This is a genomic window from Methylobacterium sp. E-065 (genome assembly GCF_022829605.1).
Classification (GTDB): Bacteria; Pseudomonadota; Alphaproteobacteria; order Rhizobiales; family Beijerinckiaceae; genus Methylobacterium.
Window position 1 is genome coordinate 1 of sequence record NZ_JAKSYD010000128.1, and the last position, 57,421, is coordinate 57,421.

Here is a 57,421-nt window from a genome sequence, read left to right on the forward strand (position 1 = left end):
GGACGGCAGCGGTCGCTGGCAATCGCAGCCAACCGTGCCGCGTCGGTCGCATCGAGGAGCACGCATACCGTCTGAGCCATCGCCCAGACTCGCACGTCTCATCCTACGCGTGAATCCTCCGTCCGCGTCACTGCACTAGCTGCGGAATGATCCTCACTGCCAGGCGGGGCTTTCAAGATAGCGTCGCCAAGGAAGTGCCTTGACCACCAAACCGAGCTACCATTTCCAAGGCGAAGAACGGTCCGACCGTCGCCTAGCTTCGGCGTTTAACGCCGCCGTTTGGTTAGGAGACAGGTGATATGCAGGCTGGCCGGACCAACGAAGAGATACTCGCCATTCTGGCTCAAGCATGGAGCTTCAGGCCACATTTGCGACTGTGTCAGCTTATTCACAATGCGATCAGAGACGATTTATCAAAGCTAAGCCTCTACGATTACGAAGATGATGACCTTGCTGAACGCCTTATAGCTTACTGCGGTCTGGATGTGATGGTCTCGGAACCTGCGAGCCGCAACGAGCTAACGGGTGAGTAGTCTGTGTGGGCTGAAATGGCCAAGGCGGTTTCAGATCACCCGACACCGACGAGGCGAAGCCATGCTTCGTGCAAAGCGGCATTTGGTGAAGTATGCTTCGTCCGAAAATCCAGTGAAGCTTGAACGGGGTGTATGAGAACCGAGCTAGGCCGGATTGTCGGGCTGAGGGTGAAGAGAGCCCGTGAGTCTTCAGGGCTCACTCAGAGCCAATTGGCGGAGCGCATTGATCGAACGAAGGAAGCTGTCAGCAACATCGAACGGGGAGTAAGCCTACCCGGTCTCGACACCCTTCAGGCGATTTGCGACGTGACGGGGATCCCGCTTACCGCTGTCGTCGAAACGATCGAAGGCGATAAGGTCACGCTGGACCGACGGGCTCAGTTGAACGCGCTCTTTAGACGACTGTCGGAGTCGGACCAACGCTTGCTTGTGGTGATCGCCCAAGCGATGCTTGAACGGACGTGAGGCGCCTAAGATAGCTTTGCCCTGTTTAGCAGTGTATCGACGCTAGTGCACAGACGCTGACGAACGCACCACGTGCTTGCCTGCTAAAATATTGATTCAGCTTGTAAAATAGCCTTGCCGTGTGTACGTTTTGTCGGCGTCATTGCACTAGAGCCGACGTCTGCCTCCGTCAGAGTAGTGCTCTGGCCATCAGGTTGCGTAGCCTGAGTTTGAAACGCTCGCCGATGCGAGCGACCACAGGGGTATCGGCCGTCAGGCTGGCCGCACATAGCAGACCGCCTTCCCACCGCTGTCTGGTAGGGCCAGCGTAGCGGTGTGCGGAAGGGATGAAGGTCCCATTTTCTTCCATTGAAGTCCAACGGTCCCAAAACGCGACCCCAGCAGGTCGGAAGGCAAACCCTTACCCCGTCCGAGTCGATCTCACGAAGAGCCTTCCGGAAGTGCGGGAAGGCGATGGTTCGAGTACGGGCAAGGTAGGGAGCAACATAGGCACCCGGCATACAAGCCACGCGCTGACTTTGACGATCGGCAAACGACGTTAGTGGTCGAGTCGACCAATCCCCGCAGGAATGCCGCTTAAATAAAGTAGGGCTGGCGGCGAGCGAGGAACCCGTCCAGATTAGAGACAGTCACTACTCACTACCAAAAGGGAGGAGGAGTTGTTGCGAGTGATGTCTGCGAGACCGCAAATCGCATATCGCATTTGTTTTTATTCAATGAAGAAAAATAATATATAAATAATAAAGGACCTAGTAATGAACCCCTCCTCCTACTGCAGTTCGCAGCCCACCAATTAAGATGGACTGCGATATGCGATTTCGGACCGAGTGAGAAATTCAAATATCAGATAGACTTCAGAATTCTTCCTCCGCCCAAGCTGGCGCTATGACATTCTGAGGGAAGCCGTTCGTGTTCGTCCTTCAGCGCAGTTCGGTCAGCCATCAGCCAACGGTCAGGATTTCGCACCGCCCAGACACGCTCTCTCGAGCCGTCCCTCAAGCAGAGATCGATTGCTATGCCGTTCTCACCGAGGTTCACCTGACGACACTTGAGTTCCGCGAGAATTTTTCCTACCTTATGACCATTGATATGGGTCCGTGTCGGACCCATCGTCTCATTGAGGTATTGAGCGATTTCCTTGGCAGTCATGATATCCTTGTGAAATGGATATTTCCCCTCTTGAATTAAATCTGCGATTATCGACTGCAGAGGAGTTCGAGTCTGCTGCATACATCTTGTTTTAGCTTCCGTTTGAGGCGGAGAAGTTTTGGGACCAAACGCACTGAGATCTTGGTCCATGAGATACTGAGCGAATGACGCGATAAGGGCGTCACTCTGAAAAAGTTCTCGCCTAAGCGTTTCGAAGAAAGCGGCGCGTGCTGTTCTTTCGGCTTCGTCTATCGGTTCTCGACACGTATCGAAAATCGCGAACCTACGATCATCTTTCGGGACGTGTATCGGGTTTTCATGATTAGAGGTCATGAATATCGCGTCAGGAGTTCTGCCCTCGAAGAAAGTGACGCCTTTATCTTCTACGTTGTAGGTCGATCCCGTGATAAGTTCTTTCATATCCTCGTATGTCTCAAGCCGTTCGCCTTGTTGAGCTTCTTCAATCAAAAGAGCCTGAACGTTGACAAGCTTACTCTTCCACTTGCTTCCGAGTTGCCCTCCTTGAATCAAGCTGACGTTCTGATGTCCAAGCAGTTTCGAGACCAACTCTAGAAGGGTGCTTTTGCCGGTGCCTTGAGGACCTACCAACGTTATGACATGCGTTATCTTGACGCCGGGACGCCGCAGCATGTGGGCAAGGTAAAGAACTACATGATTTCTGGAGATGGGATCGGGAAGCAGCATTTGTAAAAAGCGTAAGATTAGGCCGGCATCGCCAGCCCTTGGCGTTATAGACCTATCGGACCATGTATTGACGGATAGATTGCCATTCTCGCACTCGAGGATTAGATCGCAACGCCCTGGTTTATACGCCTCGTAATCGACTATTGGCATCGTCGATGAACCGGTGAGAATCTCATGAGGTCGTGGTCCGGCGTTCTTACGCACCCGGTTGCTAAACTGACTGATTTTGAATTGTTCGCCACTTTTCAAATCGAGGTATTTCTCGCTTTTCGTTATGAAAACAGTGTTTGTTTGAATGACAATCAATTCTAATGGCTGCTCAGCCAAAGTCATTGGGCTATTGATTGACGCTCGAAATGGACACCGGACGCAGCCCGCCCATCCAAGCTGACCCGCTATACGGTCGCAAAGTGCAGGTCCGGTGTCTTGGAGGGCATGAGCAATCTTTCCGTCGATTTCTTTTGCATTATATCTGTGATGTTCACTAGAGAATGCATGCACCCACTTTGGGCCATTCACTGTTCGAGCAATAATGCTTATCATTGGATACCATTCAGGTTCTGTAAGCTGGCCGGCATCGGCTAAGCAGTGCCGAAGCCATGAGCATCCAGCCAAGATACATCCGACGTATTGCTTGTCCCGATCGCCGACCTTTTTTCTGTCACGCGCTTCGGCAAGCGCGAGGTCGAAAATGCTCTCTTCATTCTGCGCCGGCCCAGGCACGAGTGCTTTCGAGGTGTCAGGCTTCACCCTTTCGGACACCCATTTTTCCATGGCAGCACGATCGACCCGAGGTCCGGTTGATATCAACCGAACAGGCTTAGCGGGCTGAGTTTTGTGGTTGAATGTCCCAGGTGCCTTGCAGAGACGCGACAGGTCCGCGGTAGGATCAAGCCGGTATCCGATGGCTTCGAAACTAATACGAACCGCTGATTGGAACGCGTTTGAGAACGTTGCTTCAGCATTACGCTTCAGATCGCCTTCGAGCATTTCTGGATCGGTATATAACCAATGGAGATGACAGCCACCTCCGGTGTGAACAACCATGGTTGGAGCTGGAGCCCCTTCTTTTTTCATAAGATGTAGAGCTTCGTCTACATCTTTTGGGAGCTTCTCTGGATTTGCAGGATTGTCCTCGGATCCGTGGGGACCTTCACGTGTGTCTATGTCCACGAAGAGTCCGCTTACAAACTCGACATTAGAGGCGCTTCCTCGGGTCCCTTTTGGTGGGACCTCACGCTGAAGACCGCGCGCGAGGAAAACGTCTCCGTCTTGCGAGAGGTGTCGAATTCTCTCTACAGCTGTGTCGACAGCACTGATTGGAAAAGATTCTGTCTGCGAGTTAAGTTTTGACCAGATTACGATGAACCCCCTGGTCGCAGGCTGAAACAGTTGGTTGAAAAAGAAAGTCGTATCAAACGCTTCCGCGATTTCATGTCGTTTTGCTTTCATTTGTTCCTCTTAAAACTGAAAATCTGAACAATTGCATATATTTTCCGTAGCGTTAGTTACAGCTATCGGATAGTGGCTCAGAAAACTGGACACATTCTCCCTTTACATATATAACCTCACTTAAAATCGTTTTGCGGTCGATATTGAGTTTTATCTAATTGTTACGTCCGGCTTATCCAAGATATATCCGAATTTCTTCGACCAAGCCGTTACATTCATTCAATATTCGCTCGTGAATACATTGGCGTCGGAATTCGCCGCGAAATAGAGGGCTAACCCCTTACGATTGGTGCTGCAGTTGTCCATTTATTCGGGACGCAGATTTCGAATAGGGTGGCTAGCCCAGCCTGATGCAACATTGCAGAATTCGCATCGTGGCCACCTGTACCTACGCCTTAGCGGAGGTTCGCCATTCCTGTCAGACAAATAATCGAATGGACGAAGTGGAAGCTTGATCGATCGCAGCCGGGAGGACTGTGCCGGTCTTTAAACAAAGCCGGACTGAACGCTTCAACTGCAGCGGAGTGATAAAGCTCTTGTTAGTCACCATTCGGCGAAGGCGTCCCGGAACCCTATTTTTTAGCTGGCTCCGGGACGGCTTTTTATAGTCTTGTAACTTTAAATAGAAATTGCGCGTGCGTATTACAGCCGCGGCTGTATGAGTTGGTCCCACGTGTCTTCTGGGTCGAATTCTGATTTTTCGTAGGAAGACAAGGATAGATCTTTCTCCCTACGTTGTAAACGATCGAGCTTGTCAGATAATTCCTCCTCGATCTCTGCCCTTTTCTCCTCTGCCTCTTTGTATGTACCGCCGTGATGAAGCGTGCGCTCATAAGTAACAAACGCATATCTAACATGGAATGTGTTGGTCTTGTTGGGATCTGCTACGATTTGTAAGTCAAACCTAAATTCTTTCATTGGTCTATTTCCCTCTTTCGGCGCTGTAAATCAGAATTAGCCAGCGGGAATGCATTTGCCGCTGGCTTTCTTTGACGCTCGTTCGGGTTCTTCACGAACTGAGCCGACAGCCTTCGCTTGCATCCGGCGAGAGGCCGGCCCTGCGTTTCGGCTCCATTATTCTACAGGGGCTCGGCTCTTGGCCCGAAGATTTAGCGGGCAACATAATATTGACGCCTGTAAACCCAGTCGATCAAATCACATTTCCGTGATAGAGCGGCATTAGCTGTCCGAATATTGTAGTAATTGTTAGAATAACATGTCGTTTATAGCGGATTGTCGGCAAATAGATTGAATTTGTAGCATGATAGACCTTCAAAAAGATCTCATTGGTCCGTTGGCTTCTTATGGAAACCCAGGCTTTGGGGGTTTCTCCAGATTTTTGAATGAAGAAGCGCATTTGGCGGATCTGCAGGATCCGAGCGAAGTGACTCAAATCGGAGCTTTTGCTGAAATGTGCGAAAATCTGGCATGCTCTTCGGTTGCCCGGTCCCATACCGCCATTGCAAGGTGTGGGCTGCTGTGGGTCCGCCGTATCGGGTTCACCCGCCTTTTAGAACGCGAGGGCTCCACGTGGCACAGGGGTGCGACAGCCGGTTTGCCATTCCGTCTCGGAGTTCGATCCAGCCTTGACACGCCTTTGGGCGAGTCAGGATCCCAGAGGAAGGCTCAAAACGCCCTGTGTCGTCGAGCCTACTTCAGGCCCCCTATCACCGGCTGCACGACCTACGACCGGACCAAGCCTGACCGGCAAGGCTGGACGTCATCAAGACACCCATACCGGTGCAGAGAACCAAGTCGCCGCGAGAATACCGGTCGGAAGAAGCAACGGCTGAGCAATTCGCTCCGGTGCGGTGAGATTCAAGGCGGCCCGACCGTGTCTGCCGCAAACGCCCTCCGAGATCCCAACGGCCTAGGCTGACCGACCGTGCTGTCCCTGGCGGTTTGCCGTTCCATTTCGGAGTTTAGCACGGCACCAAGCAGGACGATCACGACCGAGAGCCAGATCCAGGTCATGAAGCCGATGCCGGCTCCTAGCGACCCATAGATCCGGTTGTATGAGTCAAAGGTCGCCACATAAAGCGAAAACACCGTCGAAGTGCCAACCCAACCGAGGGCGGCGACGGTACTGCCCCAACTGACCCATCTCCATTTGGCGGTCCGACGGCTCGGCCCGTGTCGATACACCAGCGACAAACCCAGGCTCACGATGACGAGCAGGGCGGGCCAACGCAGGACCCGCAACAGCGTGTCGGTCCCTTTTCCGAAGCCTAGCTGGTTCAGGAGATACGGTAGGCCAACGACCGTGGCGATGGCCGCGACCGTTACGATGGCTCCGCTCAGGGTGAAAAGGAAGGTCGTCAGGTAGACCCGCACAAGGTCTCGCTTCTCACGCTCTCTGTAGATCACGTTCAGGGCATCGAAGAGTGCAGCCACGCCCGAGTTCGCACTCCAGAAGGCGATCAAAAAGCTTAGCAGTGACGCCGTGCCGAGTTTCCCCGCACCCTGTTCAGCAACGTGCTGAAGCTGAGCCGCTATCAGATCGAGAACGCCGTCGGGTAGGACGCCCTTGAGCACGCTTAGGTGCTGACCGATGACTGCCGGATCCGCGAACAAGCTGTAGAGCGACACGATCGTCGCGATGCCGGGGAAGGTCGACAGAAGGGCGAAAAAAGCTACGCCCCCAGCCGTCGAGAGAACGCGGTCACGAGGAACGGACCAGAAAACACGCGTAAGAATGTCCCGCCATCCAGCGGGAGGTATTTCGGTGGGCGCTGCTGCAGATCGGCCATGGCCAAGCTCAAGAGCCCGTTCTTGTGCGACCCTAATTGTTTCGTCGTCGGGAGCACGCGTGCTCACCGAACGCCAATCCTGACCCTCAGCCTCTTCTTGGACCATGAGGCAGCTCACATCGGGAACGCGGGCTTTCCGGCCGAGCCTAATGCCCTTGTGTTCAGTGAGCCAGTAGCTCGATCGCGCTGTGGCTTCCCTATGCATAGCCTGCGGGATGTGTCGCCCAACCCCGACAGTCGCAGGCGCCAGAGTATGGGACCATGGACCACCGTCTCATATGACGCGGCGACGACATCGCTGCGGCCTGTGTGCCGCACAAGGGTATACCGTTAAGTGACGACTGCCTGTTACGTCCGGCGACCGTATCAAAAGGGTTGACCCCAGATTTTTGATACGCCATCGAATCAAGGTCTAGATTCTTTTGTGACAGGTTCGGTCGCGATGGCGCTGTATGGCTACGCTCGGGTTTCAGGGACCGAGCAGGACCTCAGCATCCAGTTAAAGGCTCTGAAGGCCGCAGGCTGTGACATCGTCCGATCCGAGAAACGATCGGGGACCACGGTTCACGGGCGCCCTGAGCTTCAGAACCTGCTTGAGTTCGTCCGCGAGGGTGACACCATCGTGGTGACCCGCATCGATCGGCTGGCTCGGTCCGTAGGGGACCTCCAAGACATCGTCCGGGACCTCAAGGGGAAAGGGGCGTTCCTTAAAGCCACAGAACAGCCGATCGATACAGAGACGGCCGCCGGTAAGGCGTTCCTCTCCATGCTGGGAGTTTTCGCTGAGTTCGAGACAAACCTTCGCAGTGAGCGACAGCTTGAGGGTATCGCCAAAGCCAAGGCGGCCGGCGTTTACGTTGGAAAGGGGCGCCCGGTCTCCATTCCTGCTGAGAAGATTGTGAACCTGAAGGCGCAGGGTCTTGGTCCTTCAGCGATCGCGAAGGCGCTAGGAGTCAGCCGAATGAGCGTTCATCGTGTTCTCAAGTCCAGAGAGGAGGTCGGCGCTTCGGATAGCGCGGAGAGGGCCGAGTTGCGATGCGGTGCTTAGGGTAGCGCACCTTGCCGAACAACACGCTTATGCTGGGCGGCACTAAGATCGAACTCATCGTCGGGCACGACTCCGCGGTGAAGGCTCAAGTCCTGACCGATCGCCGATGGATCTACGAATAAGCGATAGAGCGGCACGATCGTGGCGATGCCTTGGCAAGGTCGACAGCAGGGCAAGGAAGGACACACCACCGGCAGTCGAGAGAACGCGGGCGGTCATGCCGAGCCTAGTGCCTGAGGGTTGAATGAGCCCGCAGCCTGATCGCGCTGTGACTTCCTTATGCTTCACTCAAGACAGGCGTGGTTAAGCTGCCACAACCGAGGCAGGGAGAACGGGTGGATCTAGGGATTCATTTCCGGGGCGCCGGTGACGACATCCTTGAACTCGCTGCTTCAAAGAAGAGCACATATTGCCGATTCATTTATCACGGGGGTGTTTCTCCAGCCATACCCTTACGCCTCGCACCGACTTGGATTAGAGTATCGGGCAATTCGCAGCGTACAGTTGAGTACTGCAATCATCGATTGGAATATATGGTAACGTCAATGCAAATAGAAGTAAAGATAATTAGCTTGAAGAACTCGTTCGAAAAGCGCGCATTTCTTTCTAATAATATCAAATTCTCATCCTCGATGCCGTGGAGTTTCTTCGACGCCAATACGGGCTCAGATGAGAAATCGCAATTAGTTTCCGACCACGAATCACAGCGAAGACAGTTCGGCAGATGCCTTACCAAGGGTGAAATTGGATGCTTCAGAAGTCATTATAATTTACTCAGCCAATTTCTCTCGTCTGGATCGACTGATTGGCTGTTGGTTCTCGAAGATGATGTATGGATCGACAGCGATTTTGACTTCCAAGAGTTAATTGACTTGCTAGAAAAGCGGTCGATAGATTATATCAGGTTGTTTGCAAAAATGTTTAAGCCCGCGGATATTGTCGATAATCTCAGTGGATTCAGACAGATTATACGATTTAGAACAGACCCTTATGGCACACAAGCTTACCTCATTAATAAACGCGGCTGCGACGCGTTTCTAAAAGATATACAAAGAATATCAATCCCTATCGATGACGAACTTGGGAGATTTTGGCGGCACAAGCTTGATCCCTACTGCGTATTTCCGTTCCCTGTCGTCGAAAGGAACACCCAATCATCCCTCGAAAAGCTGAGGAACGATGTTCTGGTATCACGGGATAATTCAAGTTTTGTGCGGATACGCACGCGTATCTCAGACAACTTGAGAAAGAGAGCCAGCAATGTCGGCTATAGGTATAAAAAAGCCTTAAGCCTCTTTTGAAACTTGTTTCAAATCGTATAGGACGTCTCACGCTTTGTCAAGCAATAACACAGCAACTAAAACCGCCAAAGCTGCAATCTTATTGATAGCTGGGCGGCTTGGCACCCGTCTCGTTGACTTGGCAACTTTTGTCATCCTAGCTCGCGTCCTAGGCCCGACCGAGTTTGGTGTTGTGGCTCTCGCCATGATACCAATTTTTATAGTGGAAATGATAACGGATCTGCCGATATCAAATAGTCTTATTCGAACTCATACATTCGAAAGGGGCGCGCTCGATACCGCATTCACGTTAAGCCTTATTAGAGGCATCGGCATTGCTGCGATGCTTCTATTGATAGCTAAGCCGTTTGCAGAATTCAGTAATGATATACGCGTTGCTCCCCTCGTTGCAGCGTTAGGTGTCGGCTCTATATTGCGCTGCTTAAGCAGTCCCGCAGCTATAAAATTTGTTCGCGAACTCGACTTTCGTCGCGAAATCGCGATGGATCTTCTGGGAAAAATTGCAAGCTTTAGTAGCTCTGTGGCATTTGCTGTGACTACACAAAGTTACTGGGCTATTGCAGTCGGAACTTTGACCGGTCCCGTTGTGACCACTGCACTTTCTTACTATGTAGCTCCATATCGACCGCGCCTTAGTTTGCGACACTGGTCAATATTTTCAAATTTGGCAGGATGGCATAGTCTGGGACAACTGGTTAGTGCGATATCATGGCAGGCCGATCGGATTATCCTCAGTCGCTATATTTCCCTCGCTGATTTTGGCCGATACTCGGTCGCGGAAAATCTTGCTAGTATGATATACAGTATTGTGGCAATCCCTCTAGCGCGCGCTTGGTTGCCGAGTTTTTCATCTGTCCAACACGATACTGCCCGTCTGAGTCAAGCTTATAGGAAGGCATCTTCTGCATCCGCTACAATCGTCGTGCCGGCGTATATCGGCTTGTCTATAATGTCGGACCCTGCGATCAGAATAATATTGGGAAATAAATGGACGGAAGCTGCGCCCATTCTCTCTGGAATCGCGGCCGGCGCAATTTTCAGCGTTTTGTCCGGTCCGGTTTCATCATTGGCCCTGACGTTAAATAGAGCGCGATTCGCTACTATACTCGTTGCTGCAGATCTAGTAATTAAACTCCCTGCACTTTTTTTCGCAGCACTATGGTTTGGGGTAACAGGAGTGCTGTTTGCTCGCGCCGGCGCAGGATTGATATCTTTAGTGACTGGCATGATAATCGTTCACTCACTGACGAGTCTAGAATTTCAAAAGCAATTTGCAGCAATTATTCGCCCGTATCTTTCGGGCGCGGTGATGTATGCCTCTTTATTATCAATGAGCCACTGGCTAAGTGGAATACCTGTCGGATTCAACTTAGCCGCGGCATCAATTGTCACAATACTAATTGGCATTGTTATTTATACAGTTGCGCTATTGGCTCTATGGTTTGTAATGGGGCGGCCGGACGGTCCTGAATTGATGTTGACTGGACGCTTGCGTCGAGCGACCAAGAGCAAAGGGCTAGTTGGAGCGGGCGAAGCTGTCGACCAAGCAGAGCCAATGGATGAAATTATTCAGCTTATCACAGCTTTATCGAAAGAAATTCTTCAATCAGACATCGCGAAAGATGAGCCCTTCTCCGACCGAAGCAATGTTCTCCTAAGCGCAGCCCAATTGCTTCATGATTACAATGTGCCTTGGCCACCGGTTGTGTGTGAAGCCGTCATTAAGACGGTAGAACGCGTGGGCGCAATCGGCGATCCAGAGCTTGAGTCCCCGCTCCACCGCCACGCGTTACTGTCTCTTGAGAATCGATCGAATGGATGAACAGGCTCGCCGCGCCGAGCACTGGGGCAAACGCTAAGGGAGGAACTGACCATCAGAAATTGTCTGTTCCCCGGCTACTGAAAGGTGCAAGTCGATAGCAGTGAGTTGAAACGCTTTTGTTTTTAGGTTGCGCACTTGCCAAATCTATCGGGTTAACCAATCAGTCAGACCTAACTACTTCTGCTCGCCAAGTTGGCTTAGTTATTACTATCTCGAATTTATTATAGGCGCTCCGGTCGGCCGTAATTGCGTTGATTGAGCGCCAAACGACGAAGCCATCATCGGCATCCGAATGGTGGCTAATTTCCTCGGCATCGCAGGGAACCTGCTCAGCATACCAGCGTCCGAACTGTGTCGATTGTTCTAACAGGTCTCCGTTGACAGGATTTTCAAATATTACAAAAATATCCCGACCGTCCTTAGCTAGTTTTTCTAACTTATTTAAAATTGACGTAAGCGTCGCTCGGCCGAACGAATGATACATAAAAATCACCAGGTTGTCGCCATGAAGCTCGACCGCAATCGCGTCACCTTGTTTGACGCTGATCCGGGCTCTTTCAGGGAAAGAATCGGCGATCCTCTGAGCATTCTCGACTGCAATGGTGCAAAGTTCTTCAGATAGCTCGATGCCAATAAGCTCACGAAAAGCGAATTCCGATGCGGTCGCTAATGCGCGACCCATACCGCAGCCGTAGTCATAAAAGACGAATTCGCTCGTATCGGGGAGCGATTGAAGTGCCTTTCTTAGACAACTCGGCTGGCAACCAGCATAATGATTGTTTTCGCGCGTTGCAATTTTAACTATATTGGATCCCGGGTCATTGAGAAAATTTGGAATGAACCCACTAGTTCGAATGTTGTAATACGCATCAATTGGATGGACATGGTGTTGACCTAGTTTTAGGGCGCGCCGCAGCAGATATCGACGCCCATAGGTGTTCCGAGTAAGGATTATTGTTGCAGTTTTTTTAGCAAGCTTTATAATACGCACGAGCACACCCCTGCTCCCGCAACAATGTTTAGGCCACACAGGACCGCAAAACTAGCTAAGTATTTACTCTTTAGAAGCACTTTGTGCTTTCGAGTCAATTGAGATACTTTGCCGTTTGGGTGGAGAAATCCGTAAATACCGCGAACTATTTTCCCCTTCAAACCGCCGGGCGTTGCGAGGTATTCACCACATAATTGTGGCTCACAAACTCTACTCCAAATAGGCGTAGTGCCAGCCAAGAAAATCACTTCTTCCATTCCGTTTGCGATTTCATGTTCCAAAAAGAAATGTCGCATAGCCATCGAAATCGAAGCGTTATTCCCATCCTCGTGATTAAGTTGCCATTCGACAACACACGTCTTGCCTTGCCTCCAGCCTGAAAGGTAGCTCACCCAATCGCCGCTTTTGTCGATCAGTCCCATTGAAAATGAACCCGGTTGATCTGCAATCGCTCTCTGTCTTTGTAAGGCTGATTTCAGTTTGACAGATCGGACTGACACCGCCTGCAGCTGTTCTACAGCCGAAATAGCTTGAGTCGAACTGAGAGAAGGTTGAAACACGCATCCAATGTCAATTTCAGCGCGCTTTTTGTAGTATCGGAAGTTTTTCCGCATTTTCTGACTAAAGCGAGAAAGCAGTCCATCCATTCCTCCCGTCAAAGGAAGGCGGCTTCTTGTTTCGTGAAATTGCCAGTTCCTGGCAAAGCTGTTGCGATCACCTTCGTCCAGCGACACAGGGCGTTCATTATTTTGCGAAATGCAGGTCACGATAACTGTATGTGCGAACTTACTTTTGATGAGTGCCTCTGTGCCATATTCGATAATATTCGAATAAGCTTCTGTTTTGCCGACAACGCCTCCCCGACCGCAAAGATATCCTGCTCTGAAAGTTCCTATCGGCACACCGCCGAATTTGGTCCCGTGAAGAAGCAGTGCTCCGAAAGGATTCCGATCTCGATGCAGCAAGACCACTACAGGAAGGGTGTTCCATCGGTCTGAAAGTGATAAAAACCAATTCAGTGACGTAATCATATCACGATCTTGATCGCAGGATCGGGGTATTCCGTCTATCAAGCTCGCTATAGAACTTATTTCTTTCTTACCAAAAAAAATGGTGCTTTGGAAATGACCGCAAATAACTGTTGAGATCATGAAGCGAGCCTCTTGGACACCCGCTCTTCCGAGGGTCCCCGCACACGTGGATAGTCAGTATCATAGCTCGCCGGTTTCCATTTTAACAGTGGAAGGATGCGGGGCTTACCTGCGCTCATTACGCAGAGTTCGGTGTCTAGTGTTCGATAGGTTCGACGCCGGTTAACCTAATGATCGGGTGGGCTTCCTTTTGCCGGCAGGGGACGTCCTGGCCCTTTTCCTCTTGAGCAGATTCTGAACGTGAAGGTTCAGGGTCTTGGTGCCTCAGCTATTGCTAAGACACTGGGGATCAGCCGGATGGGCGTCTATCGCGCTTTCAAGTCATAGGATTTCCTCTAAGGGAGCTTCATGACTACAGATTCGGGCTTCAGGTGGGTGTATCGCATGAGCATGCGGGTGTCCCGGTGACCGCTGATGAGTGCGACTTCTGGGATGCTTAATCCCATCTCGAAAAAGCGGGATACCGCTTCGTGCCTTAGATCGTGGAAGCGAAGATTTCGCAGACCTGCTCTTTTTCGCAGCCTCTCCCAAGCGAGCCGAACCGCATTACCGGTTACAGGAAAAACGCGACTGTCCGTTTGAGGAAGACTCTTTAGTGCCGCGACGGCCTTGGAGGTAAGCGGCACTGTCCGAGGGTGGCCGTTTTTCGTATTCAGTAGGTGCGCGACGCGCTTCTCTAAGCTGACATCAGCCCACAGCAGCGATAGCAACTCGCTCCTCCGCATCCCGGTCTCGATCGCCAGTTCGATCAATGGACGCAGATACCAAGCGTTAGCCGATCCGATGGCGGTTCGAAGCTTCTCGCCGTCGCCGTCTTCGAGGCGCTTGTCGCGGGCTTTGGATGGTCCAGGCAGGGCGATGCCCTGCACAGGATTGAGCCGCATCGGCGTTCCCCACTCTCGCCGAGAGACCTCGAGACAGTGCCGCAAGAGGGCCAGTTCTCGTCTGACGGTGCCGGTTTGCACCTCTCTGAGGCGGTCGTCGCGAAAACCGCATATGGCAGAGGGTGACAGCTTGGACAGGGGCAGATTCGAGATGGCGTGAGCCCGAATCACCCGAAGCTTGTAGCGTTCCTGGCTTGCGCCCCGCTTCTTGGCCGTGATCTCCGTTTCGTAGCGGGTGATCAGGTCCGCCAGCCTAACGCTCTGCAATTCTCGGGGGTTGGCCGGGAGTTCGGCCCGATCGATCGATCGTTCCAACTCACGAGCCCACAGGATCGCCTCGGCCTTGGTCGAAAAGCTTCTCGATATCGGCGGAGCATCCTGACGGCGGATCTGTGCCTGCCAGGTGGAGCCTCGCTTGCGGATCGTCGCCATCTCTCGTCCCCGTCATCCGGTGTGACACCAGTGTGACAGGTCGATCAAAGCGGTTATCGAGTTAAGGTCAAAAACGACCCTAAGTCCTTCACCAAGCTAGAGAAAAGCCTGGTGGAGCTGAGCGGGATCGAACCGCTGACCTCCGCAGTGCGATTGCGGCGCTCTCCCATCTGAGCTACAGCCCCGTCGAGGCGCCGGCCTTGTAGGCGCGGGCGGCTCAGCCTGTCAATTCCCTGTTTCAACGTCGCCCGCCGCGCGCCGCTCCGGCGCCGGGATGCGGGCGCCCCGAGGATAGCACGCGAACCCGCATGAACGCCCTGATCTGGCTCTTCGACACGGTCGTCCAGCTCTTCATCTACGTCCTCATCGCCAGCGCGGTCCTGAGCTGGCTCGTGGCGTTCAACGTGGTGAACGTGCGCAATCCGATCGTCGCGCAGATCGGAGATGTGCTCTACCGGATCACCGAGCCGGTGCTGCGGCCGATCCGCAACCTGCTGCCCAATCTCGGCGGCGTCGACATCTCGCCGATCATCCTGATCCTGCTGCTGCTGTTCATCAGCCGCCTGCTGCACGAGTATGCCGTGCCCGCAACCTACGTTTACGCGCAGTAGGATCGATCGCCCGTGAAGACGAATCCCGGCCGCTTCTTCGAGGATTTCCGCCTCGGCGAGACCATCCGCCACGCCACCCCGCGCACCGTCACGGTGGGCGACATGGCGATGTACACGGGCCTCTACGGGCCGCGCTTCGCGGTCCAGTCCTCGGACGCCTTCGCGCGCGCCTTCGGCTACCCGAAGAGCCCGCTCGACGATCTGCTGACCTTCCACATGGTGTTCGGAAAGACCGTGCCGGACGTCTCCCTCAACGCGCGGGCCAATCTCGGCTACGCGGAGGGCGGGTTCCGGCGGCCGGTCTATCCGGGCGAGACCGTATCGACCGTCTCGGAGGTGATCGGCCTCAAGGAGAGCTCGAACCGCCAGACCGGCGTGGTCTACGTGCGCTCGACCGGGTCGGACGAGCGTGGCGAGACCGTGCTGAGCTATTGCCGCTGGGTGCTGGTGCGCAAGCGCGACCCTGAGGCCGCGATCGCCGAGGAACGCGTGCCGACCCTCGCCAAGGTGGTGGATCCGCAGGATCTGGCGGGCGCGCTGCCACCGCTCTCGGCCGCCGCCTACGATACGGACTTGGCCGGCAGCCCGCATCGCTTCGCGGATTATGCGGTCGGCGAAAAGATCGACCACGTCGACGGCATGACCGTCGAGGAAGCCGAGCACCAGATCGCCACGCGCCTGTTCCAGAACACCGCGAAGGTGCATTTCGACGGGCTGGCCGCCAAGGACACCCGGTTCGGCCGCCGCCTGATCTACGGCGGGCACGTGATCTCGCTCGCCCGGGCGCTCAGCTTCAACGGGCTCGCCAACGTCTTCGCGCTCGCCGGCATCAATGCCGGCCGGCACGTGGCGCCGCTGTTTGCCGGCGACACGGTCTATGCCTGGAGCGAGGTTCTGTCGACGGCGGATGTCGGCCGTGCCGATGTCGGGCTCCTGCGCCTGCGCACCGTGGCCACCAAGAATCAGCCCTGCGGCGCTTTCCCGGATCGCGCGGGCGATGGCTACGATCCGGCGGTGATTCTCGATCTCGACTACTGGGCGTTCGTGCCGAAGTAGCGGACGGCAAGGTCCAGCGATCGGGCGTTGAGCCTATGGCCGTGATCAGAATCGCGACGACGCGCGCGCTCGTCGTGCGGCGCGCGGGACCGGACGATGCAGCCGCGATTGCCGCACTCCACGTGACGGCTTGGCACGAGGCCTATGGCGGCCTCCTGCCTCCCGAGATGATCGGCGCCCTCACGGTCGAGGTGCGGCAGGCGTGGTGGGCGCAGGTTCTCAGCAGCCCGCAGCTGGATGCTGCCGAGGTGGCTTTTCTGGCCGAACTGGCCGGAAAGCCGGTCGGATTCAGTCTCGGCAACGCCCAGCGCGCGGGCGCGCTGGCGGCGGCAGGCTTCGACGGGGAGTTCCGGGGGCCCTACGTCGTGCGGACCGCCCAGGGGCGCGGCATTGGCCGGGCCCTGGCCGCCGCGATGGCGACGAGCCTGCAGCAGGTGGGTTATCAAGCCGTCAGCGCTTGGGTGCTGCGCACGAACGCCCCCGGCCGGCGCTTCGTCGAGGGTCGTGGCGGCACCCTGCTCAACGGGCCGGAGGCCGTCCGCGGGCACGGACGGTTCGCCGAGGTCGCATACGGCTGGCGTGATCTCGCAGCCCTGGCCGCAACCGGCGACCCGGTATCCCAATCGGCGTGAGAGGCCCTCAGCGAATCCCGCTGCCGACCACGCCGGCCTCGACCCCCAGTGTCAGGCGATCGGTGACGGCCCACTCGACCCCGACGCCCGCCACAGGCCGTACCGCGATGTCTTGCCGGCTGAACGGCAGCGTCGCCGGCGTCGGCCCCACGCGCAGGCTCTCGTGCAGGGCAACGGCGCCCGTCTTGGCGTAGACCAGGACGTCCGGTGTCAGCAGGGTCCCGACCTTCACCTCCAGGGCGCCGGCGAAGTCGCGGCTATAGCTCAGCCGCCCGTAGCCGGGCGTCAGGGTGCCGTCGGGCCCGGCGAGATAATCAAAACCGCCGCTGATGCCGTAGAGGATCGGGCCTTCCTGCCACATCCGCCCGGCCTCGAAGCCGATGGTCGGGCCGGAATAACTGCCGAAATGCCGGGAACTCGTCATCGCATAGCCGGCCGACAGGCGGGCGTAGGAGCCGGTCCAGCGGCCGGCTGCGTCCTCGGCGGGTGCGGGCCAGGCAAAGGAGGGTAGGGGGGCGAAGCTGATCGACGGCCACAGGAGAGCCTGAGCGGCGGCGGGCCCCGCCGACACGCAGCAGGCCCCAAGCACGAGATAGGCCGCGAGCCGGCGAAACGGACGGGATTCGGCGCATCGAATCATGCCGGCAGCTTAGCCGAAGGCGCCGAGCCGCGACAGGGCTGAGCGGGCTATTCGCCGGCGCGCCGCCCAAGGCGCTTCCGGGGCCGGCGGTGCCCGCGAGGACCACGCGAGCCGAGCTACGACGATTGGGTGCTGCGGTGTCAGCGCCCGGGGGGCGGGAGCCAGCAGGTCTGCGAGGTCGGCCAGAGCATGTGGGTGCGCGGGCGAGCCTGCGCGCGGCAGTGCTGTTGCCGCGCTCCAGCATGCGGGTGGGCGATGCCGGCCGTGCCGGTGTGGAGATGGGCAAGGCGACGGACTGCGGGATGGACCTGAGGTGGCTGCACTGCCTAGCAGCCGCGCCTCGACGTGGTCGCCGCAGCCGCAGATTTCGAGCGCCGTCAGACATTGTCGGGACCCAAAACACGTCGATCACCGTGCGGCCCGGAGAACCGGTCGTCGAAGCGCGGCAGGCCGCGATTGTCCCGCAGAGTCGTCCCCTCGTGCTCCTCCCGGACCAGGCCCCTCCGGCGCGGTTCGGGGGGCACCAGGGACATGACCGCGTCGAGCGAAATCTTGCTGCATCAAGCAAGGACGAGATTGAGCGACCGGGATGCCGGGGTGATCACGACGCGCCGCCCCCAGTCGAAGGCGACGAAATCCTGCTCGATCCCGTCCGAGAACACCACGCCGCCCTCGTTCATCCGCGACACCACCGTAAGGGGCGATCCGGCGAACTTGCCGCCGCGCAGGTCGGTGCCGGTGGCGACGCTCGGGAACGGTTCGCGCACCCAGTAGCCGAAGGCCGCCTCCTCGATGCCGACCTCCACGGTAAGGTGCGTCGCTTCGCTGATCGAGCGCGCCCAGCCGGTCAGGCCGGTGCCCGAGGCCACGATCAGCCCGCTCGACGACTGGTCCTCCGCCCGTGCCCCGTCGTCGATTCGGTAGCGCGCGGATTGGTGGCTGCGGTGGCCGACGAAGATCTCGTTCAGGGCGAGCAGCCGCTCGCCGCCGTCGAAGGTCGCCTGCACCATGGTGCGCCGCTGGAAGAGCGTGGCGCCGGCCGCGCTGGCCGGCAGCAATTCGCGCAGGGCCTCGACCCGGACCCGGGCCAGCACCCCGTCGTAGAGGTCGGGCGCCGGATTGACGCCGACCACCGGCTGCCCGTCGAGATACTTGGCCACGTTGGCCACGAGCCCGTCCTGCCCCACCGCCACGACCACATCCTCGGGGGCGAACAGGAAGCGGTCGAGGTCGGGGCGCCGCACCAGGGCCTGCCGCCAGTCCAGGGGCACCGACGCCCGGGCCTCGGTCAGCACGGCCTGGAACCGGGCGTGCCGCGACTCGACCTCGGCGAGCGTCTGGCCCCGGCTCTCCAGGAAGAACCGGACCTGGCCGCGGGTCGCGTGCCGGGCGATGAGCAGCTCGCAATCCGTGTCGCGGATCACGAAGACCGCGCGGGGGGTGATGGCCGGCATGGCGGGTCTCCTCAGCGCGGCGTGAGCCGCGCGGGAAGCGCGTCCCGGACCTCGCCGAGGATGGAAGCCAGCAGGTCGGGCGTGACGTTGATGTGCTCGATCGTCTCCAGCTTGCCGGCGAGTTCCCGGGCTGCCAGCCCGAGCAGGACGGCGGGCGGCATGTCTCGGTAGATTGCGGCGCGGCGCTGCTCCGCCTCGGCCCGGGCGCCCTCGACGAGCCGGATGCGCTCGGCCTCCGCGGCCGCCTCCAGGCCCCGCGCCTCCGCGACGCCGGCGGCGCGGTCGCGGGCATTCGCGGCCTCCTGGGCGATCAGCACGGTCTCGCGCCGGGCCAGCTCGGTCTTCGTCGCGAGCTCGTTCTCCGCGATGGCGCGCTCCTTCTCGACCGCCAGGGCGCGCCGCGCGAAGGTCGCCTCGTCGGCCTTCTGCTGCAGGGCCTCGAAGGTCGGCGTCTGCAGGGCGCGCTCCAGCTCGCTGGTCGGCGCGAGGTTGGTAAGCCGCACCGACACGGCCGCGACGCCGATCTCGGCCAGCGCCGGAGCGTCGAACAGCACCCGTTCCAGCACGGCGCGCAGCGGCTCCGGCCCGGCGTCGAGGAGGGCGCCGATCGGGCTCGCCCCGAGATATTGCAGTGCCGCCTGACTGGCGATGCCGCCGAGGCGGGCCTCGATCCGCTCGATCGGCTCGCCCTGGAGGCGCCCGGTGCGGAGATTGACGGAAAAATCGACCCGGCTCGCCAGCAGCTCCGGATCGACGACGTGCCAGCCGATCGTCCCCTGGACCACGACGGTCTGGAAGTCCCGGCTGCGGCCGCGGACGAACAGGGTCATCTCGCGGTCGTCCACCGGCACCTCGCTGATGCTGGCGGTCTCGGGCCGGAACCAGAAGACCAGACCCCGCCCGCTCTGCCGGACCCGGCCGTTGCGGAAGCGGATGATGTGGCTGCTCGCCTCGCTCCGGAGCTGGGCGATCACACCGATGTTGCGGAGCGTAGCCATGATGGCCTCCTCAAAACTGCCCCGACCTGTCGAAGCGGAAGAGTTCGGCGGGGCGGAACGCCGTCCCGGCCTCGCGGGCGCCCGTCAGGGCGATCCAGCCCCGGTCGCGCATGCGGCGGCGGAAGGCGGATTTGTTGAGGGGCGCGCCGCGGATGGCCGCGTGCACGTCCTGGAGCTGCCGGAGGGTGAAGTGCTCCGGGAGCAGCGCGAAGCCGACATCCGTGTAGTCGAGCTTGCCGCGCAGCCGCTTCACGGCGAGCGCGAGGATGTCGACGTGGTCGAAGGCGAGGGCGAGGGGCGCCCCGTCCTCCGTCTCGGCCGAGACCGGGCCGCCGGCCTCGCCCGCCCAGGGCACGACCAACATCGCCGCCGTCAGCGCGGCGCCACCCGCCAGGGCCTCGGCGAAGGCCGCCTCCGGCAGCAGCGCCAGGTAGGCGACCGAGACGATGCGCATCCGCGGATCCCGGTCCACGGCGCCGAAGGTGTAGAGCTGCTCGAGCCGCGCCCGCCCGATCCCCGCCTTGTCGTGCAGCACCCGCTCCGCGGCGGCATCGAGGGTCTCGGCGATGCCCACGAACCCGCCCGGTAGGGCCCAGAGGCCGGCCTGCTGCTGCTGGCTCCGCCGCAGCAGGAGCGCGGCGAGCCGCCCTGCCCGGATCCCCATGAGGACGAGGTCCACCGCTAGAGCGGGCCGGTCGTAGGCCGCAGGATCGTAGCCTGCCAGGAACTCGGGTTCGGTCATCGGTCGATTTATACTCAGGTTGAGCATAAGTAAGACACAGATTGCGCATATGTCAAGACGCGAGCGGGTCCGTCAGGAAGCGCCGCTTGGCGCACGGTTCCGCACCGTCTCCGCACAGATCCGCCCGGGCGCGGCCGGCGGGTGCGGCCCGAGCCTGGAAAAGGGCGAAGCTTCTCGTGGCGGCGCAGCGGCGGGCGCGGGAGCTTCAGCGTCGAGCCGGCCCCGATCCGCCGGCGCAGGAGGTTTCCCCGATGCCGTTCTTCGCTCCACGATCCGCGGTCGAGCCCCCGCGCAACGCCGCCTTGTCACCGCTCTTCCTTGCGCTGCTGGCGCTCCTCGTGATGCTCGCCTCGGCCCACGCGGCGCCGGGTGCAGAGCGGGGCGGCCTCAGGCTGCACGGGCCGGCCGGCACCGCGCCGGTCGAGGCCGTCCAGCTCGCGACCGACATCAGCGTCGATGTCAGCGGCCCGACCGCCCGGGCCACCGTCACCCAGGCCTTCCGCAACGTCACGGCGGACTGGGTCGAAGGCACCTACGTGTATCCCCTACCGGAGGACGCAGCCGTCGACGGGATGAAGCTCGTCGTCGGCGCCCGCGTGATCGTCGCCGACATCCGCGAGCGGGCAGCGGCCAAGCGTGCCTACGAGGCCGCGAAGGCGGCCGGGCAGTCGGCGGCGCTCACCGCGCAGGAGCGGCCCAACATCTTCACCAACGCGGTCGCCAATATCGGCCCCGGCGAGACGGTGCTGGTCCAGATCACCTACCAGCAGACGATCCCCGTCTCCGGCGAGACCCGGATGCTGCGCCTGCCCCTGGTGGTCGCGCCCCGCTACAATCCGGCTCTCAGCGCGGTGGACGCGGTCTCCCTCGACGGCGTGGCCGGGGCGGCCCGCGACCCGGTTCCGGATCGCGACCGGATCAGCCCGCCGGTGCTCGACCCGGCCCTGTCCCAGCCGACCAACCCGGTCGCCGTCACGGTGCGGCTCCAGGCGGGCTTCGCGGTCGGCGCCGTGCTGAGCGCGACCCACGCGATCCGCGTGACCGAGACCGGCCCGGAGGCGCGGACCATTACGCTCGCCGACGGCGTCGTACCGGCCGACCGCGATCTCGAGTTGACCTGGACACCGGTCCCGAACCGGGTGCCTGATCTCGGATTGTTTCGCGAGACCGTGGCTGGCCGGACCTACCTGCTGGCCGCCGTGAACCCGCCGGCAATTGAGACCGACCCGGGCGCCCGGCCGGCGCGCGACGTCACCTTCGTCATCGACAATTCCGGCTCGATGTCGGGCGCCTCGATGCGGCAGGCCAAGGCCGGGCTGCTGGCCGGGCTCGGCCGCCTGACCGCACAGGACCGCTTCAACGTCATCCGCTTCGACGACACCTGGGACGCGCTGCATCCCGAGCCGGTCCCGGCCACGCCGGCGGCCCTGGCTGATGCCGAGCGCTTCGTGACCGCCCTGGAGGCGCGCGGTGGCACCGAGATGCTGGCGCCGCTCAAGGCGGCCCTGGCCGATCCCCATCCGGAGGACGGGCGCGTGCGCCAGGTCGTGTTCCTCACCGATGGCGCCGTCGGCGACGAGGAGCGGATCTTCGCGGCGATCCACGCCAATCTCGGGCGCACGCGCCTGTTCATGGTCGGCATCGGCTCGGCGCCCAACGGCCACCTGATGCGCCATGCCGCCGAGATCGGCCGCGGCAGCTTCACGGAGATCCGCGACCTCGCGCAGGTCGGCGAACGGACCCGCGCGCTCTACGAGAAGTTGGAATCCCCGGCCGTCACCGACCTGACCGCGACCTTCTCGGTCCCGGGCGTCGCGGTCACGCCGGGCGCGCTGCCCGACCTGTACCGCGGCGAGCCGCTGGTCTTCGCCGCGCTTCTGCCGGTGGCGTCGGAAGGAACCGTGACCGTTTCGGGCCGGGTGGGCGGCCGGACCTGGACCCGGACGCTCCCCCTCGCCGAGGCGGGCGCGGGCGCCGGCATCTCCAAGGTCTGGGCACGCTCCCGGATCGGCGAGACCGAGACGGCGCGCATCACCGGGCGCCTCGGCGCCGACACGGCCGACGCCACCATCCTGGCCCTCGCCCTGGAGCACGGCCTGACGACGCGGCTGACCAGCCTCGTGGCCATCGACGCCACCCCGCGCCGGGCGCCCGGCACGCCCCTCGTCGCCGCAGACCTGCCGCTGAACCTGCCCGCGGGCTGGGACTTCGCAAAAGTGTTCGGCACGGACCAGCCCGGCGTCGCGCCCGCCGACGACAGGGCAGCCCGGATCGTGCCGATCCGTGCCGACGGCGCGGCCATCGACCTGCCGCAGACCGGGGCCGGGATCCTGGCGCAGCTAGCCCTGAGCCTGCTCCTCGCCCTGCTGGGCCTCCTGCTGAGCATCGGCCTGCGGCGCAGCGGCCGGCCGGTCGGGGACGCGCGGTGAGCCGCGGCCCGGCAACCGGACTGGGGAGGGCCCTCGCGGCCCTTCTCACCCTCGCGGGAATCGTGTTGGCGGCGCAGGCCGCCTGGATCCCCGCCAAGGCCGCCCTGGCGCAGGTGCTGCTGGAGCGCGCCTTCGCCCGCACCCTGGCGGAAGGCCGGCCCGCCCGGCCCTGGTCCTGGGCCGACACCGAGCCGGTCGCCCGCCTCACGGTCGCCGGCCACAGCTTCGTGGTGCTGCGGGGCGGAAGCGGCCAGGCCCTGGCCTTCGGCCCCGGCCATCTGGACGGCACCCCGGAGGCCGGCGCGCCCGGCACCGCGATCTTCGCCGCCCACCGCCACACGCAATTCGCGGTGCTGGGGCAGCTCGGCCCCGGCGATCCCGTCACGGTGACCGGCCGCGACGGCCGGACCCGGCGCTTCCGCGTCACCGGCACGCGGGTAGCGCGCTGGGATGCCTCGGGCATCGATCCGCAGGCCCCCGGCCGGCACCTCGACCTCGTCACCTGCTGGCCCTTGGAGGCGCTCCAGTCCGGCCCGCTCCGGCTGATCGTCGAGACCGAGCTGGCTTCGGAGGCGGGGCGGTCCTGACGGGTCTGCGTGGACAGGCAGCTTGGCCGCGCTTGCGCAAATGTGCGGTTTCGTGCGGATCTGTGCGGGTCAAGCCCGTGCGAGCCGTGCCTGTGAGCGAGATCGAACTGTCCGAGGCGCAGAGCCGCGCCATTGCCCAGACCGTGCGCGAGGCGCTGGCCCGCCGGCGCATCTCCCGGCAGACGCTGGCCGAAGAGGCCCGGATCAGCCTCTCGACCCTGGAGAAGGCGCTGGCCGGCCGCCGGCCTTTCACCCTGGCGACCACGATCCGGCTTGAGGAGGCGTTGGGCCAATCCCTCCGGCAGCCGACGGAGCCGGCCTCGGCTCCGGACCTGCCGCGTCACGCCCCCGATGAACTCGGAGCCTACGCGCAGGAGGGCGTGTCCTGGCTGGAGGGCCGCTATCTCACCTTACGTCCGTCGTTCGAGACGGCGGGGGCGATTTTCGCCTACCGCACCGAGATCGCGTGGGATGCGGACAGCGCGCGCTTGGTGTTCCGCGAGGCCGAGCGGGTCGATGCCCCCTTCGCGCAGTCCGGCAGCGTCGCCGTCCCGAGCCAGTCGGGCATGATCTATCTCGTGACCAACTGGCACGGGCAGCATCGCCTCGCGGTGCTGTGCCGTCCCAATATTCGCGGTGCGATGTACGGGATTCTCACCACGCTCCACGCCGGCCGCGGCACGCAGCTCACGCCCGCTGCGGCACCGCTCGCCCTGCTGCCGGAGCGCCTCGCGGCTGACCTGGGTTACGGCCGCATTGCGCCGCATGAGCCGGCTTACGCGGCCTATCAAACGCATCTCGAACGCGTCCACACGGATGGCTACGCCACGTTCTTCACCGGCGCTTCCTAGAGCGTTTTCGGGTTGGGCTGAATCGGACGGCCGGGGTTCACGCCGGGCTGCTGGGCTGATTCATTGCGCGCTCCAGATGAGGAGCAGGACATGGGCCGACCCTACAGCTAGGATCTGCGTGAACGCGTGGTGGAGGCGGCAGGCGCGACCTCGCGTCAGCATGCAGGCGGCGAAGCGCTTCGGGGGCGGTGCCGCGACGGCGGTCCGCTGTCGGCCGCTGTCCCGCCGCCGGGTGCGCCAGCCGCGGCGTTCCAGGTCTCCTCGCCGATCACGCAAGGCACGGACACGCTCTGGCTGTTGGCGGTTCAGGCGACTCAAGACACCGCGGAACATGGCGACTGGCGCATCACCATCTCGGGTATCTCGCAAGGCGCTGAAATCCACGCCTACGCGGCCCGCAGCGACCCGAACATCGGCGTCCGCACCGGTGCCAAACGATCGTATTTCGTCGACGACGCGTGGCGCCTGGCCAGGTCCGCCGAGGCCGATCTGACCTATGTCGACGGCGCTTTCGATGACGCCGGCTCACTCATCCACCGCGGCGGTACCCTGAACGGGATCGCCACCGCAGGCGACAGCAACGTGCATGTGGCGGGTGGTTACATCCTCGCGAATGGCCGCCGTGCTGCGTACTCATCGGCGGGACCTGCGCGCCCTGGCCCGCTCACGCTCCGCGCTGGTCCGGACTTCCTGCTGCCTACGGACGGTACGTTCGCGCTCAAGGGCCTGCGGGCCGGCGGCAATCGAACCGGCAGCGTCTTCCGCCTGATCGGGACCAGTTCGGCGTCACCCCAGCTCGCCCGTCAACTCGCGAACCCTCCGCTTCCGGCACCAACCCAGGTGCCTACCACTCCGGGCGAGATCGCGAAGCGCGGCGGCGGGAATTTGAAACCGGCGTGACGGCGCGTCGCGCGCAGGCCGATGCGCGTTGCGACAAGAGCGCTTTCGCCGCGCGTTTCAGCGGTCGACACGGTGCTTCCTAACGAACAATTGTTCTGCGCCGCTTCCGCAGGAATAACTCCGTTTCTGGAATATATCGTATATTCAATGCTGCCGTAAAAACAGTATTTCACTGAATATCACGCCTATGTCGTCGAGCTCATGCTCCGAAAAATGATACAGGCAACGGCGGGCGCTTGAAACGCGCTTCTGCGTCTCGAGTAGCTCGACCAGGAACAGCAGCATCGCCAGCCTCCGCAGGGTGGATGCCAATGCGTTATCAGATTTCAGAAAATGCTGGTGTGAGCCGCCTCACATCACGTTGCTTTGGGCTCGCCGCATCTCGCGTGAGAAGGGATGCTTGTTTCGAGCCAGGAAGACGGTCCTGTGGGCTCGATGAATTCGGTCGCCCTGAGAGTCGAGCTTTCCCGAATGAGGGGCCCGATCGAAGGAGGGGCGGTCAGCTTCGAACCTCGCCATCACCCAACGCGATTTTCGCCAGGGCTGCACGGTCGCGGATTGTGCAGGCACCCGGAGCCAGCGCGATGAAGCCTTTGCGCTGCCAGACCGAGAGATGCCGGTTGATGCCCTCGCGGGACAGGCCGACCATGTGGCCTAGCTCGCGCTGCGTCGTGAGCACACGGACATCGTTGCGCTCCGTGTGTCCGGCGAGCGTAAGGAGCGTCTTCGCCAAGCGCTGCTCGGCGCAGACGAACGCGTAATCGGACAATTGCTGGCTTGTGCGCCGCAACCGCCCGCTCAAGATCCCCAGGAGTCTGACCGCGAGAATGGGGAAGTCGTTGAGGATCGGAAACAGGTCTCGCCGTTCGAGGAGAAGGAGGTAGCAATAGGTCGCCGCGATCGCATCAGCCGTTCGCAGCCCGTCATCAAGCAGTGCGATCTCCCCAAAGACTTCGTTAGGACCAATGAGATTCATGATGAGCTCGGATCGGCCCTCCGGACAGCTCGTAGAGATCCGGACATAGCCACTGACAACTGCAAAGAGCCCATGGCTCTCATCGCCTCGACTAAAGACACGCCGACCGCAGTTGAACGTGAGGGGCTGAGCGCGCACGCTGAGGCGCTCGATGACAGCCTGCGGCGCATCCCGGAACAACTCATGCCGCGACAGCGCGGTCCGCTTGTCAAAGACGGAAGCGCCTTTGTCGGACGACACGTTGCAGGCTCCCGCCTAACGGACAGCGTTGCGCAAGCTGCGCGCGGATCTGGCCGGCAGTCCGAAGGACGGTGCCGAAACAGAGGATGTCGACCGGCAGTCTCGTCTCGGCGCGCCCATGCTCGACCCCATACGTGCTGTACCGGCCGGGTGCGACGGTACTTAGAAGCCGCCGGGTGGCGGAAAGACAGTATAAACAGGGGGCGATACGGGACAAGTTTGCACTTCGCTCGCAAGCAATTGCCTTCTGGCCCCTGGGGCATGCGGCAATGGATGAGCCGGGATGGAGCTTCCAAAGGTCGAGCGAGGGATCCTTGCAGCCTTTCCAGATCCGTTTTTGTGTCCGCGTCTGCCCCGCGAGAGTGACGAAGGTCACATCCGCTCGGAGAGGAGAAATCGTAGGCTGCGGGCCCTTGAGGGTTTGTTCGACGCGAAATTGACGTGAGGCCGCAGATGCACGCATCCGCAAAACAGGCGTTCGTAGGATCTGCCAGCACGTCGGCCAGTTCTCAAGATCAGAAGCGGGCCCCATTTTACTGGGACGGCCTCGCGGACGAGCGCCGACGCGCGTTCGACTCAGCGCCTGTAGCTGCCGCGCTGGAAGCGTTCGTTGACCATTTCGAGGAGGGCGTGGCGGTCGTCGACAGATTCGGCTGCGCCCTGTTCTTGAACCGGGAGGCCCAAGGCATTGTGCGAGGTCCTCACCTGCGCCTTGCAAACGGCCGACTCTGCGCCAGCGCGCCGAGCGGCAGCGTAGCGCTTCGCACGGTGATTGCCGACTGCGCGGCCAGCGGCCTTGGCGGGTCGCTTCGGCTCGGGGCTGATGAGGAGACGCTGCTGATCGCGGCGAGCGCGTTTCCGTCAGGGGCCGGCGCGGATGTTGATCGCATCGTGCTTCTGCGCCTGATCGATCCGATCAACGTTCGGCCTCCAACCAAAGCGGCGCTGCAGGCTCAGTTCGGTCTGACGGCCACTGAGGCTGCGTTCGCGCTTGAGATGCTGGCCGGAAACGACCTCGCGGCGAGCGCAGCGCGTCGCAGCATTACGCTCAACACGGCGCGGGTTCACTTGCGCCACATTTTCGAAAAAACGGATACACGTCGTCAAGCCGCTTTAATGCGTCTCCTCCTGCTCTGCCCCAAGCCGATTGTGGAACAGAGTGCGCCAGCCGCCTGCAGATAAGCCAAACCGGAATCCCGTTTAAGTCTTGCTCGGATGTGGTGTTCAACGGGTCGGATCGAAACGCGGCATTGTCCCGGCAGTCGTGAGTCCACTGAGACGGAAAACTCTATCTGGCTAAAACTACAATAAATCTTTGATCTTTGCTGGCAATAGAAATAAATATTGTTCCGATCGGCATCGACCGCAGGATCGGACATTCGACTTGGCGCCCATCTTTGCCATTCGAGGAGTCTCGCCGACTGCTCCGAAGCGCACGTCGGTCAAGGCCGGGCTGCGAGTCCACGTAAGCCACTTCAGGCCTCCGGCTTCGATCGAATAATCGCCCCCGCCGAGGGTCTTGCCTGTAATGGCCGAGCCATCGATGCTGCGCCGCATCGGATAGCCTGCGCCGGGAGCGATCCATGGAAACGATCGGCCGTGACCTGCGCGAGATGCAGCGCATCCCCCTCGCTGCATCACATGTCGCCGCATTGCGGGCGATCGGGGCCGAGAAGCATTACCCCGCCGGCGCCTTTCTCGTCCGTGCCGGTGATCCAGCCGATCGCTTCGTGTATGTCGAGGCCGGCGAGATCGAAGTCGTGAATCCCTTCACGGACGAGCGCCATCTGCCCTCCACCCTTGGTCCGACCCAGTTCATGGGCGAGATCTCGTTTCTGAACGGCGGCGTCTGGTCGATGCCCATGCGGGCGAGCGCGGATACGGTCGTCACCGAGGTGCCGCGCCCCGCGATGCTGCGACTGATGTCCGAGATCCCGGAGATGTCGGACATCATCATCACAGTCCTCGCCGCACGGCGGCGGCGGCAGCTCGACTCGCACGACGGCACGCTCGTGCTGATCGGTGAGGACGACGACCGCAGCGTACGGCGGATCGCCGAATTCGCGAGCCGCAACCGGCTTCCCTACAGGACCTATCCGCTGGGCAGCCCGGAGGCGGCGAGCGTCGCCACGGCCTGCTCGATCTCGGCGAGCCGACCGGCCGTCATCTTCGGCCGGGACGTGGTCGTGACCGAGCCGACGCCCGCCAAGGTCGCGCGGCTGCTCGGCCTCGACTACAACCTCGTCGACGACGAGGCCTTCGACGTCCTCATCGTAGGCGGCGGCCCGGCCGGGGTGGCAGCGGGCGTCTATGCGGGTGCGGAGGGGCTGCGCGCGTTGGTCATCGAGGATGTGGCGATCGGCGGCCAGGCCGGCACATCGAGCCGGATCGAGAACTACATGGGGTTCCCGACCGGGATCTCGGGAGCTGACCTCGTTTGGCGCGGCGAGATCCAGGCGATGAAGTTCGGCACGCGCTTCGCGATGCCGCGGCGCGTGGCGAAGTTGGAACGGCTTGAGGACGGATCGTTCTGTGCGACGTTCGAGAACGGCCGGCGCGTCCGGGGACAGGCCGTCGTCGTCGCGACCGGCGTCCAGTACCGGAGATTGCCGATCGACCGCCTCGAAGCGTTCGAGGGCGCAGGCATCTACTACGCTGCAACGGAGATCGAGGCGCGCTACTGCCGGAATGTCGAGGCGATCGTCATCGGCGGTGGCAACTCGGCGGGCCAGGCCGCGATGTATCTCAGCCGCTCGGCGCGACACGTTCGCCTCTTGGTGCGCGGGCCATCGCTCGCGACCTCCATGTCGAGGTACCTGTCGAGCCGGCTGGAGGCAGACCCGGCGATCACCATCGAGTACGGGGCCGAAGTCACCGCCCTGCACGGCGACGACCATCTCGACGCGGTGACGATCCGCACCGTCGCCGACGGAACGACGCGCAGGATCTTGACCTGTGCCGTGTTCGTCATGGTGGGCGCCGCCCCCAACACCGGCTGGCTCTCGGGGCTCGTCGAGCTCGATGGCCACGGCTTTGTCCTGACCGGAGACGCGATCGGCGGGCGTTCGCCTTATGCGACGTCGCATCCGGGAATCTTCGCGGTCGGTGACGTGCGCGCCAACTCCGTCAAGCGGGTCGCAGCCTCGGTCGGCGAGGGATCGGTCGTCATCTCCAAGGTGTGGGAGCACGTTCGGACGTAGATCACGCCGCCCGGCACGCATCCGACCGGAGCGCCGGATCCCCCGACGACCGGGCTCTCACTCCTGCGCTTGCGGCCCGGCCGATCATAATGTTCGGCGCAGATCCCCGAAACGTCGACGTCGAGGCCGGCGGCGACGTCAGGCGTCCCCTGTCGCAGAGGCGGCGCGGAAATCGACGAAGGCGCAGATGCGCAGTGAGCGGCGCACGTGGCTGACATCCACCGCGTGGACATCCTGGCCGCACCTCGACCATACGCCTCAAGCACCGGATCGAGCCGATAACTAAGCGAAGCCAAGATGCCCCGGTGTCCACATGGGGCCGGGCGCCACACCATGGTCGTAGCGCCGACCCGACCTAGTTCGGTGGCCGGGTCCCGAGACGCGACGGGGTAACCAGGGTCGGGAAGCAGCCCTCAATGTCTCTGACGAAGCGGATCGTGGGCCTGGTCGTGCTGGCGCTGATCCCCGCATTGGCAGTCCAGGGCTACAACGTGTACGCGCTTCGGGCCGCCCGCGCCGAGGCCGTCCGGAACGAGGCCATGCGCGGGGCCCGGGCGGTCGCGGCCGACCTGGGGCAGTTCGGTCGCGGGGCGCGGCAGATTCTCGGCATCCTGGCCGGCATCTCCGAGATCCGCGGCAAGGACGCACGGGCCTGCACGGCGTATCTCGCGACGGTCGTCGGGAAGGTGCCCGGTTCGTTCTTCTTCGGCGTCGCCGAACCGGACGGACGCATCCGGTGCAACACCATGGGGTCCCAGGTGGGGGCCTACACGGTCGCTGACCGGTCCTACTTCCAGGAGGCGATGCGCACCGGCGGCTTTGCCATCGGGGAGGTCGTGTCCGGCCGGGTCACCGGCCGGCCCACCATCCAGTTCGCCCAGGCCATTGCCGACGATGACGGCGACGGTCAGCCCGACGGCATCGTGATCACCAGCATCGACCTGTCCTATCTTGCGGCCCGGCAGTCCGATGCCGGGTTGCCGCCCGATGCCGCCCTCACGGTCGCGGACCGGCAGGGCACGATCCTGGTCCGCCTGCCTGACCACGAGGCGTGGGCGGGCAGGCCGCTCCCTCCGGCCTTCTGGAAGGCCCTGACGGACCATAGGGGCCGGGTCGCCGACCTCATCGGTTTGCGGGGCAACCCGCGGATCACGGCGGTGGCCGGTGGCTCGCCGGGGGATCTCGACACCATGACGGTGGCGGTGGGCCTGTTGCCCGCCACCGCCTTCGCCGACATCGATGCCGCGACCCACCGCGGGATCGTTCTGATCGGCCTCGGAGCGATCTTGGCGATCGGCGCCGCGCTCCTGGCCGGACGCGCCTTCATACGCCGGCCCGTTCAGCGCCTGCTGGGTGCGGCCGGCGCCTGGCGCGCCGGCGAGTTGGAGACACGGACCGGATTGTCCGGACGCGGCGAGTTCGGCCAGCTCGGCGAGGCGTTCGACGCCATGGCGGCATCGCTGCAGAGGCACCAGGGCGAGTTGCGCGAGGAGGTCGCCCGCAGCCGCGTCCTGCAGGAGCGGCAGACGATGATGCTCCACGAGTTGAACCACCGCGTCCGCAACACCCTCACCACCGTTCAATCCCTGGCCCGGCAGGCCCGCCGCGACGAGGACCGCGGCGAACGGCTTGAGGGGCGCATCCTCTCCCTGTCGAAGACCCACGACCTCCTCTCGCGCGACGACTGGGAGGGCGCCTCGCTGCGTACGGTGCTGGAGAACGAACTCTCCCCCTTCCGAGACGAGGAGGCACACCGCTTCGGCCTGCAGGGGACCGACATCGACCTGCCGCCGCGCTACGTCCTGGCCCTCGGGATGACGGTGCATGAGCTGACGACCAACGCGGCCAAGTACGGCGCGCTCTCGAACGAAACCGGCCGTATCGACGTCGCGTGGAAGGTCGTCGTCGGCGAGAGCGGCGCAAGGCGGCTCACCTTGGACTGGCGCGAGAGCGGTGGGCCGCCGGTGCGCGACCCGGTCCGGCGCGGGTTCGGCACACGCCTGATCACGGGTGGGGTCGGGCGGGAACTCGGCGGCAAGGTCAGCCTCGCGTTCGCCCCAGAGGGCCTGCGCTGCAGCCTCGACGTCCCCCTCGACGAGCCGGACCGGTTCACCTCGTTCGCAAACGTGCCCGAAAGCCGGCCGGTTCGCAGCGTCTGAAAGCCGGGCAACCGCTACCAAAAAAGGCGCTCGGGCCACCGTCTGTCACACGGGGGACGACGGGGTGCTCGAACTTCGGCTCCCCTTCGCCGCGTCGCGAGGGTCGCGGTCTCTGACCGGGATCCAGGCGCTCGGCGACGACGATCCGATCCTGATGGGCAAGCGCCTGACCGTCACATCAACGCGGCTGGCGTGGGACCGGATACGGTCGACCCGCTCCGCGTTCATGGCCGGAAAGCTTAATCCGCGCTGAACCGACCGGTTCAGGCTGCATCACGGACACGGCGGCATGCTCCGGCCATCGTCAACGGCGCCGACACGCGCGCAAGGAGCTTTCCCATGCCCATCATGCCCTGGATCCATGAGGCCCTCTATCTCGGCGGTTTCGCCGGACTGGTCATCGTAGCGCGGCAGGCGCTCGGACGGCGCGATCTCAGGCTGTCCGGCCTCCCTGGCCTCGAACGCCTGCGCCGTCCCTTCGCACTCGGCGCCACGTCCCGCGAACGGCCTTGGTTCATAGCGGCACGAACCAGCGGCAATACCGCCTTCGACGCGTGGCGCGACGGCGAGATCAGCCGGATCGAGGCGCAGCGCCAAGGACTCGAAACCCGTCTCAAGGATTTCGAGAGCTTCGTCGATAAGCTGAAGCGCGCCAAGGATCGGGCGACCTTCGAGCGTTTCGTGGCCGAACATCCCGCCGGATCAGGCGCGGTGGTCGACCGCGTCGGCATTGCCGATCATCCTGCTCACAAATCGGCTCCACCGTCCGAGCTGTCGCTCCCTTCGACGATCGGCTGATCGGTTGGTTGGCTGGCATCGAGCGATTCTGCGTCGACGCCCGCTCCAGCATCATGCGACGCCGCCCCGACGGATTCGGGTCCGCCCCTTCGGGGCGGCGAGCCTGTGCGCCGCTGTCAGGGCCGACAGGAGGGTCGCCTCGTCGACCGCGCTCAGGTCGCACCGCGTCGCGCCCATACGGCCCCAGCCGCCAGAGACCGGGCTGAACGCGTCGGGGACCTGTTCGCAGAAGAAATCCCGATGCTCCGGGTCGAACATCAGGTTGAGGTCCTGGCCCGCCTCGTCCAACGTCGCGAAGGTCTTGCGCGGCGTCCGGAAGGCGGTCCTGTGGAAGTGCGGGCCGGAGGTCACCGCCTCCAGCGTCGCGATGAGCGCCTTCACGCGTTCGATGTCGACGCCCATCGCTGCTCTCATCGTTTCGGTCGCCGAATGATCGGAGCGACCAACCTTTGAGTCATCCGGCGCGACGCGATCTGTGTCGCTATGCCGTGCCACGTCGTCCGATCCGCGCCGCGTAGTTCGTGGGGGGTCGTCAGTCACCAAGATCATCGGTTCCTCCACGTATAGCCGAGCTGCAAGCGGCAATCGTGTGGAATGAGGCTACCAAGCTCGGACGTCCTGGCCGCCGAAGATGGTCGGCGTTGGCAGGTCGAAGATGAAGTAGGGATTGAGGCTCGGCGGCTTGCCGGCCGCGTCCAGCCGCCCGTGCTGCTCGGGGCTCAAGGCGACGTCCAGGGCAGCGATGTTCTGGTCCAGTTGCTCCGGACGGCTCGCGCCGACGAGAACCGACGAAACGCCGGGACGCCGCGCGACCCAGGCCAGAGCAACCTGCGCCATCGGACGTCCGAGTTCCGCCGCGACAGCGCGCAGCACGTCCACGACCGCGAAGTTGGCCTCCGTGAACAGCATGCCCCCGAACGGGTTGTCGCCGTTAAGCCGCCCGTCGCTGCCGCCCTGGCTCGCCGCGCCGGACCGGTCCGGGAGTGACCCCGCCGGTCCCGCCTGGGCGAGCTTCTCGCGCCCGTACTTCCCCGTCAGGAGACCCGCCGCCAGCGGGCTCCACGGGACCAGTCCCAGGCCGAGCGCCTTACCGGCGGGGAGGACGTCCAGCTCCACGCCGCGGTCGACCAGGGAGTAGCCGTATTGCAGGCCGACCGGCTCGGGCAGGCCGTGGGCGCGCGCCAGGGTGGCGATCTGCGCCGCGTACCACGCCGGGGCATTCGAGAACCCGTAATAGAGGATGTCCCCGCGAGCGACGGCATCGGTCAGGGCGCGCAGCACCTCCTCGGGCGGGGTCGTCCGGTCCCAGACATGGGTCCAGTACATGTCGATCCAGTCGGTCCGCAGCCGCCGCAGCGAGCCCTCCAGGCCAGCGCGGATGTTGCGGGCGCTGTTGCCGCCCGCGAGCGGGGTGCCCTGAGCACGGGAGAAACCGCACTTGGTGGCGATGACCAGTCGGTCGCGCAGCCCGCGCTCCGCGACCATCGCGCCGAGCATCGTCTCGCTCTCGCCCCCGGAATAGACGTCCGCCGTATCGACGAAGTTGCCGCCGGCTTCGACGTAGCGGTCGAGGATCGCCGCCGAAGTCGCCGCGTCGCTGCCCCAGCGGCCCGCGCCGAAGGTCATGGTGCCGAGCGCGAGCGGGCTTACCGCCAAGCCAGAGCGTCCCAGGGTCCGATAGTGCGTCAGGTCCATCGCCGTACCTCTCTGGTGAGGATCGAGAGGTAATCCGCGACGCAGGCCGCGATTAGCCGTAAAGGTCGGCAAGGTCTTGTGAGCGTGGCTCAGGAATGCGGCGTGGTACCCTTGACGACCTGGCGGCCTTCGCGGCGGTGGCGCGGCATCGCAGCTTCACGCGTGCTGCGGCCGAGATGGGGGTGTCGGCTTCCGCCCTCAGCCACACCATGCGGGCGCTGGAGGAGCGGTACGGCGTGCGCCTTCTGGCCCGCACGACCCGAAGCGTCGCCCCGACCCCGGCCGGCGAGCGGCTTCTGCGGTCCCTCGGCCCGGCCCTCGACGAGGTTGCGAAGGGCCTCGACGCCCTGGCCGACTGGCGCGGGGAGCCCTCGGGCAGCTTGCGCCTGACGACGTTTCCCTACGCTGCCCGCACCATCCTCGAACCCCGGTTGCCGCAATTCCTGATCGACCACCCCGCCGTCTCGGTCGAGGTGGTGGTCGACGACCGGTTGACCGACATTGTTGCCGCCGGGTTCGATGCCGGCATCCGTTTCGGCGAAACCGTCGAGCGGGACATGGTCGCGGTCCGGGTTGGACCGGACCTGCGCACGGTGGTCGTCGGCACGCCCGACTATTTCGCCCGCTCTCCTCGCCCCGAGACGCCGGCCGACCTGGAGGCGCATCGCTGCGTGAACTATCGCCTCGTCGGCGGGGGCGGCCTGCTGCCCTGGGAGTTTGCCCGCGACGGGCGCGAGGTCCGTATCCGTGCGGCCGGTCAGCTGGTCGCCAACGATGGTCCCCTCGCGGCGGCCGCCGTGCGGGCCGGGGCCGGGCTCGGCTACATGCTGGAGGACGACGTGGCCGACGACCTCTCGGCCGGGCGGCTTATCCAGGTGCTGGACCCGTGGTGTCCGCCGTTCCCCGGATGCCACCTGTACTATCCCGACCGGCAGGTCACCCCGGCCCTCCGGAGCCTGATCGACGTCTTGCGCTGGCGGGAGCCGGCCGCACGGGGGCTCGTCGCGCCCCCGGATCGCCCCTGAGATCCAGCCCGCCTCAGGCGCCGCGCCAGCCGCGCGCAACCTCGCCGGCGAAATCGCGGTCGCTGCGCGACCGGTGACCGAGCAGGCCGGCGAAGCGCTCCAGCCACCGCAGAGAATCCTCGTCCCGACGGCGGTGTTCGTCAGAACCGTGCCGCGACACCGCCCATGATGGTGCGGGGTGCGCCCGGCGTAGCGTAGCGGTTCTGGAATGCACGATCGTAGTAGGTGGCGTCGAACAGGTTGTCGACGTTGAGGTAAATCCGCACCCCCGGCGTGATCCAATAGTAAGAGATCAGGTTGATCGTTGTGTAGTTCGGCAGCTTGTTAGACCGCACATAGCGGGGAAGATATCTCTCCCATCGAGAGGCGGGGCCTGGGGCGCCCGACCCAAACGCGAAGGCCTGCACGTGACCCCTTCTGCCATCCCTCGCCGTGCCGTACTCGCCGGCCTCGGCGGTCTCGCGGCCGCCGCGCCGGGCTGGGCTGCCGGCACGGTCACGCTGCCGCTGCCCGGTGGTCCCGACACGCGCGACCTCACGACCGCCTTCCCCGGCAAGGGGTCGATGATCCTGCAGCGCACCCGGCCGCCGCTCCTGGAGACGCCGTTCGACGTGTTCGACCAGGGTGTGTTCACGCCCAACGACCGCTTCTACGTGCGCTGGCATTGGGCCTCGATCCCCACCGACATCGACGCGAACGCCTTCCGGCTGACGGTGCGCGGACATGTCGACCGGGCGCTGTCGCTGTCGCTCGACGCGATCGCCCAGTTGCCGCGCTTCGAGATCGCGGCGGTCAACCAGTGCTCGGGCAATTCCCGTGGCCTGTTCGAGCCGCGGGTGCCCGGGGCGCAGTGGGCCAATGGCTCGATGGGCAACGCGCGCTGGACCGGCGTGCGCCTGAAGGACGTGCTCGACCGCGCCGGGGTGAAGGCGGGGGCCGTGCAGGTGCGCTTCAGCGGCCTCGACGAGCCGGTCGTGGACGACGCGCCGGACTTCAAGAAGTCGCTCGACCTCGACCATGCCCGGGACGGCGAGGTCATGCTCGCCTACGCGATGAACGGTGAGCCGTTGCCGCTGCTCAACGGCTTCCCGCTGCGCCTCGTGGTTCCGGGCTGGTACTCGACCTATTGGGTCAAGATGCTGTCCGACATCGAAGTGCTGGACAAGCTCGACGATCAGTACTGGATGAAGACCGCCTACCGTATTCCGGACGTGCCCGGGGCCAACATCAAGCCCGGCCAGACCGGCTTCAAGACGGTGCCGATCAACCGGATGGTCCCGCGCTCGTTCGTGACCAACCTGCAGGACGGCGCCACGGTCGCTGCCGGCGCACCGGTGGCCGTGCGGGGGATCGCCTTCGGGGGCGATTGCGGGGTGAAGACGGTCGAGATCTCCAGCGACGGCGGCGCGACGTGGACGCCGGCACGGCTCGGGGCCGACGCGGGCCCCTACAGCTTCCGCCGCTTCGAGGGCAGCCTTCCGGCGCTGTCGGCCGGCAGCCACGCCCTCAAGGTCCGCTGCACCAACACGAACGGCCTCGCGCAGCCGATGGACCCGGTCTGGAACGGGGCCGGATTCATGCAGAACGGTGTCGAGACCGTGTCGCTCCACGTCGCCTGAGGGAGAGAGCCATGTCCACAGCCCGCACCGTATGCCTGCTCGCCGGGCTCGCCCTCACCCCCGCCGCGGCGCTCGCTACCCCGGCGCCCGAGCCGATGCGCTTCACCTCGCAGCGGGTCGAGCTGCCGAGTTCCGACCGGACCTTCCCGGACGGCCCCGGGGCGGAGGCGGTCAACAACAACTGCCTCGCCTGCCACTCGGCCGGGATGGTGCTGACGCAACCCAAACTGTCGCGGGCGCAGTGGACCGAGACCGTCAACAAGATGGTCCACATCTACAAGGCGCCGGTCGACCCAGCCGATATCCAGGCCATCGTCGACTACCTCGCCGCGATGAAGCCGTGAGCGGAGCGTGCCGGGATCGGATCGGTCCCGGCAGGTTGTACCCCCGGTGCCCGAACGTGGAGATTCAGATGTCGAGCTTGGCCGAGCGCAAGGCGCGCCTGATCGTGCACGGGGATGCGCCCTACAACGCCGAGCCGCCGCTCGCCCGGCTGCGCGCGGCCTACCGCACGGCGGCGGACGACTTCTACGTGCGCTCGCACGGCGACCTGCCCGAGATCGACGCGGAGGGCTACCGGCTCACGGTCGACGGGGCGATCCCGATCGCGCTGGAGCTGTCGCTGCACGGATTGCGGTCGCGCTTTCCCCAGGTCACCGTGACCGCCACGATGCAGTGCGCGGGCAACCGCCGCGCCGACATGCGGGCGGTGGCGCCGGTCTCCGGCGATCCCTGGGACGGGGGCGCGATCGGCACCGCCGACTGGACCGGGGTGCGGCTGGGCGACGTCCTGCGCGCGGCCGGGATCACCGAGGGCGCGGACCTGCATGTCGCCTTCGCGTGTCACGACCTGGTCGACGGGCATCCCTACGGCGCCTCGATCCCGCTCGCCAAGGCGCTCGCCCCGGAGACCCTGCTGGCCTTCGCGATGAACGGTGCGCCGTTGCTGCCCGAACACGGCTTCCCGCTGCGCGCCGTCGTGCCGGGCTTTGCCGGGGTGCGCAGCCCGAAATGGCTGACGCGCATCACCGTGCAGGATCACCCGTCCGACAACCCGATCCAGGCCGACGACTACAAGCTGTTCCCGGCCGACGTCACCGCGGCGACGGCAGACCCCGCCAAGGGGCACACCATCAACACCATGCCGCTCAACGCGGTGATCTGTGCGCCGGCGCGGGGCGCGAGCCTGAAGGCCGGGGTCCAGTGCATCACCGGCTATGCCGTTTCGGGCGATCGCGCGGTGGTTCGCGTTGATGTCTCGGGCGATGGCGGCCGAACCTGGGCGCAAGCCGCGCTCGAGCATGATGCGGCCGCGCCCTTCGCCTGGACGTTCTGGTCGATCGACCTCGATCTACCGGCGGGCGAGCATGAACTGGCGGTGCGCGCCTGGGACGAGGCCGGTCAGACCCAGCCGGCCGCTCCCGACGACACTTGGAACTACAAGGGCTATCTCGGCGCATCGTGGCACCGCGTGCGCGTCACCGTGGACTAAGCGCGTTCCAATGCGCCAGAGCCATGACCCGGAGGGGCCAGTCCGGCAGCGCCTCGGCGAATGAGCGCCGCTCACGGCTTGGCCGCCTGGATCAAGCCGAGCAGAGGGCATCGGCGGCCCGGCTGCGATAGCGCTCCTTGTGGCGCAGCATCCGGAAGGTCCGGGTCGGCAGCGGGAACGGCGCCGCGACCAGCACACAAGCGGCGAGCTTGCCCGCCACGACGGCCTCCGACAGGACGCTCGCTCCCGCGCCGGCCTCGACCGCGGCGAGAACGACCTCGTTCGAGGGCAGCTCCAGCGCGACCGAGAGCTCCCGGAGCGGAACGCCGGCCGCCGTGAACGCAGCCTCGAAGACGGAGCGCGTGCCGGATCCTTCCTCGCGAAGCACCCAGGGGTGAGCCGCGAGATCGGCCGCCATGAGTGCGCCTGCGGCGGCGAACGGGTGGCTCGGCGGCACGACGAGGACGAGGCGATCCTGCGCGACCGCCGTGCTCGCCAGAGCGGGATCGTCGATCTCACCTTCGACGAAACCGAGTTCGGCCGCGCCCTCGTTGACCGCCCGCGCCACCTCGGCGGTATTGCCCACCGCGAGGCGGACCGTGATCTCCGGGTAGGCGGCCGGAACGCGACGAGATGGCGGGGCAGCCAATGGCTGGCGATGGTCTGGCCGGCATGGACGCGCAGGCTCCCGCGCCGCAACCCGCTGAGGTCGGCCAGCACCTGCTCGGCCGCCTCGGCGCAGGCGAGCACGGCTCGGGCTTCCCCGAGGAAGATACGTCCGGCATCCGTCAACTCGATGCCGCGGCCCACCCGGTGGAACAGCTTGACCGCATGCCGCCCCTCCAGTCCGGACACGGCGGCGCTGACCGCCGACTGGACGATGTTGAGCGCCTCGGCCGCGCGTGTGACGTGCCGGCGTTCGGCGACCGCCACGAAGATGCGCAACTGATCGTGGGTCATCGACGGGCTCGGCGGCAGAGAGGACGCTGCGAGCGTATCATGCCTCGGCTAAGCTTCGGGCGGCGGCCGCGCGTACGCTTGTCCCGCATACCGGCTCGAAGGCGGACCCGCAGCTTTCAACTAGATTCTGTCGCTGCGGATCGCTCATGGAGCGTCTGAGACGTCTGGAAAGCGGCCACGCCGTATCGGCGGCGCGGGTCGGTTACCGCTTATGCTCGGACAACACGTGCGCGACGATCGCGTTGGCGTGACCGTGGCCTAGTCATGCTCTGCTTTCAGCATGGAGATCAGGTCCATATGCTTTGCGGGAAGGCGTGTCCGGACCAGCTGCTGCCATTCGCCGATCGGACGCCCGTACGTCTTCTCGATGGACGGAAAATACGATGCAGGGCCTTTGGCGGAGTCGGTCGGCATGCGGAGCATCTTTCACAGCAGGCGATCGGCGCCAGCTTCGCCGCGCATCGCGCCGACCGCAACCCTGACGCAAGAACCATTACGGTAGGCCCGCTGATGCCCGCGCAAGGGCCGAAGGCGCCCGTCCGCTTCCGCGGCGGATCTACTCCGAAGCAGCCGTTCAAGACGAGGAGCCGCAGGCCCTCGCGCGCGACCTGAACGATGCCGTCGGCCAGGGCCTTGCTGCACCGAGGCACGTGCCGCAGCGATCAAACTGGCTGCGCCCCCGGCGCGGGAGGATCTTCGCGGTGACGCTCAGGGCATCGAGAGCTTAGGCAGGATTGCGGAGGGCGTTGGCAGCCATGAGGCAGGCGACAGCCCCCGCATGCCTCCCCGCGGGCCCGGTCGTCGCAGGTGGCATGAGACTCATGGCTGGCCAGCGCGCGCTCAATGACGCGCGCGCCGGGAAGCACCCTCACGCATTCAGGGTCGGAGCCCGGTGATCAGGCTGGCCTGGATGCGCGCCGACAAATGTCCTGTGCGCGCTCAATCAGTCCCGCACGACCACCTTGGTGCCGACGCGGACCCGGTCGTAGAGATCGACCACATCCTTGTTGGTCATGCGGATGCAGCCGGAGGAGACCGCCGCGCCCATGGTCTCGGGCTCGTTCGAGCCATGGATCCGGTAGAGCGAGGAGCCGAGATAGAGGGCGCGGGCGCCCAGCGGGTTGTCCTGGCCGCCGGCCATGTAGCGCGGCAGGTCCGGGCGGCGGGCCAGCATCTGCTGCGGCGGGCGCCAAGCCGGCCATTCCTTCTTCATCGTCACGGTCTTGGTGCCTGACCAAGAGAAGCCCTGACGGCCCACGCCGACGCCGTAGCGGATCGCCTCGCTGTTGCCGAGAATGTAGTAGAGCCGGCGTTGGCGGGTGGAGATCACGATGGTGCCGGGCTTCTCGGTGCTGTTCCAGCCGATCGTCTCGCGCGGGATCGCCTGGCTGCGGAAGACGTTCAGGAAATCCGCGAGCGGCCCGCTGTCCATCGGGCCGGCGGAAGCAGGCGTGCCCCCCAGCAGGGCGCCCGCGAGCGCCAGCATCGCGATCCGTTTCGACATGGTCTCCATCTCCTCCCCTGGTCGCGGCTTGCGCCTTGGCGTCGGCCGCGCGGTCATGGGCCGAACCCGGCCCCGACTTCGCGGCAAGGTTGAGGCCGGGTTGCAGGGGAGGGCGCTTCCGGGCGTGACCGTTGCGTTCGTGCAACAGGGTCCGGTCGGCGCGACGCCATGGGTGATTGAACCCAGCGACGGCCATGCTTATCTCATGTTCGTGATCCGATCCGCCGCCCTCCTGGCCCGCCGCATCGCGGGCCCGCCGGACCGCCTCGCGCGGGGCCTCGCCGTGCTGGCGCTGCTCGTCCTTGCGACGGTGGCGTGCCTCACTGTGCCTGCCCGAGCCGAGGTCATGCGCGCTGAAGGGCCGGCCTGCACCGTCACGGGCGCCCGGATGGCGGTCCTGTCGGGCGCACCGGAGTCACAGCCTGAGGCTGAGCATTCGACATTCGGCCGCACCGACCTCTGCGCCGCCGACAGTGAGATCCTCACGGAGCTGAGCCTGCCGCACCCCCCGGTTGAGGCGCCGCGGCCCCGCCACACCATCTCCGCATCGTTCGATTACAGGTCCGATAGCGTGCCGGCCGCCGCGCCGGACGGTTCGCCGCACCGGCCCCCACGCTCGGCCTGACGCGCGCCCTAGCCTCCACGGCCGGCGAGCCCGCCTGACCTGATCTCCGCCCGGCCGGTCGCATGACCGGTCCCGAGATCCGACTCGACGATGCGCGGGCCCATGCCCCGCGCCAGCCTCAGCAGACGCATGCTTTCAGGAGCGTCGGTAATCGTGACCCGCACTTTGTCCGCCAGAACCCTGTCCCCGTTCCGCGCACCGGCTGTCCTGCTGCTGCTCGGCCTCGCGGCCTGCAACCCGAAGCAGGCCGCCGCGCCGACGCCGCCCGTGCCGGAGGTCGGCTTCGTCAAAGTGGAGCCACAGGCGATTCCCTATCTGCGCGACCTGCCCGGTCGCGTCGCGCCGATGCGGATCGCCGAGGTCCGCTCCCGGGTCTCCGGCCTCGTGGTCAAGCGCCTGTTCGAGCAGGGCAGCATGGTCAAGGAAGGTGATATTCTCTACAAAATCGACCCCGCGCCCTACGAGGTCGAGCTTGCCAGCGCGGAGGCGGCGTTGGCCCGCCAGGAGGCCGCCCTGGTGCTCGCCCGCCAGCAGGCCGACCGGTTGGAGCAGCTGCTCTCCCGCGCCACGGCGAGCCAGGCTCAGTACGACGCTGCCTACGCGGGCAAGAAGCAGGCCGAGGCCGAGGTGGCCGGCGCCAAGGCGAGCCGCCAGAAGGCGCAGCTCAACCTTGACTGGACCGACGTGCGCGCGCCGATCACCGGCCGCATCGGCCGGGCGCTGCTCACGGAGGGCACGCTGATCGAGCCCGGCGCCATGGGGGCGCTCGCCACGATCCAGCAGCTCGACCCGATCTACGTCGACATCACCCAGTCGGTCGGCGAGTTGAACCGCCTGCGCCGGGACCTCGCCAGCGGCGAGCTGGCGCGGCTGGAGGACAACACCGCCAACGTCCACCTGATCATGGACGACAATTCCCTCTACCCGCTGGCCGGCCGCCTGCTGTTCTCGGACGTCACCGCCGATCCGAGCACCGGACAGGTGACCCTGCGGGTGCAGTTCCCGAACCCGCACGACGAGCTGTTCCCCGGCATGTATGTCCGGGCGCGGATCAAGCAGGGCATCGATTCCGACGCCATCGCGGTGCCGCAGCAGGCGATTCAGCGCACCGATGACGGCCGCGCCGAGGTCTGGATCGTGCGTGCCGACGAGACCGTGATGCGCCAGCCCGTCGAGGTCGGGCCGGTGGTCGGCCAGAACTGGCTGATCCGCTCGGGCCTCAAGGCGGGCGAGCGCGTCGTGATCGACGGGTTCCAGAAGATCACCGTGGGCGCCAAGGTGAAGCCCCTCGACCAGAGTCCGGTCCATGGCGAGACCGGGCCGAAGCACGATGCCGACGAGGCACCCGACGTGCAGGGTGACCAGAGTTCTCGCGACAAGGCGGAGGCCGCCCCGCGGGCCGCTGCCGCCCAGCAGCGCCACTGAGCCCGGGAGACCCCGACCATGGCCCGCTTCTTCATCGACCGCCCGGTCTTCGCCTGGGTGGTGGCGTTGTTCATCTGCCTCGGCGGCGCGCTCGCCATCCCGAACCTGCCGGTGGCGCAGTATCCGGTGATCGCGCCGCCCTCCATCGCGTTGTCGACGGCCTATCCGGGGGCCTCAGTCGAGAGCCTCTACATCGGCACGACCCGGCTCATCGAGGATGAGCTGAACGGCGCCGCCAACATCATGAGCTTCGAGTCGACCACCGACTCGTTCGGCTCGGTCAACATCACCGCCACCTTCCAGCCCGGCACCGACCCGGCTCTGGCCTCCGTGGAGGTCCAGAACCGGCTGAAGCGCGTGGAAGCCCGCCTTCCGGCCGAGGTGCGCCAGCAGGGCATCCTGGTGGAGGAGGCCTCGGCCGCCACCCTCAACATCATCACCCTCGTCTCCAGGGACGGGTCGATGGACGAGGTCGGCCTCGGCGACTTCCTGATCCGCAACGTCATCAACGAGATCCGCCGCATCCCCGGGGTCGGCCGCGCGACGCTCTACTCGACGGAGCGGTCGCTGCGGGTCTGGGTCGATCCCGACAAGCTGCGCGGCCTGTCGCTCAGCGCCTCGGACGTGACCGATGCGATCCGCAACCAGAACGTCCAGGTCGCCTCCGGCTCGGTCGGCGCGCAGCCAAGCCCGACCCGGCAGGCGCTCACCGTGCCGATCATCGTGAAGGGCCAGCTCGGCACCATCGAGGATTTCGGGGCGGTCGTGCTTCGGGCCAATTCCGACGGCTCGAACGTGCGCCTGCGCGACGTCGCGCGGATCGAACTCGGCGGCGACGCCTACCAGTTCTCCACGCGCCTCAACGGCGGCCCGGCCGCCGGCATCTCGGTGACGCTCGCCCCCGACGGCAACGCGCTGGAGACCGCCAAGGCCATCCGCGCCAAGATGGTGGAACTGTCCCAGTTCTTCCCGCCGGACCTGAAGTGGGACATCCCGTACGACATCACCCCGGCGGTGGAAGCCTCCATCGAGAAGGTGCTGCACACGCTGGTCGAAGCGGTGGTGCTGGTCTTCCTCGTGATGTTCCTGTTTCTGCAGAACATCCGCTACACCCTGATCCCCACCATCGTGGTGCCGATCGCCCTCATGGGCACCGTCACGGTGATGTGGATCTCGGGCTTCTCGGTGAACGTGCTCACCATGTTCGGCATGGTGCTGGCCATCGGCATCCTGGTCGACGACGCCATCGTGGTGGTGGAGAACGTCGAGCGGATCATGAACGAGGAGGGGCTGCCCCCCAAGGAGGCCACCAAGAAGGCCATGGGGCAGATCACCGGGGCGATCATCGGCATCACCCTGGTGCTGGTGGCGGTGTTCATCCCGATGGCGTTCTTCCCCGGCTCGGTCGGCATCATCTACCGGCAGTTCTCGATCGCGATGGTGACCTCCATCGGCTTCTCGGCGCTGCTGGCCCTGTCGCTGACGCCGGCACTCTGCGCGACCTTCCTGAAGCCGATCGAGAAGGGCCACGGCCATGCCAAGGGCGGCGTGTTCGGGATGTTCAACCGGTTTGTCGATAGGGAGACCGCCCGCTACGGCCGCGGCACCGCGGCGTTCATCCGCAAGTCCGGCCGGGTGATGCTGGTCTACCTCGCGCTGGTGGCGGGGACCGCTTACGCCTTCGTCCAGCTGCCGGAGGGCTTCCTGCCGGTGGAGGACCAGGGCTTCTTCACGGTCGACATCCAGACGCCGCCTGGCGCCTCCTACAACCGCACCCAGGAGGCGGTGCGCAAGGTCGAGGAGTACCTGCTGGCGCAGCCGGGCGTCGCCACCGTGACGATGCTGAACGGCTTCTCGTTCTCGGGCCAGGCGCCCAGCACCAGTCAGGCCTTCGTGACCCTCAAGCCCTGGGGCGAGCGCGACGCCAAGAACTCTGCCGCCGCGCTGGTGGCCGCCACCAATACGGCGCTCAGCACCTACCGCGACGCCACCGTGGACGCCCAGGAACCACCCCCGGTGGACAACCTCGGCAACGCGGCGGGCTTCTCGTTCCGCCTTCAGGACCGGGCCAATCGCGGCTACGCGGCTCTGCTGTCGGCCCAGGAGCAACTCCTGAAGCTGGCGACGCAGAGCCCGATCCTCCAGAAGGTGAAGATCGAGGGCCTGCCGCCGACCCCGCAGGCGGAACTGGTCATCGACCGCGAGAAGGCGGCCGCGCTCGGCGTGAAGTTCGAGGACATCAACGCCACGATCCAGCTCAACCTCGGCTCGGTCTACCCGAACGACTTCCCCAACCGGGGCAAGATGCAGCGGGTCTACGTGCAGGCCGAGCAGCTCCAGCGTATGACCGCGTCGGACATCCTCAACTACGCGGTGAAGAACGCCACCAACACGATGGTGCCGATGTCGTCCTTTGCGGAGCTGAAATGGGGCATGGGGCCGAGCCAGATCGTCGGCTTCAACGGCTATCAGTCGGTGCGCTTCACCGGCGAGCCGAACCCCGGCTACACGTCGGGCGACGCCATCGCCGAGATGGAGCGGCTGATGCTCCAATTGCCCAAGGGTTTCGGCTACGCCTGGACGGGTCAGTCCTATCAGGAGAAGCAGGCCGGCAGCCAGGCGAGCCTGCTGCTGGCGCTGTCGGTGCTGATCGTGTTCCTGTGCCTCGCCGCGCTCTACGAGAGCTGGGCGATCCCGGTCTCGGTGATGCTGGTGATTCCGCTCGGCGTCATCGGCGCGGTGGCGGCCGTGTACCTGCGCGGCATGCCCAACGACGTCTACTTCAAGATCGGGCTGATCACGATCATCGGGCTCTCGGCCAAGAACGCGATCCTGATCGTGGAATTCGCGCGTGACCTCTGGAGGCCCGGAACCTCGGTGGTGCGGGCGGCGATCGACGCGGCGACCCTCCGGTTCCGGCCGATCGTGATGACGTCGCTCGCCTTCATCTTCGGCGTGGTGCCGCTGGCCATCGCGACCGGTGCCGCCTCGAAGAGCCAGCAGGCGATCGGCACCGGCGTGATGGGCGGCATGATCACCGCTACCGTGCTGGCGGTGTTCTTCGTGCCGGTGTTTTTCGTGGTTGTCATGCGCTTGTTCCGGCGCAAGGCCGTGGCGGAGGGGGAGGCGGCGGAAGCCGAGACGCGTCCCGAGCCGGCGCGGGTGGCGGCCGAGTGAGCGGCGCCGTTCGCGTCGTGGTTTATGCAAGGCGCGACAGGCCCCCTCTCCCGTGCGGGAGAGGGTTGGGGTGAGGGACGAGAAGTCTCAGGATCGAGCGCACCCTTGAAGCGCCGACAGGTCGCGCCCTCTTCAGGAAGACCTGATCCCTCACCCTGTCCCTCTCCCGCACGGGAGAGGGGACCCGCGCTCGATCCTCGACCGTAAATCTCTGACACGCCTCCGAGACCGCGGGAATTGGCCCCTCAACCAGTACCTCTGGTCCGAACCTTGCTGTGGGCGCAGCGGTCGCGCCGTTTGCCGACGCGCGGTGCCGGGGCTAAGCCTAACCACCGCTTCCGCGGAACGGCCTGCGCTCAACTTTCACGGTTCCGGAGATCCGCTTGTCCCGCTCAGCCCTGAAGACCCTCGCCCGCGGCGTGTCCGTGGGTGCGGTCGCGACCCTGGCGTTCGCGCTGCCCGCGCAGGCCGCCAACGTGTTCCGCTTCGCCTTCCAGGGCGATCTGAAATCGCTGGATCCGTACTCCCTCAAGGAAAGCTTCACGGAAGGGATGCAGCAGGCGGCCTACGAGTCCCTCGTTACCCTCGACAAGAACCTGAAATTCGCCCCCGGCCTCGCAGAATCCTGGGAGACCCCCGAGCCGACCCGCTGGCGCTTCCACCTGCGAAAGAACGTCAAGTTCCACGACGGCTCGCCCTTTACCGCCGACGACGTGCTCTTCTCCGCTCAGCGGGTCCGGGCCTCCGGCTCGAACTTCACCACCAACGTCCCCTCCGACGCCGAATTCGTGAAGGTCGACGACTTCACCGTCGACATGGTGCTGAAGAAGCCGAACCCCATCGCCATCGCCCAGTTCCCGACCTGGCTGATCATGTCGAAGGCGTGGTCCGAGAAGAACGGCGTCGTCCAGCCGACAGCGCCCAACGCCACCAGCCCGAGCTACGCCACCCTGCATGAGAACGGCACCGGCCCGTTCGTGATCGCCGAGCACCAGCCCGGCGTGAAGACCGTGTTCAAGAAGTTCGACGGCTACTGGGGCAAGGTCGAGTCGAACCTCGACGAGGCGATCCTCACCACCATCGCCAATCCGGCGACGCGCGTCGCCGCGCTGCTCTCCGGCGAGGTCGACTGGATCGATCCCGTGCCGCTGCAGGACCAGCAGCGGGTCAATGCCAGCGGCACCGCCATCGTGATGGCCGGGCCTGAGCTGCGCACGATCTTCCTCGGCATGGACCAGGATCGGGACGAGCTGAAGGATTCGAGCGTCAAGGGCAAGAACCCGTTCAAGGACATCAAGGTGCGCGAGGCCTTCTACCTCGCCATCGACGAGGAGACGATCGCCAAGCGCGTCATGCGCGGGCAGGCGGTGCCCTCCGCGCTGATGATCGCCCCGGCGCTCTACGACCGCGGCGCCGAGTTCAAGCGCCCGGCCACCGACCTCAAGAAGGCCAAGGAGCTGATGACCCAGGCCGGCTATCCGGACGGGTTCTCGCTCACCATGGATTGCCCGAACGACCGCTACGTCAACGACGAGGCGATCTGTCAGGCGGTGGTCTCGATGCTCGCCCGCATCAACGTCAAGGTGAATCTCAACGCCCAGCCGAAGGCCAAGTACTTCGCCAAGGTTCTGGCGCCGAACTACGACACCTCGTTCTACCTGCTCGGCTGGACGCCGTCCTCGCTCGACAGCCACAACATCCTCTACGAGATCGTCGGCTGCCGGAAGCCCGGTGACAAGTCGGGCCGGGGCAGCTGGAACCTCGCGGGCTATTGCGACCCGAAGATCGACGAGATCGCCGACAAGGTCGAATCCGAGACCGACAAGACCAAGCGCGACGCGCTGATCAAGGACGGCTTCGACGTCCTCAACACCGATTGGGGCTACATCCCGCTGCACCAGCAGGCGCTGGCCTGGGGCGTCTCCAAGAAGGTCCACCTGACCCAGCGCGCCGACAACCTGCTCCTGCTCTACTGGGTGTCGAAGGACCCGCAGTAGGAGCCGGGCGTGCTCGCCTTCCTGCTGCGGCGGGTGATCCAGGCGGCCGCGGTCCTCGCGGTCGTCGGGCTCATCGCCTTCGCGATGTTCCGGTTCGCGGGCGATCCCGTGAACCAGATCGTCGGCCCCGACACCACCGTGGCCGAGCGAGCCGAGATCCGCAAAAGTCTCGGCCTCGAGGATCCGGTGCTGGTCCAGTTCGCCCGCTATGCCGGCAACGTGGTGCGGGGCCAGTTCGGCATCTCGTACCAGTTCCGGCAGCCGGTCTCGCAGCTCCTGGCCGAGCGCATGCCGGCGACGCTGGAGCTCGCCTTCTGCGCCACGGTGTTCGCCCTAGTGGTGGGCATCCTGATGGGCGTGTACTGCGCGCTCTTCCGGGATTCCTGGCTCGCCGGGCTGTTCCAGGCGGTCTCGCTGATCGGGATCAGCCTGCCGACCTTCCTGATCGGCATCCTGCTGATCTACCTGTTCTCGGTGACGCTGGGCTGGCTGCCCTCCTACGGGCGCGGCGACACGGTGCGGCTCGGCTGGTGGACCACCGGATTCCTGACCGCCTCCGGGCTCAAGGCGCTGATCCTGCCCTCGGTGACGCTCGGCTTGTTCCAGATGACGCTGATCATGCGGCTGGTCCGCGCCGAGATGCTGGAGGTGCTGCGCACCGACTACATCCGCTTCGCCCGCGCCCGGGGTCTCACCACCCGGGCCGTCCACCTGCGCCACGCCCTGAAGAACACGCTGGTGCCGGTGATCACCATCGCGGGGCTGCAGCTTGGCTCGGTCATCGCCTTCTCGATCATCACCGAGACGGTGTTCCAGTGGCCCGGCATGGGCCTGCTGTTCGTCCAGGCCGTGCAGAACGTCGATATCCCGATCATGTCCGCGTATCTGCTGCTGGTCGCGCTGATCTTCGTGACCATCAATCTCGTGGTCGACATCCTCTACACGGTGGTGGACCCGCGCCTGCGGCTCTCCACCGGGCGGGCGGCATGAGAGGCGACCGATGAGCGGATACGACCTCGACGCGGGCGATGCCCCGCCGGTCCCATTGCCGGAGGCGAAGCGCTCCCGGCTCGCCCGCTGGCGCGATTCCGACCTGCTGGCGAACTTCCTGCGCTCGAAGACCGCCATGGCGGCGCTGATCGCCACGGTTCTGATGGTCGGCCTCGCCTTCGCGGCGCCGCTGATCGCCCCCCAGAACCCCTACGACCCGGCCCAGCTCGACCTGATCAACTCCAACCTGCCGCCGATCTGGCAGGCGGACGGTCAGGCGCCCTACTACCTCGGCACCGACGACCAGGGCCGGGACGTGCTCTCGGCGGTGCTGTACGGCCTGCGGCTGTCGCTGATCGTCGGCGTGCTCGGCGTGCTGACTTCCGGGGTGCTCGGCATCGCGCTCGGCCTGATCGCCGGCTACGCGGGCGGGGCCGTCGACACGCTGATCATGCGGGTCGCCGACGTGCAGCTCACCTTTCCGGCGATCCTGATCGCCCTGGTGGTGGACGGTGTCGCCAAGGCGAGCTTCGGCAGCGCACTGGATGTCGGGCCCTTGATCGGGCTGATCGTGGTGTCGATCGGCCTGTCCTTCTGGGTACAGTACGCCCGCACCGTGCGCTCCTCCGTGATGGTCGAGAAGGGCAAGGATTACGTCCAGGCGGCCCGGCTGATCGGCCTGTCGCCGCCGGTGATCCTGGTGCGCCACGTCCTGCCCAACGTCACCGGGCCGGTCTTCGTGATCGCGACGATCAATCTCGCGCTCGCGATCATCACCGAGGCGACGCTGTCGTTCCTCGGCACGGGTCTGCCCGAGACCATGCCGTCGCTCGGCACCCTGATCCGCACCGGCAACCGGTTCCTGTTCTCCGGCGAGTGGTGGATCGTCGCCTTCCCGGGCGTGGCGCTCGCCGGGCTGGTCATCGCCATCAACCTCCTGGGGGATTGGCTGCGCGACGCGCTCAATCCGAAGCTGCAATGACCGAAACCATCCTCTCCGTGCGCGACCTCACGGTCGCGTTCGACACCCGCCGCGGGCCGCTCACCGCCATCGACCGGGTGTCGTTCGACATCGGCCGGGGTGAGATCCTGGGCGTCGTCGGCGAGTCCGGGGCCGGCAAGTCGGTGACCGGCTCGGCGGTGATCGGGCTGATCGACCGCCCCGGCCGGATCGCCGGCGGCGAGATTCTTTTGCGCGGCGAGCGCATCGACAACCTGTCCCCGGAGGCGATGCGGCGGGTGCGGGGCCGGCGCATCGGCATGATCTTCCAGGATCCGCTGACCTCGCTCGATCCGCTGTTCCGGGTCGGCGACCAGATCGTCGAGACCCTGCGCACCCACACCAGTCTGTCGGCGAAGGCCGCCCGCACCCGCGCCATCGACCTCCTGGCCGAGGTCGGCATCCCGGCACCCGAACGGCGGATCGACGGCTACCCGCACGAATTCTCCGGCGGCATGCGCCAGCGGGTGGTGATCGCGCTCGCGCTCGCCGCCGAGCCGGAGCTGCTCATCGCCGACGAGCCGACCACGGCGCTGGACGTCTCGGTCCAGGCCCAGATCATCACGCTGCTCAAGCGCCTCTGCCGCGAGCATGGCACCGCCGTGATGCTGGTGACCCACGACATGGGCGTCATCGCCGAGGCCGCCGACCGGGTCGCGGTGATGTATGCCGGGCGGGTCGCCGAGATCGGCCCGGTCGCCTCGGTGATCGCCAAGCCCCACCACCCCTACGCGGTCGGCCTGATGGGGGCGATCCCGACCCTGTCGCAGGAGGCGGACCGGCTGAGCCAGATCCCCGGCTCGATGCCCCGGCTCACCGCCATCCCGCAGGGCTGCGCCTTCAACCCGCGCTGCCCGAAGGTGTTTGCCCGCTGCCGCGTCGAGCGGCCCGAGCCGATCCCGGTCGATGCCAGCCGGGTCGCCTGTCACCTGTACGATGCAGCGGAGCGCGCAGCGTGAGCGCCTACGTCGAAGTCACCGACCTGCGCCGCCGGTTCGACGTCTCGAAACCCTGGCTCAACCGGGTGATCGAGCGCGAACCGCGGAAATTCCTCACGGCGGTGGACCGGGTCGGCTTCACGATCGAGAAGGGCGAGACCTTCGCGATCGTGGGCGAATCCGGTTCCGGCAAGTCGACGGTCGCCCGGATGGTGGTCGGCCTGCTGCCGCCCTCGGCCGGCGAGGTGACGATCACCGGCGTGTCGATGACCGATCCGCGCCAGGCTGCGGCCCGGCGGCGCCTGCGAGCGCGGATCCAGATGATCTTTCAGGATCCCTACGCGTCCATGAACCCGCGCTGGCGGGTCGGAAAGATCATCGCGGAGCCGATCCGCGCCTTTAACCTGATCCAGGGGGAGGGGGCGATCCGCGCCCGGGTCGGCGAGTTGCTCGGCCTCGTCGGGCTCCACGCGGACGATTCGAAAAAATACCCGCACGAATTCTCCGGCGGGCAGCGCCAGCGGGTGGCGATCGCCCGGGCGCTGGCGAGCCAAGCCGAGTTCCTGGTGGGCGACGAGCCAACCTCGGCGCTCGACGTGTCGGTACAGGCCCAGATCCTCAACCTGATGCGCGACCTGCAGGATCGGCTGGGGCTGACCTACCTGTTCATCTCCCACAACCTCGCCGTGGTCCGCCACATGGCGACCCGGGTGGGGGTGATGTATCTCGGCCGCCTCGTGGAGGTCGCCACCGCGAAAGACCTGTTCGCGGCGCCCCGCCATCCCTACACGCGGATGCTCCTCGACGCGGTGCCCGACCTCGCCCATGTCGGCCGCGCCCGGGTGCCGGTCTCCGGCGAGATCCCGAACCCGATCGATCCGCCGCCGGGCTGCACCTTCAACCCGCGCTGCCCGCTGGCCAACGACCGCTGCCGCACCGAGGTACCGGCGCTGCTCGACGGCGTTGCCTGCCACGCCGTGCACGAGGGGCGGGCCTGACGGGGCGCGGTCACGCGTCGCGCCACTCCGAAAACGTCGCCGCCTGCCCAACGGGCACGCCGTCACGCTCGAGCTGCCAGACCACCGCGCGCTCGATCCAGAAGCGCCGCCCGTCCTTGGCGATGCGCAGGCCGCGGTAGCCGCGGGTGAATCCGTCCCGGGTCACGGCGTCGAGCAGCCGCTGGCGCTCGGCCCGCTCGGGCGCCTCGGCCGAGAGCCGCGAGGGCAGGCCGACGAGTTCCTCCCGGCTGTATCCGAAGCAGGCCTGTGCGGCCCGGTTGGCGTAGACGAAGCGCGGATCCGCGCCGCCGTCATGCGCCAGGACCGCGAACGGCGCCTGCCCGTAGAGCCACGCCGCGTCCGCACCTTCGGGCACAAGTGGCGTGCCCAGGCGCCGCGCGTACCTGTCGGTGAGCACGGCGAAGAAGTCCGGGTCGTGCGAGAGGTCGGTCATGGCGTGCCGAAAAGGGAGCGGCCCAAGCGGCCGCGGATCATGCGGATGCAGTCAGACCCGGTTCGATCGCAGCGTGCAACGGCGATCCGCAACTGCGGCTGCTGACAAATACGCTTTCGTGAATACATCAAATGCATCCCAGATATTTTGCTGCCGCACTCGTCTCCACAATTATTATAGACTATAAACTAGTTCAATAATTGTATTGATGTCTGATTTAGAATGTATCTCGTATTGGTTGGGCGGGTTGACGAACTTGCATCGGTGACGTTATAGCCCAATCAGTATCGGTGCTGCGACGGTCAGATCACCGAGGTTCCGTGGGCGCGGTTCATGGTCTTCAAAAAGATCATGGTCGAGCCGGGATTGATTTTATGCCGGTCTCGACCCGGGCGCTTCTCTTTCCACGCTCTTGAGCCGATCCGAGGGCCGGCGGCCGGCTTCAGGGTGTTCATAGTCTCGTCGTCATGAAGTCCGGAATACCATCCTCGAAGCGGCATCGCGCGTGCGCGAGTCGCCGAGCCGGGGCCGCCGTTCAAGCTCCGGGTCACGGCTGCCAAAATCCGCTGGATGGAGGCGGCGGTTCCGCGATGGCACGTCCGAAACACAGGCGATCGACAGGTGGGATGCATGGATCCTGAAGGATCCGGGATCGAGCCCGGGACCTCGGCCCAGTCAGTCGTTCGGCCGCTGCGGATTCTTGCGATCGCCGTTCAGAAGGGCGGCACCGGCAAGACGACGCTGGCCGCCTCCCTGGCGGTGGCCGCCGCGGAGGCGGGCGAGCGCGTGGCCGCGCTCGATCTCGATCCGCAGAACTCCCTGGCTGGCTGGGGTGCTCTCCGGACGGAGCGATCCGTCGCCGTCGATCGGGTCCAGCCCTGGGAGATCGGGCAGCTCCCGGCGATCCTGGACCAACTGGCCGAGCAGGGCACGACGCTCGCCGTCCTCGACACCGCCGGCAGCGCCGCGGGGCTGGCGCCGGCCCTGAAGGCAGCCGATTTCGCGCTGCTGCCGGTGCGGCCCTCGCGGCTCGACATCGTGGCGGCGCGCCCGACGCTCAAGGCGCTGGTCGATCTCGGCCTGCGCGGGCGGCTGGCCCTCGTGCTGAACCAGTGCCCGCCGCTGCCCTCGCCCCGCACCAGCGCCTATGCCGAGCAGCTGCACGGACTGGGCGTGCTGGCCGAGCCGAGCATCATCCACCGGGTCGACCACCAGGACGCCTTGGCGACCGGCCTCGGTGTCACGGAATACGCCCCCGGTGGCCCGGCCGCCGAGGAGATCCGGGCCCTGTGGGCCTGGATCGACGCGAAGATGCGGGCGACGGCGCACTGAGGCCTCAGCGCTGGCCGAGGGCCGCGAGGATCCGCGCCCAGGAGCGCGTGCCCTTGTGGAAGCTCGTCAGATCGTACTTCTCGTTGGGCGAGTGGATCCGGTCATCGTCGAGCCCGAAGCCGATCAGCAGGGTGTCGCGTCCGAGGATCCGCTTGAAATCGCCCACGATCGGGATCGAGCCGCCGGCCCCCACGGTGACGGCCGGCACGCCCCATTCCTCGGCGAGCGCGGCCTTGGCGGCCCCGAGCTGCGGCATGTCGAACGGCAGGGTGATCGCCCGCGAACCCTTGTAGGTGATGACCTCGACCCGGCAATCGGCCGGGATCCGTGCCCGCACGAAGGCCTCGAACGCCTCGGCCAGCCGCTTCGGGTCCTGATCGTCCACGAGGCGGAACGAGACCTTGGCCGAGGCCGTGGAGGCGATCACCGTCTTGGTGCCTTCGCCCGTGTAGCCGCCGATGATGCCGTTGGCGTCGCAGGAGGGGCGCGACTGCACCAGCTCGATCGGCATCCGCCCGCGCTCGCCCGCGGGCTCCTTGAGGCCGATCGGGCCGAGCAGCGTCTCGGGCGTCAGGCCGAGGCCGCGCCACTGCTCCAGAACCTCGGGCGGACGCTCGTGGACGCCTTCGTAGAAGCCTGTGAGGGTCACCCGCCCGTCGTCATCGTGTAGGTCGGCGATGATCTTGGACAGCACGTGGATCGGATTGCGCGCCGCCCCGCCGAAGAAGCCCGAATGCAGGTCGCGATCAGCGCAGGTCACGATGACCTCGAAATAGGCAAGGCCGCGCAGCGACGAGGTGATGGCCGGGGTGGTGCGGTTCCACATGCCGGTGTCGCAGACCAGCACCACGTCGCAGCCGAGTCTTTCTCGATTGGCCGCGACCCATTCGGGCAGGCCCTGCGATCCGCTCTCCTCCGCGCCCTCGATCAGGATGGTGACGCCGCAGGGCAACTCGCCGTTCATCGCGATGGTGGCCCGGCATGCCTCCACGAAGGTCATCACCTGCCCCTTGTCGTCGGAGGCGCCACGCCCGACGATCTTTTTTCCGCCCTGCCCGTCGTCGGCGATGTGCGGCTCGAAGGGCGGCGTCGTCCAGAGGTCGAGGGGATCGACCGGCTGCACGTCGTAATGGCCGTAGAACAGGACGTGCGGCGCCCCGGGCTTCGGCTTGTGAGCCAGCACCACCGGGTGGAGCGAGGTCTCCTCCACGGAGGTCTCGAAGCCCAGCGCCGTGAGATCCTGGGCCAGCCAGGCGGCGGCCTCCCGGCACGGGCCGGCGAAGGCCGGATCGGTGGAGATCGACGGGATCCGCAGGAAGGCGAACAGCCGCTCCAGGGCGTTCTCCAGATCGGCGTCGATGTCGTTGAGGATCGCGTCGAGCGCGGCCATCGGGGGCTCCGGGGTTTGTTCGCAGCACGAGGGTTAGCCGAGGCGGGGCAGGGGCGGCAATGTCGGGCGGCGGATGGATTGGCTCTGGAGCCGCTGCACGGCGCGTCTCGTGCTGGATCCGGGTCGCATTCCGCTGTCGCTGCATGCGCCCGCGAGAGGGCGCCGCGCTTCATGTTGCACTGTCCCCTTTCCCGGGCAGGTGAAGCGAAGCGGAGCCTGATCCGAGATCCAGCACACGAATCCGCAGCCACAGCCGTCCGATCCGAGACCGAGAATCGCTGCCCCGGAACGGGCGCGGATTGGAACGGTTGTCGACAGAGCCCGCCGCCCCGCACCGTGGACACGCCATGCGCCTTGAGAACCAGCCGCCCGTGTCGGCGGATACGCCCATTGGCATCACGCTCACGATCAACGGGCAGCGGCGCGAGCTTCAAGTCGCCCCATGGACTACGTTGCTCGACCTTCTGCGCGAACGGCTCGACCTGACCGGCACCAAGAAGGGTTGCGACCACGGACAGTGTGGCGCCTGCACGGTTCTGGTGAATGGCACCCGGGTCAATTCCTGCCTGACCCTCGCCGTGATGAAGGACGGCGCCGAGATCACCACGGTGGAAGGCCTCGCCGGCCTCGGCGACCGGGCAGGCAGCAACGCCCTCCACCCGATCCAGGAGGCGTTCATCGAGCACGATGCCTTCCAGTGCGGCTACTGCACCCCGGGCCAGCTCTGCTCGTCGGTCGGCCTGATGAACGAGGGCCATGCCCATACGCGCGATGAGATCCGCGAAGCGATGAGCGGCAACATCTGCCGCTGCGGGGCCTACACCAACATCGTCGACGCCATCGAGGACGTCATGCAGGGAGGCGCCCGATGAACCGCTTCGATTACGTCCGCGCAGGCACGGTGGCGGAGGCGGTGCAGGCCTTCGGGGCCGGGGCCCGCTTCATCGCGGGCGGCACCAACCTGATCGACCTGATGAAGTACGACGTCGAGAAGCCGGGCCGGCTGATCGACATCACCCGCCTGCCCCTCGACAAGATCGAGGCTCACGGGAACGGCCTGCGGATCGGGGCGCTCGCCACAAACGCCAAGGTGGCCTACGACGACCGCGTCGCGGAGCGCTATCCGCTGCTGCGCAACGCCATCCTGGCCGGCGCTTCGGCGCAGCTGCGCAACGCGGCCTCCACCGGCGGCAACCTGCTCCAGCGCACCCGCTGCTACTACTTTTACGACACGGCCACCGCCTGCAACAAGCGCGAGCCCGGCTCCGGCTGCCCGGCAATCGGCGGGATGAACCGCATCCACGCGATCTTCGGGACGAGCGAGAACTGCATCGCCACGCATCCCTCCGACATGTGCATCGCGCTGGCCGCCCTGGAGGCCACCGTGCAGGTGAGCGGGCCGCAGGGCGACCGCTCGATCCCGTTCTCGGAGTTCCACCGCCTGCCGGGCGACACGCCGGAGACCGACACCAACCTCGCCCCCGGCGAGATCATCGTCGCGGTCGACCTGCCGGAGAGCCGCTTTCCGCAGCACTACACCTACCTGAAGCTGCGCGATCGCCTGTCCTACGCCTTCGCGCTGGTCTCGGTGGCGGCGGCCTTGGAGCTCGACGGCGACACGGTGAAGACTGCGCGCCTTGCGCTCGGCGGCGTCGCCCACAAACCTTGGCGCAACCGCGAGGCCGAGGCCCTGCTCGAAGGCAAGCCCGCCACGCGCGAGAGCTTCCAAGCGGCGGCCGACCTGATCGTCTCCGAGGCGCAGCCCCAGTCGGAGAACGGCTTCAAGATCGATCTCGCCCGGCGGGCCATCGTGCGCGGCCTCGAACAGGCCGCTGCCGGCACGC

The 57,421-nt window shown here is 64.7% G+C and carries 49 protein-coding genes, 1 tRNA gene and 3 pseudogenes (1 of these 53 cut by a window edge); 31 read left to right on the plus strand and 22 right to left on the minus strand.

Going from position 1 to position 57,421, the window contains the following annotated elements:
* Nucleotides 1–665: 665 nt before the first annotated feature.
* Entirely contained in the window at nucleotides 666–998 is a 333-nt protein-coding gene (locus MKK84_RS17465; protein ID WP_279599584.1) for a helix-turn-helix domain-containing protein, read from the plus strand.
* A gap of 843 nt (nucleotides 999–1,841) precedes the next feature.
* On the opposite strand, the gene MKK84_RS17470 is transcribed toward MKK84_RS17465, so the two are convergent.
* Both MKK84_RS17470 and MKK84_RS17475 read right to left on the minus strand, forming a co-directional pair.
* Nucleotides 1,842–4,304: a primase-helicase family protein gene (locus MKK84_RS17470; RefSeq protein ID WP_243921872.1), complete on the minus strand. Its 2,463-nt coding sequence runs from the start codon at nucleotides 4,302–4,304 to the stop codon at nucleotides 1,842–1,844.
* A gap of 1,818 nt (nucleotides 4,305–6,122) precedes the next feature.
* Nucleotides 6,123–7,160, minus strand: a complete 1,038-nt coding sequence (locus MKK84_RS17475; RefSeq protein WP_243921873.1) for a YihY/virulence factor BrkB family protein — start codon at nucleotides 7,158–7,160, stop codon at nucleotides 6,123–6,125.
* A 336-nt stretch (nucleotides 7,161–7,496) separates the two neighbouring features.
* Here MKK84_RS17475 and MKK84_RS17480 point away from each other — a divergent pair, with 336 nt between their 5' ends.
* From MKK84_RS17480 to MKK84_RS17490, 3 genes are all read left to right on the plus strand, one after another.
* Complete coding sequence (locus MKK84_RS17480; RefSeq protein ID WP_243921876.1) at nucleotides 7,497–8,102, plus strand: recombinase family protein; 606 nt, start codon at nucleotides 7,497–7,499, stop codon at nucleotides 8,100–8,102.
* Nucleotides 8,103–8,437: 335 nt separating this feature from the next.
* Complete coding sequence (locus tag MKK84_RS17485) at nucleotides 8,438–9,403, plus strand: glycosyltransferase family 25 protein (RefSeq protein WP_243921878.1); 966 nt, start codon at nucleotides 8,438–8,440, stop codon at nucleotides 9,401–9,403.
* 34 nt (nucleotides 9,404–9,437) lie between these two features.
* On the plus strand, nucleotides 9,438–11,225 hold the full coding sequence (locus MKK84_RS17490; RefSeq protein WP_243921880.1) for a lipopolysaccharide biosynthesis protein: 1,788 nt from the start codon (nucleotides 9,438–9,440) through the stop codon (nucleotides 11,223–11,225).
* A gap of 160 nt (nucleotides 11,226–11,385) precedes the next feature.
* On the opposite strand, the gene MKK84_RS17495 is transcribed toward MKK84_RS17490, so the two are convergent.
* From MKK84_RS17495 to MKK84_RS17510, 4 genes are all read right to left on the minus strand, one after another.
* Nucleotides 11,386–12,222 carry a class I SAM-dependent methyltransferase gene (locus MKK84_RS17495; RefSeq protein WP_243921882.1) on the minus strand — a complete coding sequence of 279 codons (837 nt, stop codon included), beginning with the start codon at nucleotides 12,220–12,222 and terminating at the stop codon, nucleotides 11,386–11,388.
* A complete protein-coding gene (locus MKK84_RS17500; RefSeq protein ID WP_243921884.1) occupies nucleotides 12,204–13,367 on the minus strand; it encodes a hypothetical protein in 1,164 nt (387 codons plus the stop codon). Before MKK84_RS17500 ends, MKK84_RS17495 begins: the two co-directional genes overlap by 19 nt.
* Nucleotides 13,368–13,702: 335 nt before the next feature.
* A complete protein-coding gene (locus tag MKK84_RS17505; protein ID WP_243921886.1) occupies nucleotides 13,703–14,683 on the minus strand; it encodes a site-specific integrase in 981 nt (326 codons plus the stop codon).
* Nucleotides 14,684–14,792: 109 nt separating this feature from the next.
* A tRNA-Ala gene (locus MKK84_RS17510) sits at nucleotides 14,793–14,868 on the minus strand.
* Between the two features lie 123 nt (nucleotides 14,869–14,991).
* Here MKK84_RS17510 and MKK84_RS17515 point away from each other — a divergent pair.
* From MKK84_RS17515 to MKK84_RS17525, 3 genes are read left to right on the plus strand one after another with little or no spacing between them, the layout of a single operon-like run.
* The gene (locus MKK84_RS17515; RefSeq protein ID WP_243921888.1) at nucleotides 14,992–15,294 is read left to right on the plus strand and encodes a YggT family protein; all 303 of its coding nucleotides are present in this window, start codon (nucleotides 14,992–14,994) and stop codon (nucleotides 15,292–15,294) included.
* Between the two features lie 12 nt (nucleotides 15,295–15,306).
* Nucleotides 15,307–16,350 (plus strand): MaoC family dehydratase, encoded by a 1,044-nt coding sequence (locus MKK84_RS17520; protein ID WP_243921890.1) that lies wholly within the window; start codon nucleotides 15,307–15,309, stop codon nucleotides 16,348–16,350.
* Nucleotides 16,351–16,385: 35 nt separating this feature from the next.
* Nucleotides 16,386–16,982, plus strand: coding sequence for a GNAT family N-acetyltransferase (locus MKK84_RS17525; RefSeq protein ID WP_243921892.1), 597 nt, complete (start codon nucleotides 16,386–16,388; stop codon nucleotides 16,980–16,982).
* A 7-nt stretch (nucleotides 16,983–16,989) separates the two neighbouring features.
* Here the strand turns inward: MKK84_RS17525 and MKK84_RS17530 are convergent, their stop codons facing one another.
* The 5 genes from MKK84_RS17530 to MKK84_RS17550 form a co-directional block, all read right to left on the minus strand.
* Nucleotides 16,990–17,622 (minus strand): outer membrane protein, encoded by a 633-nt coding sequence (locus tag MKK84_RS17530; protein WP_243921894.1) that lies wholly within the window; start codon nucleotides 17,620–17,622, stop codon nucleotides 16,990–16,992.
* Between the two features lie 377 nt (nucleotides 17,623–17,999).
* Nucleotides 18,000–18,155, minus strand: a complete 156-nt coding sequence (locus tag MKK84_RS17535; protein ID WP_313899347.1) for a hypothetical protein — start codon at nucleotides 18,153–18,155, stop codon at nucleotides 18,000–18,002.
* Between the two features lie 27 nt (nucleotides 18,156–18,182).
* Nucleotides 18,183–19,076: a hypothetical protein gene (locus MKK84_RS17540; protein ID WP_243921895.1), complete on the minus strand. Its 894-nt coding sequence runs from the start codon at nucleotides 19,074–19,076 to the stop codon at nucleotides 18,183–18,185.
* Nucleotides 19,077–19,087: 11 nt separating this feature from the next.
* Nucleotides 19,088–20,074 (minus strand): SPFH domain-containing protein, encoded by a 987-nt coding sequence (locus MKK84_RS17545; protein WP_243921896.1) that lies wholly within the window; start codon nucleotides 20,072–20,074, stop codon nucleotides 19,088–19,090.
* A gap of 10 nt (nucleotides 20,075–20,084) precedes the next feature.
* Nucleotides 20,085–20,816, minus strand: coding sequence for an NUDIX hydrolase (locus MKK84_RS17550; RefSeq protein WP_243921898.1), 732 nt, complete (start codon nucleotides 20,814–20,816; stop codon nucleotides 20,085–20,087).
* A 251-nt stretch (nucleotides 20,817–21,067) separates the two neighbouring features.
* Between MKK84_RS17550 and MKK84_RS17555 the strand changes: the two genes are divergently transcribed.
* The 4 genes from MKK84_RS17555 (at nucleotide 21,068) to MKK84_RS17570 (ending at nucleotide 25,583) form a co-directional block, all read left to right on the plus strand.
* Nucleotides 21,068–23,245, plus strand: coding sequence for a marine proteobacterial sortase target protein (locus MKK84_RS17555; RefSeq protein WP_243921900.1), 2,178 nt, complete (start codon nucleotides 21,068–21,070; stop codon nucleotides 23,243–23,245).
* Complete coding sequence (locus MKK84_RS17560) at nucleotides 23,242–23,832, plus strand: class GN sortase (RefSeq protein ID WP_243921902.1); 591 nt, start codon at nucleotides 23,242–23,244, stop codon at nucleotides 23,830–23,832. Before MKK84_RS17555 ends, MKK84_RS17560 begins: the two co-directional genes overlap by 4 nt.
* A 92-nt stretch (nucleotides 23,833–23,924) precedes the next feature.
* Complete coding sequence (locus tag MKK84_RS17565; RefSeq protein WP_243921904.1) at nucleotides 23,925–24,683, plus strand: multiprotein-bridging factor 1 family protein; 759 nt, start codon at nucleotides 23,925–23,927, stop codon at nucleotides 24,681–24,683.
* A 126-nt stretch (nucleotides 24,684–24,809) separates the two neighbouring features.
* Complete coding sequence (locus MKK84_RS17570; RefSeq protein WP_243921906.1) at nucleotides 24,810–25,583, plus strand: hypothetical protein; 774 nt, start codon at nucleotides 24,810–24,812, stop codon at nucleotides 25,581–25,583.
* A gap of 144 nt (nucleotides 25,584–25,727) precedes the next feature.
* On the opposite strand, the gene MKK84_RS17575 is transcribed toward MKK84_RS17570, so the two are convergent.
* On the minus strand, nucleotides 25,728–25,868 hold the full coding sequence (locus MKK84_RS17575; protein ID WP_243921909.1) for a hypothetical protein: 141 nt from the start codon (nucleotides 25,866–25,868) through the stop codon (nucleotides 25,728–25,730).
* Nucleotides 25,869–26,082: 214 nt separating this feature from the next.
* Complete coding sequence (locus tag MKK84_RS17580) at nucleotides 26,083–26,799, minus strand: Crp/Fnr family transcriptional regulator (protein WP_243921911.1); 717 nt, start codon at nucleotides 26,797–26,799, stop codon at nucleotides 26,083–26,085.
* A 453-nt stretch (nucleotides 26,800–27,252) separates the two neighbouring features.
* Here MKK84_RS17580 and MKK84_RS17585 point away from each other — a divergent pair, with 453 nt between their 5' ends.
* From MKK84_RS17585 to MKK84_RS17605, 5 genes are all read left to right on the plus strand, one after another.
* Nucleotides 27,253–27,981 carry a helix-turn-helix transcriptional regulator gene (locus MKK84_RS17585; protein ID WP_243921913.1) on the plus strand — a complete coding sequence of 243 codons (729 nt, stop codon included), beginning with the start codon at nucleotides 27,253–27,255 and terminating at the stop codon, nucleotides 27,979–27,981.
* A gap of 401 nt (nucleotides 27,982–28,382) precedes the next feature.
* Complete coding sequence (locus tag MKK84_RS17590) at nucleotides 28,383–29,999, plus strand: FAD-dependent oxidoreductase (RefSeq protein ID WP_243921915.1); 1,617 nt, start codon at nucleotides 28,383–28,385, stop codon at nucleotides 29,997–29,999.
* A gap of 416 nt (nucleotides 30,000–30,415) precedes the next feature.
* Entirely contained in the window at nucleotides 30,416–32,158 is a 1,743-nt protein-coding gene (locus MKK84_RS17595) for a sensor histidine kinase (RefSeq protein ID WP_243921917.1), read from the plus strand.
* 64 nt (nucleotides 32,159–32,222) lie between these two features.
* A complete protein-coding gene (locus tag MKK84_RS17600) occupies nucleotides 32,223–32,411 on the plus strand; it encodes a hypothetical protein (RefSeq protein ID WP_243921919.1) in 189 nt (62 codons plus the stop codon).
* 86 nt (nucleotides 32,412–32,497) lie between these two features.
* Nucleotides 32,498–32,956 (plus strand): DUF2852 domain-containing protein, encoded by a 459-nt coding sequence (locus MKK84_RS17605; RefSeq protein WP_243921921.1) that lies wholly within the window; start codon nucleotides 32,498–32,500, stop codon nucleotides 32,954–32,956.
* Nucleotides 32,957–33,007: 51 nt separating this feature from the next.
* Here the strand turns inward: MKK84_RS17605 and MKK84_RS17610 are convergent, their stop codons facing one another.
* Both MKK84_RS17610 and MKK84_RS17615 read right to left on the minus strand, forming a co-directional pair.
* A complete protein-coding gene (locus MKK84_RS17610) occupies nucleotides 33,008–33,358 on the minus strand; it encodes an MmcQ/YjbR family DNA-binding protein (protein ID WP_243921923.1) in 351 nt (116 codons plus the stop codon).
* Nucleotides 33,359–33,556: 198 nt separating this feature from the next.
* Complete coding sequence (locus MKK84_RS17615) at nucleotides 33,557–34,651, minus strand: aldo/keto reductase (RefSeq protein ID WP_243921925.1); 1,095 nt, start codon at nucleotides 34,649–34,651, stop codon at nucleotides 33,557–33,559.
* Between the two features lie 95 nt (nucleotides 34,652–34,746).
* Here MKK84_RS17615 and MKK84_RS17620 point away from each other — a divergent pair, with 95 nt between their 5' ends.
* Nucleotides 34,747–35,676, plus strand: coding sequence for a LysR family transcriptional regulator (locus MKK84_RS17620; RefSeq protein WP_243921927.1), 930 nt, complete (start codon nucleotides 34,747–34,749; stop codon nucleotides 35,674–35,676).
* A 140-nt stretch (nucleotides 35,677–35,816) separates the two neighbouring features.
* Here the strand turns inward: MKK84_RS17620 and MKK84_RS17625 are convergent.
* Nucleotides 35,817–35,996, minus strand: a pseudogene (locus tag MKK84_RS17625) (hypothetical protein); the annotation flags it as partial.
* An 87-nt stretch (nucleotides 35,997–36,083) separates the two neighbouring features.
* Here MKK84_RS17625 and MKK84_RS17630 point away from each other — a divergent pair.
* The 3 genes from MKK84_RS17630 (at nucleotide 36,084) to MKK84_RS17640 (ending at nucleotide 38,787) form a co-directional block, all read left to right on the plus strand.
* Nucleotides 36,084–37,295 carry a molybdopterin-dependent oxidoreductase gene (locus MKK84_RS17630; protein ID WP_243921929.1) on the plus strand — a complete coding sequence of 404 codons (1,212 nt, stop codon included), beginning with the start codon at nucleotides 36,084–36,086 and terminating at the stop codon, nucleotides 37,293–37,295.
* A gap of 11 nt (nucleotides 37,296–37,306) precedes the next feature.
* A complete protein-coding gene (locus tag MKK84_RS17635) occupies nucleotides 37,307–37,639 on the plus strand; it encodes a c-type cytochrome (RefSeq protein ID WP_243921931.1) in 333 nt (110 codons plus the stop codon).
* 68 nt (nucleotides 37,640–37,707) lie between these two features.
* Nucleotides 37,708–38,787: a molybdopterin-dependent oxidoreductase gene (locus MKK84_RS17640; protein ID WP_243921933.1), complete on the plus strand. Its 1,080-nt coding sequence runs from the start codon at nucleotides 37,708–37,710 to the stop codon at nucleotides 38,785–38,787.
* A 91-nt stretch (nucleotides 38,788–38,878) separates the two neighbouring features.
* On the opposite strand, the pseudogene MKK84_RS17645 reads toward MKK84_RS17640, so the two are convergent.
* The 3 genes and pseudogenes from MKK84_RS17645 to MKK84_RS17655 all read right to left on the minus strand — a co-directional run bounded on the left by MKK84_RS17645 (nucleotide 38,879) and on the right by MKK84_RS17655 (nucleotide 41,251).
* Nucleotides 38,879–39,747, minus strand: a pseudogene (locus tag MKK84_RS17645) (LysR substrate-binding domain-containing protein).
* Nucleotides 39,748–39,949: 202 nt separating this feature from the next.
* Nucleotides 39,950–40,161 (minus strand): annotated as a pseudogene (locus MKK84_RS17650) (DUF4287 domain-containing protein).
* Between the two features lie 529 nt (nucleotides 40,162–40,690).
* Nucleotides 40,691–41,251 (minus strand): L,D-transpeptidase, encoded by a 561-nt coding sequence (locus MKK84_RS17655; protein WP_243921935.1) that lies wholly within the window; start codon nucleotides 41,249–41,251, stop codon nucleotides 40,691–40,693.
* A gap of 172 nt (nucleotides 41,252–41,423) precedes the next feature.
* On the opposite strand from MKK84_RS17655, the gene MKK84_RS17660 reads away from it, so the two are divergent.
* The 8 genes from MKK84_RS17660 to MKK84_RS17695 all read left to right on the plus strand — a co-directional run bounded on the left by MKK84_RS17660 (nucleotide 41,424) and on the right by MKK84_RS17695 (nucleotide 52,401).
* A complete protein-coding gene (locus tag MKK84_RS17660) occupies nucleotides 41,424–41,876 on the plus strand; it encodes a hypothetical protein (protein ID WP_243921937.1) in 453 nt (150 codons plus the stop codon).
* Between the two features lie 153 nt (nucleotides 41,877–42,029).
* On the plus strand, nucleotides 42,030–43,301 hold the full coding sequence (locus tag MKK84_RS17665) for an efflux RND transporter periplasmic adaptor subunit (RefSeq protein ID WP_243921939.1): 1,272 nt from the start codon (nucleotides 42,030–42,032) through the stop codon (nucleotides 43,299–43,301).
* 18 nt (nucleotides 43,302–43,319) lie between these two features.
* Nucleotides 43,320–46,478 carry a multidrug efflux RND transporter permease subunit gene (locus MKK84_RS17670; RefSeq protein WP_243921941.1) on the plus strand — a complete coding sequence of 1,053 codons (3,159 nt, stop codon included), beginning with the start codon at nucleotides 43,320–43,322 and terminating at the stop codon, nucleotides 46,476–46,478.
* Nucleotides 46,479–46,861: 383 nt separating this feature from the next.
* Entirely contained in the window at nucleotides 46,862–48,475 is a 1,614-nt protein-coding gene (locus MKK84_RS17675; RefSeq protein WP_243921943.1) for an ABC transporter substrate-binding protein, read from the plus strand.
* Nucleotides 48,476–48,484: 9 nt separating this feature from the next.
* On the plus strand, nucleotides 48,485–49,465 hold the full coding sequence (locus MKK84_RS17680; protein WP_243921945.1) for an ABC transporter permease: 981 nt from the start codon (nucleotides 48,485–48,487) through the stop codon (nucleotides 49,463–49,465).
* A 10-nt stretch (nucleotides 49,466–49,475) separates the two neighbouring features.
* Nucleotides 49,476–50,447 carry an ABC transporter permease gene (locus MKK84_RS17685; protein WP_243921947.1) on the plus strand — a complete coding sequence of 324 codons (972 nt, stop codon included), beginning with the start codon at nucleotides 49,476–49,478 and terminating at the stop codon, nucleotides 50,445–50,447.
* Complete coding sequence (locus MKK84_RS17690) at nucleotides 50,444–51,424, plus strand: ABC transporter ATP-binding protein (RefSeq protein ID WP_243921949.1); 981 nt, start codon at nucleotides 50,444–50,446, stop codon at nucleotides 51,422–51,424. The genes MKK84_RS17685 and MKK84_RS17690 overlap by 4 nt, the downstream gene beginning before the upstream one ends.
* On the plus strand, nucleotides 51,421–52,401 hold the full coding sequence (locus MKK84_RS17695; protein ID WP_243921951.1) for an ABC transporter ATP-binding protein: 981 nt from the start codon (nucleotides 51,421–51,423) through the stop codon (nucleotides 52,399–52,401). Before MKK84_RS17690 ends, MKK84_RS17695 begins: the two co-directional genes overlap by 4 nt.
* A gap of 10 nt (nucleotides 52,402–52,411) precedes the next feature.
* On the opposite strand, the gene MKK84_RS17700 is transcribed toward MKK84_RS17695, so the two are convergent.
* Nucleotides 52,412–52,855, minus strand: a complete 444-nt coding sequence (locus MKK84_RS17700) for an MEKHLA domain-containing protein (protein ID WP_243921953.1) — start codon at nucleotides 52,853–52,855, stop codon at nucleotides 52,412–52,414.
* A 302-nt stretch (nucleotides 52,856–53,157) separates the two neighbouring features.
* Complete coding sequence (locus MKK84_RS17705; RefSeq protein ID WP_243921955.1) at nucleotides 53,158–53,310, minus strand: hypothetical protein; 153 nt, start codon at nucleotides 53,308–53,310, stop codon at nucleotides 53,158–53,160.
* Nucleotides 53,311–53,485: 175 nt separating this feature from the next.
* On the opposite strand from MKK84_RS17705, the gene MKK84_RS17710 reads away from it, so the two are divergent.
* The gene (locus MKK84_RS17710) at nucleotides 53,486–54,187 is read left to right on the plus strand and encodes a ParA family protein (protein WP_243921956.1); all 702 of its coding nucleotides are present in this window, start codon (nucleotides 53,486–53,488) and stop codon (nucleotides 54,185–54,187) included.
* 4 nt (nucleotides 54,188–54,191) lie between these two features.
* Here the strand turns inward: MKK84_RS17710 and MKK84_RS17715 are convergent, their stop codons facing one another.
* Nucleotides 54,192–55,577 (minus strand): M20/M25/M40 family metallo-hydrolase, encoded by a 1,386-nt coding sequence (locus tag MKK84_RS17715; protein ID WP_243921958.1) that lies wholly within the window; start codon nucleotides 55,575–55,577, stop codon nucleotides 54,192–54,194.
* 347 nt (nucleotides 55,578–55,924) lie between these two features.
* Between MKK84_RS17715 and MKK84_RS17720 the strand changes: the two genes are divergently transcribed.
* Entirely contained in the window at nucleotides 55,925–56,449 is a 525-nt protein-coding gene (locus MKK84_RS17720) for a (2Fe-2S)-binding protein (RefSeq protein WP_243921960.1), read from the plus strand.
* Nucleotides 56,446–57,421, plus strand: the 5' portion of a protein-coding gene (locus MKK84_RS17725) for an FAD binding domain-containing protein (protein ID WP_243921962.1). 32 nt of this gene lie beyond the right edge of the window; 976 of the gene's 1,008 nt are visible here — the first part of the coding sequence; the start codon lies at nucleotides 56,446–56,448; its stop codon lies beyond the right edge, outside the window. Before MKK84_RS17720 ends, MKK84_RS17725 begins: the two co-directional genes overlap by 4 nt.

Bases quoted from the DNA above. Each gene is read 5' to 3' on its own strand.
- MKK84_RS17610 (WP_243921923.1), bottom strand. From the start codon at position 33,358: ATGGGCGTCGACATCGAACGCGTGAAGGCGCTCATCGCGACGCTGGAG.
- MKK84_RS17505 (WP_243921886.1), bottom strand. From the start codon at position 14,683: ATGGCGACGATCCGCAAGCGAGGCTCCACCTGGCAGGCACAGATCCGC.
- MKK84_RS17515 (WP_243921888.1), top strand. From the start codon at position 14,992: ATGAACGCCCTGATCTGGCTCTTCGACACGGTCGTCCAGCTCTTCATC.
- MKK84_RS17605 (WP_243921921.1), top strand. From the start codon at position 32,498: ATGCCCATCATGCCCTGGATCCATGAGGCCCTCTATCTCGGCGGTTTC.
- MKK84_RS17700 (WP_243921953.1), bottom strand. From the start codon at position 52,855: ATGACCGACCTCTCGCACGACCCGGACTTCTTCGCCGTGCTCACCGAC.
- MKK84_RS17710 (WP_243921956.1), top strand. From the start codon at position 53,486: ATGGATCCTGAAGGATCCGGGATCGAGCCCGGGACCTCGGCCCAGTCA.
- MKK84_RS17585 (WP_243921913.1), top strand. From the start codon at position 27,253: ATGCACGCATCCGCAAAACAGGCGTTCGTAGGATCTGCCAGCACGTCG.
- MKK84_RS17500 (WP_243921884.1), bottom strand. From the start codon at position 13,367: ATGATCTCAACAGTTATTTGCGGTCATTTCCAAAGCACCATTTTTTTT.
- MKK84_RS17595 (WP_243921917.1), top strand. From the start codon at position 30,416: ATGTCTCTGACGAAGCGGATCGTGGGCCTGGTCGTGCTGGCGCTGATC.
- MKK84_RS17615 (WP_243921925.1), bottom strand. From the start codon at position 34,651: ATGGACCTGACGCACTATCGGACCCTGGGACGCTCTGGCTTGGCGGTA.
- MKK84_RS17470 (WP_243921872.1), bottom strand. From the start codon at position 4,304: ATGAAAGCAAAACGACATGAAATCGCGGAAGCGTTTGATACGACTTTC.
- MKK84_RS17590 (WP_243921915.1), top strand. From the start codon at position 28,383: ATGGAAACGATCGGCCGTGACCTGCGCGAGATGCAGCGCATCCCCCTC.
- MKK84_RS17475 (WP_243921873.1), bottom strand. From the start codon at position 7,160: ATGGTCCAAGAAGAGGCTGAGGGTCAGGATTGGCGTTCGGTGAGCACG.
- MKK84_RS17525 (WP_243921892.1), top strand. From the start codon at position 16,386: ATGGCCGTGATCAGAATCGCGACGACGCGCGCGCTCGTCGTGCGGCGC.
- MKK84_RS17620 (WP_243921927.1), top strand. From the start codon at position 34,747: ATGCGGCGTGGTACCCTTGACGACCTGGCGGCCTTCGCGGCGGTGGCG.
- MKK84_RS17540 (WP_243921895.1), bottom strand. From the start codon at position 19,076: ATGCCGGCCATCACCCCCCGCGCGGTCTTCGTGATCCGCGACACGGAT.
- MKK84_RS17655 (WP_243921935.1), bottom strand. From the start codon at position 41,251: ATGTCGAAACGGATCGCGATGCTGGCGCTCGCGGGCGCCCTGCTGGGG.
- MKK84_RS17535 (WP_313899347.1), bottom strand. From the start codon at position 18,155: ATGTCCCTGGTGCCCCCCGAACCGCGCCGGAGGGGCCTGGTCCGGGAG.
- MKK84_RS17705 (WP_243921955.1), bottom strand. From the start codon at position 53,310: ATGAACACCCTGAAGCCGGCCGCCGGCCCTCGGATCGGCTCAAGAGCG.
- MKK84_RS17480 (WP_243921876.1), top strand. From the start codon at position 7,497: ATGGCGCTGTATGGCTACGCTCGGGTTTCAGGGACCGAGCAGGACCTC.
- MKK84_RS17465 (WP_279599584.1), top strand. From the start codon at position 666: ATGAGAACCGAGCTAGGCCGGATTGTCGGGCTGAGGGTGAAGAGAGCC.
- MKK84_RS17715 (WP_243921958.1), bottom strand. From the start codon at position 55,577: ATGGCCGCGCTCGACGCGATCCTCAACGACATCGACGCCGATCTGGAG.
- MKK84_RS17555 (WP_243921900.1), top strand. From the start codon at position 21,068: ATGCCGTTCTTCGCTCCACGATCCGCGGTCGAGCCCCCGCGCAACGCC.
- MKK84_RS17670 (WP_243921941.1), top strand. From the start codon at position 43,320: ATGGCCCGCTTCTTCATCGACCGCCCGGTCTTCGCCTGGGTGGTGGCG.
- MKK84_RS17635 (WP_243921931.1), top strand. From the start codon at position 37,307: ATGTCCACAGCCCGCACCGTATGCCTGCTCGCCGGGCTCGCCCTCACC.
- MKK84_RS17530 (WP_243921894.1), bottom strand. From the start codon at position 17,622: ATGATTCGATGCGCCGAATCCCGTCCGTTTCGCCGGCTCGCGGCCTAT.
- MKK84_RS17690 (WP_243921949.1), top strand. From the start codon at position 50,444: ATGACCGAAACCATCCTCTCCGTGCGCGACCTCACGGTCGCGTTCGAC.
- MKK84_RS17720 (WP_243921960.1), top strand. From the start codon at position 55,925: ATGCGCCTTGAGAACCAGCCGCCCGTGTCGGCGGATACGCCCATTGGC.
- MKK84_RS17575 (WP_243921909.1), bottom strand. From the start codon at position 25,868: ATGCTGCTGTTCCTGGTCGAGCTACTCGAGACGCAGAAGCGCGTTTCA.
- MKK84_RS17550 (WP_243921898.1), bottom strand. From the start codon at position 20,816: ATGACCGAACCCGAGTTCCTGGCAGGCTACGATCCTGCGGCCTACGAC.
- MKK84_RS17685 (WP_243921947.1), top strand. From the start codon at position 49,476: ATGAGCGGATACGACCTCGACGCGGGCGATGCCCCGCCGGTCCCATTG.
- MKK84_RS17545 (WP_243921896.1), bottom strand. From the start codon at position 20,074: ATGGCTACGCTCCGCAACATCGGTGTGATCGCCCAGCTCCGGAGCGAG.
- MKK84_RS17640 (WP_243921933.1), top strand. From the start codon at position 37,708: ATGTCGAGCTTGGCCGAGCGCAAGGCGCGCCTGATCGTGCACGGGGAT.